The sequence below is a fragment of the Pseudomonas sp. 18-147 genome, from assembly GCF_051048045.1.
In the GTDB taxonomy this organism is placed as follows: Bacteria; Pseudomonadota; Gammaproteobacteria; order Pseudomonadales; family Pseudomonadaceae; genus Pseudomonas; species Pseudomonas aeruginosa.
Map to the genome: position 1 here is coordinate 1,555,539 of NZ_CP182296.1, position 56,135 is coordinate 1,611,673.

Below are 56,135 nucleotides of genomic sequence, written 5' to 3' on the forward strand. Positions count from 1 at the left end.
TCAGCGATCGCATGTGGGTCCAGGTGCAGGACTTCTTCGGCCAGCGCGTGCCGCAGCCCTGGGCCGACAACGGCGCGCTGGTGGTCAACGCGCTGGACAACCTGTCGGGCACCGACGCGCTGATCAGCGTGCGCTCCCGCGGCCGGTTCAGCCGGCCGTTCGTGGTGGTCGAGCGCCTGCAGCGCGAGGCCGAGACGAGCTTCCGGCAAAAGGAGGACCAGCTCAAGCAGCGCCTCGCCGATACCGAGCAGCAACTCGCCGCCCTCCAGCAGGGCGCCGCCCCGGAGAAGGCCGTCGAACTGACGCCCGAACAGCAGGCCACGGTGCGCCAGTACATGCAGGAGAAGCTGCGCATCCGCAAGGAGCTGCGCGAGGTGCAGTACCAGTTGAACGCCGATATCGACGCACTGGGCCGCACCCTGAAGCTGGTCAATATCGCCCTGGTTCCCTCGTTGCTCACGGTCGGCGTGCTGCTCGGCTGGCTCTGGCGGCGCCGGCGCATGGCCCGGGGAGGGCAATGACGCATGCGGCGCAATACGCTGATCGTCCTGCTGGCGCTGGTGGCGGCGCTGGCCGGAACCTTCGCCTGGCTGCAGCGCGAGCGCGCAGCCGAGGTACCTGCCTTGCCGGCGGCAGAGCGCTGGCTGCCGGAACTGGACAGCGCGACGCTGAGTGGCCTGCACATGCAGTTTGCCGACGGTTCGCCGGATATCCGGGTCGAGCGGCGTGCGGGCGCGTGGGTCCTGCCGGCCAAGGCCGACTATCCGGCCGACCGGCTACGCTTGTCGGCGCTGCTCGAGGCACTGGCAGAGGCGCGCAAGGTCGAGGCGAAGAGCGCCAACCCGAAGAACCACGCGCTGCTTGGCCTGGCGGAGCGTGGCGAGGGGCAGGCGCTACGCCTGAGCCTGCATTGGCAGTCCGACGAGCCTCTGGTGCTGCTGGTGGGCAAGGATGCGCAGCATGGCGGTAGCTTCGTACGACGACTGGGCGACCCGCAGGCCTGGCTGATCGACAAGCGCCTGCCGTTGCCGAACAACGAGCTGGAGTGGCTCGACCGGCGGATCGCCACGCTGCCCTTCGCCCGGGTGCGCGAACTGCAACTGCGCTATCCGAAGGGCGAACGCCTGGATCTCTATCGCGACGACGCCGGGCAGCCGAACCTGCAGGTCCGGCAATTGCCCACAGGGCGCAAGCTGGCCTATGAGGCAGCGGCCAACGGCGCGGCGGCGCTGTTCGCCGACCTGCGTTTCGCCGATGTAGCGCCGCTGGCGCAGGTGGGATTCAGACAGGCGCCATTGCTCCTGGCGTTCAGCCTGCGGACGTTTTCCGGCGCGCGCCTGGATGGCGAGATTCGGCGCCAGGGCGAGCAATACTGGTTGTTGCCGAAGAGCGTCGAGGGCTTCGCCGAGGGCGAGGTCGCCGCCCATCCTGACTGGGCCTATCGGATCGAAGAGGACCGCTACCGCGCCCTGGCCCGGCACCTGCCGGAGCTGCTGGCGCGCTGAGCGGGCTCAGCCGGCGGTCTGGCCGGCCAGTTCGCGCATGCGTTGCAGCACGGCGTTCAGGCCGTTGCTGCGCGAGGGCGACAGTTGGCGGGAAAGACCCAGGCAGGTGAACCAGTCGTTGAGGTCCAGGCGCGCCAGTTCGCGGGTCTCGATGCCGTCGACCCGTGCCAGCAGCACCGCCAGCAGGCCGCGGATCAGGCGCGCGTCGCTGTCGGCACGGAAGCGCCAGTGGCCGTCGCGCTGCTCGCCGAGCAGCCAGACCAGGCTTTCGCAACCGTGCACGCGATGCTCTTCCTGGCGTTCGTGTTCCGCGAGCGGCGCCAGGCGCTCGCCCCATTGCAGCAGCAGACGCGCACGCTGTTCCCAACTGGCGGTGTGACCGAAGGCGTCCAGTGCCTCCTGGGCCTGTTCGGGGAGAACCGGGTTCATCGCAGCAACTCCAGTGAGCGGTCGAGGGCCAGGAAGAAGCGCTCCAGGTCGTCGGCATCGTTGTACAAGCCCAGCGAGACACGCAGGGCGCCGGGTACCTCGAGGCGTTGCAGCAGCGGCATCGCGCAATGGTGGCCGGCGCGCACCGCGATGCCCTGTTCGCCGAGCAGGTGGGCGAGATCGGCGACGTGCACGCCGTCGACGCAGAAGCTGGCCAGCGCCGTCTGCGGTTCGCCGAGCAGGCTGACGCCGTCGCGCGCCAGCAGGCCGGCGAGCAGGCGGGCGTGGAGGGCGCCTTCGTGGGCGGCGACTTCGGCTTCGTCCAGGGTGGCCAGCCAGTCGATGGTCGCGCCCAGGCCGATCGCCGCGGAAACCGCCGGGGTGCCCGCCTCGAAGCCGAGCGGAGCGGCATGGAAGCTGGCTTCGTGGAAGCCGGTGTGGCGTACCATCTCGCCGCCGAACTGCCAGTGCGCCAGTTGCTCCAGGGCCTGTGGGCGACCCCAGAGCACGCCGATGCCGTCGGGGCCGTAGAGCTTGTGGCCGGAGAATGCGTAGAAGTCGCAGCCCAGGCCCGGCAGGTCGTGGCGTCCGTGGACGCTGCCCTGGGCGCCGTCGACCAGGGTCCAGGCACCGCGCTCGCGGGCCAGCTGGATCAACTCCACCACCGGTTGCCAGGTGCCGAGAACGTTGGACAACTGGCTGATCGCCAGCAGGCGGGTGCGCTCGCCGATGATATGGCGGGCCTGCTCCAGGTCGATCACCCCGCGCTCGTCCAGCGGCAACACGCGCAGGACCAGGCCGCGGCGCAGGGCCAACTGCTGCCAGGGAAGCAGGTTGGCATGGTGTTCCAGGGCACTGACCAGCAGTTCGTCGCCAGGACGGAAATGCTGCTCCAGCCCATAGGCCACCAGGTTGATCGCCTCTGTGGTGCCGCGGGTGAGCAGCACCTCGGCCGGGTTGCCGGCGTGCAGCCAGTGGGCGACGCGGCTGCGCGCGGCCTCGAAGGCCCGGGTGGCGCGCTCGCCGGGGACATGTTGGGCGCGGTGGACGTTGGCGGCGCCGCCAAGGTAGTAGCCGTTCAGGGCGTCGAGTACGGCCTGTGGCTTCTGGGCGGTGGCGGCGCTGTCGAGGTAGGTCAGGCCTTCCGCGGCGAAGGCGGAAAAGGCCGGAAAGTCGGCGCGCCAGGGAGACGGCAGGGACATGGCGGACACTGTGCGAGGACGGTTACAGGGGAAAGGGTAGCGCACCCGGCGGCGCTGGCGAGCACCGTCGGGCGAGCGGGGAGGCGAGCTGGGCTCAGTTGTGCGCGTGCAGCGCTTCGTTCAGCTCGATGGCGGTCTTGTTGGTCTTGCACTCCACCGCACCGTTCTGCGAGTTGCGGCGGAACAGCAGGTCGGGCTGACCGGCCAGGTCGCGGGCCTTGACCACTTTCACCAGGGCGTTCTGCTCGTCGAGCAGGGCGACCTTGGTGCCGGCGGTGATGTACAGGCCGGCCTCGACGATGTTGCGATCGCCCAGCGGGATGCCGATGCCGGCGTTGGCGCCGATCAGGCAGCCTTCGCCGACGCTGATGACGATGTTGCCGCCACCGGAAAGGGTGCCCATGGTCGAGCAGCCGCCGCCCAGGTCCGACCCCTTGCCGACGAACACGCCGGCGGATACGCGGCCTTCGATCATGCCCGGGCCTTCGGTGCCGGCGTTGAAGTTGACGAAACCTTCGTGCATCACCGTGGTGCCTTCACCGATGTAGGCGCCCAGGCGCACGCGGGCGGTGTCGGCGATGCGTACGCCGGCCGGGACCACGTAGTCGGTCATCTTCGGGAACTTGTCGACGGAGAAGACTTCCAGCAGCTTGCCCTTCAGTCGCGCTTCCAGTTGCAGTTCGGCCAGTTCGGCCAGGTCCACCGCGCCGATGTTGGTCCAGGCCACGTTCGGCAGGAGCGGGAAGATGCCGCTCAGGTTCACAGCGTGCGGCTTGACCAGGCGGTGGGAGAGCAGGTGCAGCTTGAGGTAGGCCTCCGGGGTGGAGGACGGCGCGGCGTCTTCCGCCAACAGGGTGGCGACCAGCGGCTTCTGGCTTTCCGCCAGGCGCGAGAGCAGGGCCGACTGAGCGGCGTCGATACCCTTCAGGGCGTCGGCCAACTGGTAGGCCTGCTGCGAAGTGAAGGTCAGCGCCTGGTTGCCGGCTGCGTAGCCAAGGATCGGTGCGACGGCGGCGACGATTTCGCTCGAAGGCTTGAGCAGCGGCAGCGCGTAGAACACTTCCAGCCAGGCTTCCTGGCGGTTCTGGGTGCCGACGCCGAAGGCCAGGCTGAACAGGGATTGCGACATGTGGGTTTCCTCGAAACGGAGTGGAACGGTCAGGCCGGACGGCGGCTGAGCAGCAGGCCCAGTCCCGCGCTGCCGAGCAGCGCGGCGCAACCGCGGTTGAACAGACGCCGGGCCCGCTGGCCGGCGAGCAGCCGGCCGAGGTGGAGCCCGGCATAGGAATAAAGAGCGATGGCCAGCCATTCGAGCAGCAGGAATGCCGCTCCGAGCTGGGCGAACTGGGCGCCCAGCGGTTGGCCGGGATCGACGAACTGCGGCAGGAAGGCGGTGAAAATCAGGATCGCCTTCGGGTTGCCCGCCGCCACCAGGAACTCCTGGCGCCCCAGGCGCCAGAGGCTGGGACGCGCCGGGCTGGCTTCGTTCGCCAGTGGCTGCGCATCGGTCCGCCACAATTGCACCGCAAGCCACAACAGGTAGGCAGCGCCGAGCACCTTGATCGCCAGGAACAGCCAGGCCGAGGTGTGCAGCACCAGCGCCAGCCCGGAGGCGGCCAGGGCGAGCATGCCGGCGAATGCCAGCAGGCGCCCGCCGCCGGCCAGCGAGGCGGTGGCGAAACCGTGCCGGGCGGCGTTGTTCAGCGACAGCAGGTTGTTCGGCCCCGGCGCCAGGTTGAGGGCGAAGCAGGCGGGTACGAACAGGGCCCAGGCGACACTCATGCGGCCTCCCGCTCAGGCCAGGGCGGCGGCGTAGGCGTCGGGCTTGAAGCCGACCAGCGTCCTGCCGCCCAGCTCCAGCACCGGGCGCTTGATCATCGACGGCTGGGCCAGCATCAGCTCGATCGCCTTGGCTTCGTCGAGATCGGCCTTCTGCGCTTCGTCGAGCTTGCGGAAGGTGGTGCCGGCGCGGTTGAGGACGGTTTGCCAGCCGTGCTCCGCGCACCAGCGCCGCAGGTGTTCGCGGTCGATGCCGACGGCCTTGTAGTCGTGGAAGTCGTAGGCGACCTTGTGCTCGTCGAGCCAGGTCCGAGCCTTCTTCATGGTGTCGCAGGCTTTGATGCCGTAGAGAACGTAGGTCATTGCTTCTCCCGAGGCCCGGGTCTTCCCGGGCCCTGCCGATAGGTCGCCGAAAGGTGATCGCCGGATTATGCCACGTCGTTCCGCCCCTGTGCGGTCTCGGGGCTACCGCGCTCGGGAGCGGCGTGACGGCAGATAGCCGTGGACGGGCGGGCGGACAGGGAGCCGGGCTGTTTCCCTGGCCGGGAACGGAGAGAGCGCAGGTTGAACAGGTCGATTCGGCTCGCTGGAGAGCATCCTTACCGGTACTTTCGGAATGCTCCGGTCCGCGCTGTACAATCCTTCCCCCGCCGAGGAGATTTCCCATGAGTTGCATCGGTCGCCAGATAGACCAATTACGCCTGCAGATACCGGGCTTCGCCTGCAAGCCCGGCTGCCACGATTGCTGCGGGCCGGTTACCGCCTCGTCGGAAGAGATGGCCCGCCTGCCGGTGAAGAGCGAGGCCGAACACGACGCCGCCCTGGCCGAGTGGAACTGCGTCCATCTCGGACCGAACGGCTGCGAGGCCTATGAGGAACGTCCGCTGATCTGCCGGCTGTTCGGCACCACGCCGAACCTGCCCTGCCCGGAGGGGCGGGGGCCCGAAGTGCCGGTGGCGGAGCAGGTGGAGCGACAGGTGCATGCGCTGATCGCCAGCACTCGCCAGGTGCTGGTGTAGCGGCCTGCCCGCCGCTAGGTTTCCGCGGTCTCGGTGGCGCGGGACTGCAGGGCCGGTTCGAAGGCTGGTTCGGGCGGCGTTTCCTCTAGGGGCATCGGCTCGTCCGCAGAGAGTTTCTGGAGAACCGCGGCGATCCGCTCGATGCTCTCTTCGAGCTCGAGCACCCGGTTGACCATGTACAGGATCATCTCCGGCGAACTCAGGTGCGCCAGCCGCATGGTCGCCTGCAAGTCGTCGTGGCGGTTGTCCCGGTCGGCCATCAGTGTCTCAGCCAGGCTCTTCAGCAACAGCATCTCGGCGCGCCTCATGGGCCGCTGCTCCGCGATTCCGCGGTAGGGGAAAAAGCTCGTTCCATCTCGCGACCTACCCGAAACGACTACATCCAAAGGTGTAATTCTACATTGCCATCACTTCGATCGTCGGACAATAGTCGCGTTCCAGACGCCTTGCACAGGTGACGAACGGGACTCGAAGCGGCCTGGTCTGCATGGCCGGGTGATGGGCGAGTTCCTTGATGCGGGGCGGCGGCTGTTTGGCGCAGGACAAAAAAAGCCCCGCCGGGTAGGCGAGGCTCAGGGGGAGAACAGCGTGCGGGGGCTCGCTGTCCGGGATGAATCGTCGTGGTGCGCTTAGCCGCAGGGCTGCTGCGGACCGCCGGTCATGCTCTCGACGCTGTCCAGTACGGCATGGCCCTTGCCGACCTTCTGCACGTCGTCGACGTCGCGCATGATGCTGCCGCCGTCGCTCATCTGGTTGCGGGTCTTGATCAGGTTGGTGGTGATGTCCAGCAGGCTGCGACCGGTAGCGATCAGGTCATTGGTGGCGCTGGGGGTGCAAGGGGTGTTGGCGGAGGCGACCTGAGCCTGGCCGGGTTGCCCGGGCTGGGTGGTGCGGTAGCCCTGGGTCAGTGCGTTCTGCTGGAGGCAGCCGGAGGTGGCGGCGAACATCGAGGCGAGCAGCAGTGCGGAAGTAAGTCCCTTGCTTGTCATGGCGGCATTCCTTTGTCTGAGTGGGCGCTGCACCCCGTACTCCTTCGGGGCGTCGTCCTGGCCGACGCTACGGCGGGCCTGGACTGAAGGGGAGTGTAGGAGCGTCTCGCACCGCTATGAAATAGCTCGGATGTACTAGTGCGGGAACCTTGGCCGGGCGCCCCGGTCGTCGCCGCGGAGGGGGCGGACGCGCGGGGTAGAGCGGCGGGGCTAGGAAAGACCGTACGGATTGTGCGAATGTCGGATAGCTGCCTACCGATCGCGATGGTGCAATCGGCGCAGTCGCATCGTCCAGGGACGAAGCCGGAGATCCCCGCCCTCATGCAAACCGTGTACACCGTTCTGACCCTGCTGCTGGTCGTCGGCGCCACCCGCCTGGCTGCCCAGTTGCTGCCCTTGCCGCTACCATTGATCCAGATCGCCGCCGGGGCCCTGCTGGCCTTGCCCTCCCTCGGGCTGCACATTGCCCTCGACCCGGAGCTGTTCCTCTTCCTGTTCATTCCGCCGCTGCTGTTCGTCGATGGCTGGCGTATTCCCAAGCGGGAAGTCTGGCGGATGCGCTGGCCGATCCTGATGATGGCGTTCGGCCTGGTGTTCTTCACCGTGGTCGGCGCCGGCTATTTCATCCATCTGCTGATCCCGGAAATTCCCCTGGCGGCTTCCTTCGCCCTCGCCGCCGTGCTGTCGCCCACGGACGCCCTGGCGGTCTCGGCGATCACCCAGGGGCGGCTGCCCAAGCGCCTGATGCACCTGCTGGAGGGCGAGGCGCTGATGAACGATGCCTCTGGCCTGGTGGCATTCAAGTTCGCCATCGCCGCGGCGATGACCGGCGTGTTCTCGCTGGTGGACGCCAGCCTCAACTTCCTCCTGGTCGCGGTCGGCGGCCTGGCCATCGGGGTGTTCCTCAGCTGGTCGCTGGGCCGCATCCGCGCCTGGATGATCTCCCGTGGCTGGGACGACCCGGCGACCCACGTGGTACTGATGCTGTTGCTGCCGTTCGCCTCCTACATGGTGGCGGAACACCTGGGCGTCTCCGGGATTCTCTCGGCGGTGGCGGCCGGCATGATGCAGAGCTGGGTCGACCTGCTGCCGCGGCAGACTTCCACGCGCCTGCTCAACCGCAGCGTCTGGTCGATGCTGGAGTTCGCCTTCAACGGCGTGGTGTTCCTGCTGCTCGGCCTGCAGTTGCCGGACATCATGAAGTCGGTGGCCAACCACCACGGCGACCTGCTCTGGCGTTCCTCGCTGCTGCTGGCCTACGTGGCGGCGATCACCGCCGTGCTGATGCTGATCCGCTACGGCTGGGTCTATGGCTACTGGAAGCTGTCGCTGCGCATCGATCGCTGGCGCGGCAAAAGCCCGCCCGGGCTGAGCGGCATCTCCCTGCGCCGTCTCTCCGCCCTCAGTGCATTGAGCGGCGTGCGTGGTGCGGTGACCCTGGCGGCGGTGCTGTCGGTACCGATGAGCCTGATGGATGGCAGCGCCTTCCCGCAGCGCGACCTGATCATCTTCATCGCCACCAGCGTGATCCTGATTTCCCTGATCGGCGCGACCATCGGCCTGCCGCTGCTGCTGCGCGGGCTGCCGGCGAGCAACAATGGCGCCCACGAGCGCGAGCGGCGCGAGGCCTGGCGCAAGACCGCGGAGGCGGCGATCCGGGCCCTGGAGAGCGAGGAACTGCCGCAGGTGGAAGGCAACGATGCGGCGAATACTTCGCGGGTCGCCGAGGCGCGTGCGCAGATCATGGCCGAATACCGCCAGTCGCTGGATACCGCACCGACCACCGATGAGGCCCGCGACCAGGCCCAAGCCCTGGAGATCGCCGACAAGGCCTTGCGCCTGAAGGCGTTGCGCGCGCAGCGCCTGGAACTGTACCGGCAGCGGCGTAACAACGAGATCGACGACGAGACCCTGGGCGACATCCTGCGCGAGCTGGACCAGCAGGAAAGCTGGCTGACCAATCGCTTCGCCCGCTGGGTGTGAACGAAAAGGGATCGCCGCGGCGATCCCTTTTCGTTTCTCCGCGCAGGCTTCAGCGCGCCCGCAGGTAGTCGCGGATGCGCTCGGCGGCTTCGACGCACTCGGCCAGTGGTGCCACCAGGGCCATGCGCACGCGGTTGGCGCCGGGGTTCTCGCCGTCCACCTCGCGCGACAGGTAGGAACCCGGCACCACCGTCACGTGCTGCTGCTCGAACAGTTCGCGGGTGAATACGGTGTCGTCCACCGGGGTACGTGCCCACAGGTAGAAACTGCCGTCCGGGCGCTGTACGTCGAGCACGCCGTCGAGGATCGCCAGCACGGCGTCGAATTTCTCGCGGTAGAGGCTGCGGTTGGCGCGCACATGGACCTCGTCGTTCCAGGCGGCGATGCTCGCCAACTGGGTCTGCACCGGCATGGCGCAGCCGTGGTAGGTGCGGTAGAGGAGGAATTTCTTCAGGATCTCCGCGTCGCCGGCGACGAAGCCCGAGCGCAGGCCGGGCAGGTTGGAGCGCTTGGACAGGCTGTGGAACACCACGCAGCGGCTGAAGTCCGTGCGGCCCAGCTCGGCGCAAGCGTTGAGCAGGCCGGGCGGCGGGGCGTTTTCGTCGAAGTAGAGTTCGCTGTAGCACTCGTCGGCGGCGATCACGAAGTCGTAGCGGTCGGCCAGGGCGATCAGCTTCTTCAGGGTCTCCAGCGGTACCAGGGCCCCGGTGGGGTTGCCTGGCGAGCAGAGGAAGAGAATCTGGCAGCGCTGCCAGGTCGCCTCGTCGACCGCGTCGAAGTCGGGGTTGAAGCCGTTTTCCTCGCGGCAGGGCAGGTAGTGCGGCACGGCTCCGGCGAGCAGCGCCGCGCCTTCGTAGATCTGGTAGAACGGGTTCGGGCTGACCACCAGGCCGGGCGCCTCGCCGGGCTCGCTGCGGCGGACCACGGTCTGGGTGAAGGCGAACAGCGCCTCGCGGGTACCGTTCACCGGCAGTACGTGGCGCGCCGCATCCAGCCAGCCGGCCGGCACCGAGAAGCGCCGCTCGCACCAGCGCGCGATGGCTTCGCGCAGGGCTGGCAGGCCGAGGGTGGTCGGGTAGACCGCGAGTTGGTCCAGGTTCTCCGCCAGGGTTTCGGCGACGAAGCTCGGCGAGCGGTGCTTGGGCTCGCCGATGGACAGTGCGATCGGCTTCAGCGTCGCGGGCGGCCGGGCGCCGCCGAGCAGGGCGCGGAGCTTCTCGAAGGGGTAGGGTTGGAGGTTGTCGAGTGCGGTATTCATGGCGTTGGCAAGGCTTCTCAGAAGTTTATCCGGGTAGGCAGGGTGTCCCGTCCGTTGTCTTGTGACAGCTGCTCGACCAGGGCGGCCTGCAGGCGTTTGCACAGGTCGGGGTCGGCGAGTGGCTGGTTGCGCGCATCGGTGATGTAGAAGACGTCCTCCACGCGCTCGCCGAGGGTGGCGATCTTGGCGTTCTGCACCGACAGGTCGAAATCCAGGAAGATGCCGCCGATCCGCGCCAGCAGGCCGGGGCGGTCGGGGGCGATGACTTCGAGCACCGAGACCTGGCGCAGCGCGTCGGTGGAGATGGTCACCTGCGGGGCGAAGGCGAAGTGCTTGAGCTGGCGCGGCACCCGGCGCTGGATGATGGTCGGGTAGTCGTCGGGGTTCTTCAATGCGTCGATAAGCCCCTCGCGGATCTCGGCGATGCGCTCCGGGTTGTTGCCGATGGAGTCGCCGTCGGCGTCGAGCACGATATAGGTATCGAGGGTGAACTGGCTGGTGGAGGTGATGATCCGCGCGTCCTGGATGCTCAGGTTGAGCTGGTCCATGGCGGCCACGGTGACCGCGAAGAAATCGTGCTGGTCGGCGGCGTAGATGAAGATCTGCGAACCGCTCTCGAACTCGCGCTGGGTGGTTTCCTTGATCAGCACCAGCGGCGTGCCGTCGTCCGGGTGCTGGAGGATCGCCTCGGTGTGCCAGGCCACGTCGCCGGCGGTGTGGCGCAGGAAGTAGTCGTCGCCGAGCTGGCTCCATAACTGCTCGGCATCGTCCTGGTCGATGCCGTTGCGTACCAGTTGGTCGAGGGCCGCGGTCTGCGTCTGGCGGATCTGCTCCTCGCGGTCCACCGGGTTCTCCAGGCCGCGGCGCAGGGCGCGCTTGGTCTCGGTGTAGAGCTGCCGGAGCAGGCTGGCGCGCCAGGAGTTCCAGAGCGTCGGGTTGGTGGCGTTGATGTCGGCCACGGTGAGCACGTACAGGTAGTCGAGGTGGGTCTGGTCGCCGACCAGTTGGGCGAAATCGAAGATCACCTGCGGGTCGGAGAGGTCCTTGCGTTGCGCGGTGGTCGACATCACCAGGTGGTTCTGCACCAGCCAGGACACCAGTTGGGTGTCCCAGAGCGGCAACTGGTGGCTCTGGCAGAAGGCCTCGGCGTCCACCGCGCCGAGTTCCGAGTGGTCGCCGCCACGGCCCTTGGCGATGTCATGGTAGAGACCGGCGATGTAGATCAGTTCCGGCTTGGGCAGACGATCGATGATCTTGCTCGCCAGCGGATATTTCTCGGCCATCTCCGGCCGATTCAGCTTGCGCAGGTGCTTGATCAGGTTGAGGGTGTGGGCGTCCACCGTATAGATATGGAACAGGTCGTGCTGCATCTGCCCGATGATATGGCCGAACTCCGGCAGGTAGCGGCCGAGGATGCCGTAGCGGTTCATCCGCCGCAGGTTGCGGTGGATACCCTGGCTGCTCTTGAACAGCTCGATGAACAGGCTGGTGTTGCGGATGTCGTGGCGGAACTCGTCGTCGATCAGGTGTCGGCTGTCGCGCAGCAGGCGAATGGTGTCGGCGCGCACGCCCTTGATTTCCGGGTGCTGGGCCATCAGCACGAAGATTTCCAGGAGGGCGAACGGGGTGCGCTTGAAGACGTTCGGGTGCGTCACCTCGATGTAGCCGTCGCGCAACTGGAAGCGACTGTTCAGCGGTTGGATCTGCACCGGCTGCTCGCAGGGCAGGATGACTTCCTCGAAGTGCTGGATGATCAGGTCGTTCAGCTCGGAGATCGCCATCACCACCCGGTAGTACTTCTGCATGAAGCGTTCGACCGCCAGCTTGACGTCGTTGTCTTCGTAGCCGAACAGACGGGCGATGCTGCGCTGGTGATCGAACAGCAGGCGATCCTCGGCGCGCCCGGCGAGCATGTGCAGGGCATAGCGGACCCGCCAGAGGAACTCCTGGCTGGAAGCCAGCATGCTGCACTCGCTTTCCACCAGGAAGCCTTCGCGCACCAGGGCGTGCAGGTTGAGGCTGCCGAACTGGCGGCGGGCCATCCAGAGGATGGTCTGGATGTCGCGCAGGCCGCCGGGGGAGCCCTTGACGTTGGGCTCGAGGTTGTACTCGGTGTCGTTGTACTTGGCGTGGCGGCGCTGCTGTTCGTGGCGTTTGGCCAGGAAGAACTCCTTGCTCGGCCACATGTGCGCGCTGCCGGTAACCCGCAGCATGCGCTGGCGCAGGCTGTCAGGGCCGCAGATGGTGCGGCATTCCATGAGGGTGGTGATCACCGTCAGGTCGGCGCGTGCTTCCTCCGCGCACTGCTGCACCGAGCGCACGCTCTGGCCGACTTCCAGGCCGATGTCCCAGAGCAGGGTGAGGAAGCCTTCGATCGGCTCGCGGAAGCTCTCCTGGTCCTCGCTGTCGAGGAGGATCAGCAGGTCGACGTCGGAGTAGGGGTGGAGTTCGCCGCGGCCGTAGCCGCCCACGGCGACCAGGGCGATGTCGGCGTCGTCTCCCCAGTCGAAGCGCTGCCAGGCCTGTTGCAGGATCTGGTCGACGCACCAGGCGCGATCTTCGATCAGGCGGCGGATGTTGCGGCCGCTGTTGAAGCGGTTGTCGAGCACTTCGCGGAATTGCCGGATGGCCTTCTTGAAGGCGGCGATCGGGCTGGACTTCAAGGCCAGTTCCGCCTGGAACTGCCCGCGATCGAACAATTCGGGATCCACCTGCGGCATGCGGCCTTCCTTTATCTGCTAGCGTTTGGGTTCGATACGCGAGCGCCCCGTCTTGGTGCGTTTTTGCGCTGTATTGGTGCGCGCGTTGCGCCGAATCGGGGCGTCGGCCCCGCCGGAATGGGGCGGGGCGTCGAGGCGCACGGCTGGCAGCAAAAGCCGGGCCGGATCAGGCTGCCGAGGTGCGCGGGAAGGTTTCGTCGTTGCGCAGGGTGAGGATCTCGTAGCCATCGGCGGTGACCAGCACGGTGTGCTCCCATTGCGCGGACAGCTTGCGGTCCTTGGTGATCGCGGTCCAGCCGTCGCCGAGCAGGCGGGTCTCCGGGCGGCCCTGGTTGATCATCGGCTCGATGGTGAAGATCATGCCTTCCTTCAGCTCGATGCCGGTACCCGCACGACCGTAGTGGAGGACCTGCGGCTCCTCGTGGAACACCTTGCCGATGCCATGGCCGCAGTATTCGCGGACCACCGAGAAGCCGTTCTTTTCCGCGTGCTTCTGGATGATTTCGCCGATATCGCCCAGGTGCGCGCCCGGACGCACCACGGAAATGCCCTTGTACATGCATTCCTGGGTGATCTGGCAGAGGCGGTCGGCCCATTCCGGGGTCTTGCCGACCAGGAACATCTTGCTGGTGTCGCCGTGGTAGCCGTCCTTGATGACGGTGATGTCGACGTTGAGGATGTCGCCTTCCTTCAGCGGCTTCTCGTTGGGGATGCCATGGCAGACCACATGGTTGATCGAGGTGCAGATCGACTTGGGAAAGCCCTTGTAGTTCAGCGGGGCGGGAATCGCCTTCTGCTCGTTGACGATATAGTCGTGGCAGATGCGATCCAGCTCCTCGGTGGTCACGCCGGGCTTGATGTGTTCGCCGATCATTTCCAGCACTTCGGCGGCCAGGCGGCCGGCGATGCGCATCTTCTCGATATCGTCGGGCGTCTTGATGGTGACGGTCATGCGAATTCTCTTCGGGCGTGCAAGCACGCATGAATAATAAGGAATACGCGATTCTAGCAGACCTGACCGACCGATCTACTCCCGCCCGGCCATCCGCGGCGGGTTTCACTGCGTCCACGGTTATGGTATAAAGCGCCCCGCTCCGAGGCTGCGGCCTTTTCCGGAGCACAAACCCACACATGCATCGACACGATGGCCTGGGTGCCCGCAAGGGTTGGTCATTGGGATGCGTGGAGGCCTAACCCGACTTATCGAGGAACTATCATGTCCCAAGTCAACATGCGCGATATGCTGAAGGCCGGTGTGCACTTCGGCCACCAGACCCGTTACTGGAACCCGAAAATGGGCAAGTTCATTTTCGGCGCGCGCAACAAGATCCATATCATCAACCTCGAAAAGACCCTGCCGATGTTCAACGAGGCCCTGACCTTCGTTGAGCGCCTGGCCGCTGGCAAGAACAAGATCCTGTTCGTCGGCACCAAGCGTTCCGCCGGCAAGATCGTTCGCGAGGAAGCCGCTCGTTGCGGCATGCCGTACGTCGACCATCGCTGGCTGGGCGGCATGCTCACCAACTACAAGACCATCCGTCAGTCGATCAAGCGCCTGCGCGACCTGGAAACCCAGTCCCAGGACGGCACCTTCGACAAGCTGACCAAGAAAGAAGCCCTGATGCGCAGCCGTGACCTCGAGAAGCTCGAGCGCAGCCTGGGCGGCATCAAGGACATGGGCGGCCTGCCGGACGCTCTGTTCGTGATCGACGTCGACCACGAGCGCATCGCCATCACCGAAGCCAACAAGCTGGGCATCCCGGTCATCGGCGTTGTCGATACCAACAGCAGCCCGGAAGGCGTCGACTATGTAATTCCCGGTAACGATGATGCCATCCGCGCCGTGCAACTCTACCTGAACTCGATGGCCGAAGCGGTAATCCGCGGCAAGCAGGGCGCTGCCACCAGCGCCGACGAGTTCGTCGAGGAAGCGCCGGCCGAATCCGCCGAAGGCTGATTCCGGGACGTTCAGACGTCCGACGGTGCGCAGGAAGGGGGCTAGGCCCCCTTTTTGCCACCTTTGAGTTTCTGTCCGGCAGGCCGGGCACAAAGGTTTTTTGAGAGCTACCACTCAAGAGGATTTCGAAATGGCAGAAATTACTGCAGCCATGGTTAAAGAACTGCGCGAGCGTACCGGCTTGGGCATGATGGAGTGCAAGAAGGCGCTGACCGCCGCTGGCGGCGACATCGAGAAGGCCATCGACGACATGCGCGCTGCCGGTGCGATCAAGGCTGCCAAGAAGGCCGGCAACATTGCCGCCGAAGGCTCGATCGCCGTCAAGATCGCTGCCGACAACAAGGCCGCCGTGATCATCGAAGTCAACTCCCAGACCGACTTCCTGGCCCTCCAGGACGACTTCAAGGGCTTCGTCGCCGAGAGTCTGGAAAAGGCCTTCAACGAGAAGCTGACCGACGCCGCTCCGCTGGTCGAAGCACGTGAGGAAGCTCGTCTGGCCCTGGTCGCCAAGACCGGCGAGAACGTCAACATCCGCCGCCTGACCCGCGTCGAGGGCGACGTGGTCGGCGCCTACCTGCACGGCCACCGCATCGGTGTCGTGGTCAACCTGAAAGGCGGTAACCCGGAACTGGCCAAGGACATCGCCATGCATGTCGCCGCCAGCAACCCGCAGTTCCTGAGTGCTTCGGAAGTTTCCGAAGAAGCGATCGCGAAAGAGAAGGAAATCTTCCTGGCGCTGAACGCCGACAAGATCGCCGGCAAGCCGGAGAACATCGTCGAGAACATGGTCAAGGGCCGCATCAGCAAGTTCCTCGCCGAAGCGAGCCTGGTCGAGCAGCCTTTCGTGAAGAACCCGGAAGTGAAGGTCGGCGACCTGGCCAAGCAGGCCGGCGCCGAAATCGTTTCCTTCGTTCGTTACGAAGTGGGTGAAGGCATCGAGAAGGCCGAAGTGGACTTCGCTGCCGAAGTTGCCGCTCAAGTAGCCGCCACCAAGCAGTAACAAAGACGGTTTCGACTGTCGCCCCGGAAGAGGCTGCCCGCTGATGCGTGCGGCCTCTTCGTCAAATGGGGAAGCGTTCGGGGCAGCTTCCGCGTTGCCGGCCCGCTCGGCGGGCTTGCACGCAACGCAGGCGCAAAGTCGTCTCCGCCCACGACGGCCCGGCCGTCACGTATTTTTATCGCCGCAGGAGAAAAGGTCATGGCTCAGCAACTGAGCGCTCGTCAACCTCGCTATAAACGCATTCTTCTAAAGTTGAGCGGCGAAGCCCTGATGGGCTCGGAGGAGTTCGGCATCGATCCCAAGGTGCTGGACCGCATGGCGCTGGAAATCGGCCAGTTGGTCGGGATCGGCGTGCAGGTCGGCCTGGTCATCGGCGGCGGCAACCTGTTCCGCGGCGCGGCCCTGTCCGCGGCCGGCATGGACCGGGTGACCGGCGACCACATGGGGATGCTGGCCACCGTGATGAACGGCCTGGCGATGCGCGATGCGCTGGAGCGCTCGAACATCCCCGCGCTGGTGATGTCGGCGATCTCCATGGTCGGTGTGACCGACCACTACGACCGCCGCAAGGCCATGCGCCACCTCGGCGGTGGCGAGGTGGTGATCTTCTCCGCCGGTACCGGCAACCCGTTCTTCACCACCGACTCGGCGGCTTGCCTGCGCGCCATCGAGATCGACGCCGACGTGGTCCTTAAGGCTACCAAGGTCGATGGCGTGTACACTGCCGACCCGTTCAAGGACCCGAATGCCGAGAAGTTCGAGCGCCTGACCTATGATGAAGTGCTCGACCGCAAGCTCGGCGTGATGGACCTGACCGCCATCTGCCTGTGCCGTGACCAGAACATGCCGCTGCGGGTGTTCAACATGAACAAGCCGGGCGCATTGCTGAATATTGTTGTTGGTGGTGCCGAAGGCACCCTGATCGAGGAGGGTTGAGAATGATCAACGAGATCAAGAAGGAAGCGCAGGAGCGCATGGGCAAGACCCTGGAAGCGCTGGGCCATGCCTTCGCGAAGATTCGTACCGGTCGCGCGCATCCGAGCATCCTGGATAGCGTGATGGTTTCCTATTACGGGGCCGATACGCCGCTGCGCCAGGTCGCCAACGTCACCGTGGAAGACTCCCGTACCCTGGCCCTGGCCGTGTTCGACAAGAGCATGATCCAGGCGGTCGAGAAGGCCATCATGACCTCCGACCTGGGGCTCAACCCGGCCACCGCCGGCACCACCATCCGCGTACCGATGCCGGCCCTGACCGAGGAGACCCGCAAGGGCTACACCAAGCAGGCGCGTGCCGAGGCCGAGCAGGCGCGGGTTTCCGTGCGCAACATCCGTCGCGATGCGCTGGCCCAGTTGAAGGACCTGCAGAAGGAAAAGGAAATCAGCGAGGACGAAGAGCGCCGCGCCGGCGACGACGTGCAGAAGCTGACCGACAAGTTCATCGGTGAGATCGAGAAGGCACTGGAAGCCAAAGAAGCGGACCTCATGGCTGTCTGAGGCCGGGCTGACGTCATGGAAAAGACCCGGAAGGATGTGTGCGTGCCACGCCACGTGGCCATTATCATGGACGGTAACAATCGCTGGGCGAAGAAGCGTCTTCTGCCCGGCGTCGCCGGCCACAAGGCCGGTGTCGATGCCGTCAGGGCGGTGATCGAGGTCTGCGCCGAGGCAGGGGTCGAGGTCCTCACCCTGTTCGCGTTCTCCAGCGAGAACTGGCAGCGTCCGGCGGACGAAGTCAGCGCGCTGATGGAGCTGTTTCTCGTGGCCCTGCGCCGCGAGGTGCGCAAGCTCGACGAGAACGGCATCCGCCTGCGCATCATCGGCGATCGCACGCGTTTCCATCCGGAGTTGCAGGCGGCCATGCGCGAAGCGGAAGCCGCCACTGCCGGCAATACCCGTTTCCTCCTCCAGGTCGCCGCCAACTACGGCGGCCAGTGGGACATCGTCCAGGCCGCACAGCGCCTGGCGCGCGAGGTCCAGGGCGGGCACCTGGCGGCGGACGATATCTCCGCCGAGTTGCTCCAGGGCTGCCTGGTGACCGGCGACCAGCCGCTGCCCGACCTGTGCATCCGCACCGGCGGCGAGCATCGCATCAGCAATTTCCTTCTCTGGCAGCTGGCCTACGCCGAGCTGTATTTCTCCGACCTGTTCTGGCCCGACTTCAAGCACGCGGCGATGCGGGCTGCCCTGGCGGATTTCTCCAAGCGCCAGCGCCGCTTCGGCAAGACCAGCGAGCAAGTCGAGGCCGAGGCCCGTCCGTCATGCTGAAACAACGGATCATCACGGCGCTGGTGCTTTTGCCCATCGCGCTGGGTGGTTTTTTCCTTCTCGAAGGGGCGTTCTTCGCCCTGTTCATCGGCGCGGTGGTGAGCCTGGGGGCCTGGGAATGGGCGCGCCTGGCCGGCTATGAACAACAGTTCGGCCGCGTTGCCTACGCGGCGACGGTCGCCGTGCTGATGGTCGCTCTCTACCATCTGCCGCAGCTTGCCGGAGCCGTGCTGCTGCTGGCGCTGGTCTGGTGGACGCTGGCCACCGTGCTGGTGCTCACCTACCCGGAAAGCGTCGGCTACTGGGGCGGCCGCTGGCGCCGCCTGGGCATGGGCCTGCTGATCCTGTTGCCGGCCTGGCAGGGGCTGGTCCTGCTCAAGCAGTGGCCGCTGGCCAATGGCCTGATCATCGCCGTGATGGTGCTGGTCTGGGGCGCGGATATCGGCGCCTACTTCTCCGGCAAGGCCTTCGGCAAGCGCAAGCTGGCGCCGCGGGTCAGCCCCGGCAAGAGCTGGGAAGGCGTTTACGGCGGCCTGGCGGCCAGCCTGGCGATCACCCTGGCGGTCGGCCTCTACCGCGGCTGGTCCCTCGGCGCGCTGCTCCTGGCCCTGCTCGGCGCGGCGCTGGTGGTGTTCGTCTCGATCGTTGGCGACCTCACCGAAAGCATGTTCAAGCGCCAGTCCGGAATCAAGGACAGCAGCAACCTGCTGCCCGGCCACGGTGGCGTGCTGGATCGCATCGACAGCCTGACGGCAGCCATCCCGGTGTTCGCGGCCCTGCTCTGGGCCGCCGGCTGGGGTGCGCCATGAGTCGACCGCAGCGGATCAGCGTGCTCGGCGCGACCGGCTCGATCGGCCTGAGCACCCTGGACGTCGTCCAGCGTCATCCCGATCGTTACGAAGCCTTCGCCCTGACTGGCTTCAGCCGCCTGGCCGAACTCGAGGCGCTGTGCCTCAGGCACCGCCCCGTCTATGCGGTGGTGCCGGAGCAGGCCGCGGCGATTGCCTTGCAGGGCTCGCTCGCCGCGGCGGGTATCCGCACCCGGGTGCTGTTCGGCGAGCAGGCGTTGTGCGAAGTGGCCAGCGCGCCCGAAGTGGACATGGTAATGGCGGCCATCGTCGGCGCCGCCGGGCTGCCGTCGACCCTGGCGGCCGTCGAGGCCGGCAAGCGCGTACTGCTGGCCAACAAGGAGGCGCTGGTGATGTCCGGCGCGCTGTTCATGCAGGCGGTCAAGCGCAGCGGCGCGGTGCTCCTGCCGATCGACAGCGAGCACAACGCGATCTTCCAGTCGCTGCCGCGCAATTATGCCGATGGCCTGGAGCGGGTCGGCGTGCGCCGGATCCTCTTGACCGCCTCCGGCGGCCCGTTCCGCGAGACGTCGCTGGAGCAACTCGCTTCGGTGACGCCGGAGCAGGCTTGTGCGCACCCGAACTGGTCGATGGGGCGGAAGATTTCCGTCGACTCCGCCAGCATGATGAACAAGGGGCTCGAACTGATCGAGGCGTGCTGGCTGTTCGACGCCCAGCCGAGCCAGGTCGAGGTGGTGATCCACCCGCAGAGCGTGATCCACTCGATGGTGGACTACGTCGACGGTTCGGTGATCGCCCAGCTCGGCAATCCGGACATGCGCACGCCGATTTCCTATGCCATGGCCTGGCCGGAGCGAATCGATTCCGGCGTTTCGCCGCTGGATATGTTCGCCGTCGGTCGCCTGGATTTCCAGCGCCCCGACGAGCAGCGCTTCCCCTGCCTGCGCCTGGCGAGCCAGGCCGCGGAAACCGGCGGCAGCGCCCCGGCCATGCTGAATGCCGCGAACGAGGTGGCCGTGGCCGCATTTCTCGAGCGGCACATCCGCTTCAGCGACATCGCGGTTATCATCGAGGACGTGCTGAACCGCGAGGCGGTGACCGCAGTCGAATCGCTCGATCAGGTCCTGGCTGCCGATCGCCGCGCGCGTTCGGTCGCCGGGCAATGGTTGACCCGGCACGCCGGCTAGTCTTCGGACGGCCTGGAGGTAGGAGATGAGTGCGCTTTACATGATCGTCGGCACCCTGGTAGCCCTGGGTGTGCTGGTGACGTTCCACGAATTCGGCCACTTCTGGGTCGCGCGACGCTGCGGGGTGAAGGTCCTGCGCTTCTCCGTCGGCTTCGGCACGCCGCTGGTGCGCTGGCACGACCGGCACGGCACCGAGTTCGTGGTGGCGGCCATTCCGCTGGGCGGCTACGTCAAGATGCTCGACGAGCGCGAGGCGGAAGTACCGGCCCATCTGCTCGAACAGTCCTTCAATCGCAAGACGGTCCGTCAGCGGATCGCCATCGTCGCGGCTGGTCCCATCGCCAATTTCCTACTGGCGATTCTGTTCTTCTGGGTCGTCGCCCTGCTCGGTAGCCAGCAGGTACGCCCGGTCATCGGTTCCGTGGCGCCGGAGAGCCTGGCCGCCCAGGCCGGCCTGGAGGCCGGGCAGGAGCTGCTGGCGGTGGATGGCGAGCCCGTCACCGGCTGGAACGGGGTCAACCTGCAGCTGGTTCGCCGTCTCGGCGAGAGCGGTACGCTGGAAGTGCGGGTGCAGGAAAAAGGCTCGAATGTCGATTCCACCCACCAGGTGCGTCTGGATGGCTGGCTGAAGGGCGAGGACAATCCCGATCCCATCGCCTCGCTGGGCATCCGGCCCTGGCGGCCGGCCTTGCCGCCGGTGCTGGCCGAACTCGACCCCAAGGGGCCGGCGCAGGCCGCCGGACTGAAGCTCGGCGACCGCTTGCAGAGCATCGATGGCATCGCCGTCGACGACTGGCAGCAGGTGGTGGACAGCGTCCGTGCCCGTCCCGGGCAGCGCGTCCAGCTCAAGGTGCTGCGCGACGGCGAAGTGCTGGATGTTGCCCTGGAACTGGCGGTGCGCGGCGAGGGCAAGGCCCGGAGCGGCTATATGGGGGCGGGGGTCGCCGGTACCGAATGGCCGGCGGAAATGCTCCGCGAAGTGAGCTACGGACCGCTGGAGGCGGTGGGTCAGGCGCTTTCCCGAACCTGGACCATGAGCCTGCTAACGCTCGACTCCATAAAGAAAATGTTGCTCGGCGAGCTCTCGGTAAAAAACTTGAGCGGGCCGATAACCATTGCTAAAGTGGCGGGCGCTTCAGCCCAGTCTGGCGTGGGGGATTTTCTCAATTTCCTGGCCTATCTGAGCATTAGCTTGGGGGTTCTCAACCTGCTGCCGATCCCTGTCCTCGATGGCGGGCATCTGCTGTTCTATCTGGTTGAGTGGGTGCGCGGGCGCCCATTATCCGAACGGGTACAGGCTTGGGGGATGCAGATCGGCATCAGTCTGGTCGTTGGCGTGATGTTGCTCGCTCTGGTCAACGATCTGAGTCGTCTGTAGTCATGTTGAATTCGAATCTGCCGCCCTTTGCGGCAGATTCTCTATTTGTCAGTTGGAAAAAAAGGACTCCATGAAACGCTTTCTGCTACCCGCGCTGCTGTCAGCGCTGATGATCGCCGAGGTTCACGCCGAGTCCTTCACTGTTTCCGATATCCGGGTCAATGGCCTGCAGCGCGTGTCCGCCGGTAGCGTGTTCGCCGCCCTGCCGCTGAACGTCGGCGAGACCATCGACGACCAGGCCCTGGTCCAGGCCACCCGCTCCCTGTTCAAGACCGGTTTCTTCCAGGACATCCAGCTCGGCCGCGATGGCAACGTGCTGGTAGTCACTGTAGTCGAGCGCCCGTCGATCTCCAGTATCGAGATCGAGGGCAACAAGGCGATTTCCAAGGAAGACCTGCTCAAGGGCCTGAAACAGTCCGGCCTGGCCGAGGGCGAGATCTTCCAGCGCGCCACCCTCGAAGGCGTGCGCAACGAGCTGCAACGCCAGTACGTGGCCCAGGGCCGCTACTCGGCCGAGATCAACGCGGAAGTGATCCCGCAGCCGCGCAACCGCGTCGCGCTGAAGATCAACATCAACGAAGGCACGGTCGCCGCGATTTCCCACATCAACGTGGTGGGCAACACCGTCTTCTCCGAAGAAGACCTGACCGACCTGTTCGAACTGAAGACCACCAACTGGCTGTCGTTCTTCAAGAACGACGACAAGTACGCCCGCGAAAAGCTCTCCGGCGACCTCGAGCGCCTGCGCTCCTATTACCTGGACCGCGGCTACATCAACATGGATATCGCCTCCACCCAGGTATCCATCACCCCGGACAAGAAGCACGTCTACATCACCGTCAACATCAACGAGGGTGAGAAGTACACCATCCGCGACGTGAAGCTGACCGGCGACCTGAAGGTGCCGGAAGAGGAAGTGAAGCGCCTGCTGCTGGTACAGAAGGGCCAGGTGTTCTCGCGCAAGGTGATGACCACCACCTCCGACCTAATCACCCGTCGCCTGGGCAACGAGGGCTACACCTTCGCCAACGTCAACGGCGTGCCGGAAGCCCATGACGACGACAAGACCGTCTCGGTGACCTTCGTCGTCGACCCGGGCAAGCGCGCCTACGTCAACCGCATCAACTTCCGCGGCAACACCAAGACCGAAGACGAAGTGCTGCGCCGCGAAATGCGCCAGATGGAAGGCGGTTGGGCCTCCACCTACCTGATCGACCAGTCCAAGGCCCGTCTGGAGCGCCTCGGCTACTTCAAGGAAGTCAACGTCGAGACCCCGGCGGTTCCCGGCACCGACGACCAGGTCGACGTCAACTACAGCGTCGAAGAGCAACCGTCCGGCTCGATCACCGCCAGCGTCGGCTTCGCCCAGAGCGCCGGCCTGATCCTCGGTGGCTCGATCAGCCAGAACAACTTCCTGGGTACCGGCAACAAGGTCAGCATCGGCCTGACCCGCAGCGAATACCAAACCCGCTACAACTTCGGCTTCGTCGACCCCTACTGGACCGTCGACGGCGTCAGCCTCGGCTACAATGCCTTCTACCGGAAGACCGACTACGACGAACTCGACGTCGACGTCGCCAGCTACTCGGTGAACAGCCTGGGCGCCGGCATGAGCATCGGCTACCCGATCAGCGAGACCTCGCGCTTGACCTATGGCCTGAGCGTGCAGCGCGACCAGATCGACACCGGCCGCTACACCGTGGACGAGATCTACGACTTCCTCGACAAGGAAGGCGACAACTTCACCAACTTCAAGGCTTCCATCGGCTGGTCCGAATCGACCCTGAACAAGGGCGTACTGGCCACCCGTGGTCACTCGCAGAGCCTGACCCTGGAAACCACCCTGCCGGGCAGCGACCTGTCGTTCTACAAGATCGACTACCGTGGCCAGGTCTTCGCCCCGCTGACCGACAACTACACCATGCGCTTCCACACCGAGCTGGGCTATGGCGACGGCTACGGATCCACCGAGCGCCTGCCGTTCTACGAGAACTACTACGCCGGCGGCTTCAACTCGGTGCGGGGCTTCAAGGACAGCACGCTGGGGCCTCGTAGTACTCCGAGCCGTGGAGAGGCGGAAGGTGGTCGACCTGGAACCGTCAGGGATCCAGACCAGGATCCCGAAGCCTTCGGTGGTAACATCCTGATCACCGGCGGCGCCGAGCTGCTGTTCCCGCTGCCGTTCGTCAAGGACCAGCGCCAGTTGCGTACCGTGCTGTTCTGGGACGTGGGTAGCACCTTCGATACCGACTGCCCGACCAAGACCACCACCAACTGCGACGGCATCAAGACCGACAACCTCGCCAGTTCCGTGGGCGTCGGCCTGACCTGGATCACCGCGCTGGGCCCGCTGAGCTTCAGCCTGGCGACGCCGATCAAGAAGCCGGACAACGCGGAAACCCAGGTCTTCCAGTTCTCCCTGGGCCAGACCTTCTGATTTGTACGTAGTACCGAGTAACGAAACCATGCTTTGTGCAGGAGTGCATCGTGCGTAAGTTCACCCAGTTCGTCCTGATCACCGCAGCCATCATGGCGGCTCCTTCGGCGTTCGCTGAAATGAAGATCGCGGTGCTCAACTACCAGATGGCGCTGCTCGAGTCCGATGCCGCCAAGCAATACGCCGTGGATGCCGAGAAGAAGTTCGGCCCCCAGCTGAACAAGCTGAAGAACCTCGAGCGCGACGCCAAGGCTCTGCAGGACAAGCTGGTTTCCAACGGCAGCAAGATGTCCCAGGGCGACCGCGAGAAGGCCGAGCTGGACTTCAAGCAGAAGGCCCGTGACTTCCAGTTCCAGTCCAAGGAATTGAACGAGTCGAAGGCCGCCGCCGACCGCGACATGCTGAAGAAACTCAAGCCGAAGCTGGACCAGGCCGTCGAGGAGACCATCAAGAAAGGTGGTTACGACATGGTCATCGAACGTGGCGCCGTGGTCGACGTCAAGCCGCAATACGACATCACCCGCCAGGTGATCGAGCGGATGAACCAGCTGCGTTGATGATGAGTACCTTGTCCTACACCCTGGGCCAGCTGGCCGCGCATGTCGGCGCGGAAGTCCGTGGCGACGCGGACCTGCCGATCCAGGGCCTGGCGACCTTGCAGGAGGCCGGACCGGCTCAGCTGAGCTTCCTGGCCAACCCGCAGTATCGCAAGTACCTGCCCGAAAGCCGTGCCGGCGCCGTCCTGCTGACGGCTGCCGACGCCGACGGGTTCGCCGGTACCGCGCTGGTGGTGGCCAACCCCTACCTGGCCTATGCCAGCCTGTCGCACCTGTTCGATCGCAAACCGAAGGCGGCCGCCGGTATCCATCCTACCGCCATCGTCGCGGCGGACGCCGAGGTCGATCCGAGCGCCAGCGTCGGCGCCTATGCGGTGATCGAGAGTGGCGCCCGCATCGGCGCTGGCGTCAGCATCGGCGCGCACTGCGTGATCGGAGCCCGTAGCGTGATCGGCGAAGGCGGCTGGCTGGCGCCGCGGGTCACGCTCTACCACGACGTCACCATCGGCGCGCGGGTGAGTATCCAGTCGGGCGCGGTGATCGGCGGCGAAGGTTTCGGTTTCGCCAACGAGAAGGGCGTCTGGCAGAAGATCGCCCAGATCGGCGGGGTGACCATCGGTGACGACGTCGAGATCGGCGCGAACACCACCATCGACCGTGGAGCACTGTCCGATACGCTGATCGGCAACGGTGTGAAGCTGGACAACCAGATCATGATCGCGCACAACGTGCAGATCGGCGATCATACCGCCATGGCCGCTTGCGTCGGCATTTCCGGCAGCGCCAAGATCGGCAGGCATTGCATGCTCGCCGGCGGCGTTGGCCTGGTCGGCCATATCGAGATCTGCGACAACGTTTTCGTGACCGGCATGACCATGGTGACCCGCTCGATCACCGAGCCGGGATCGTATTCCTCCGGTACCGCCATGCAACCGGCGGCCGAATGGAAAAAAAGCGCCGCGCGCATTCGTCAACTGGACGACATGGCGCGTCGACTTCAGCAGCTGGAAAAACGCCTGGCTGCCGTGACCTCAAGCGGTGACGCTTCATCTGATGCGTAATTGACGTTTTTTGCGTCACCCTTTTCTGAACAGGCTCCCCCTAACATGATGGACATCAACGAGATTCGCGAATACCTGCCTCATCGCTATCCTTTCCTGCTGGTGGATCGGGTGGTAGAGCTGGACATCGAGGGCAAGCGCATTCGCGCCTACAAGAATGTCAGTATCAATGAGCCGTTCTTCAACGGACATTTCCCCGAGCACCCGATCATGCCGGGCGTGCTGATCATCGAGGCGATGGCCCAGGCGGCCGGTATCCTCGGTTTCAAGATGCTCGACGTGAAGCCCGCCGACGGCACCCTTTACTACTTCGTCGGTTCGGACAAGCTGCGCTTCCGCCAGCCGGTCCTGCCGGGCGACCAACTGCAACTGCACGCCAAGTTCATCAGCGTGAAGCGCAGCATCTGGAAATTCGACTGCCACGCTACCGTCGACGACAAGCCGGTATGCTCGGCTGAAATCATCTGTGCGGAACGCAAACTATGAGTTTGATCGATCCTCGCGCCATCATCGATCCGAGCGCCAGGCTGGCGGCTGACGTCCAGGTGGGCCCGTGGTCCATCGTCGGGGCGGAAGTGGAGATCGGTGAAGGGACGGTGATCGGTCCGCACGTGGTGCTCAAGGGCCCCACGAAGATCGGCAAGCACAACCGCATCTACCAGTTTTCCAGCGTCGGCGAGGATACTCCCGACCTGAAATACAAGGGCGAGCCGACGCGCCTGGTGATCGGTGACCACAACGTGATCCGCGAAGGCGTGACCATCCATCGCGGAACCGTCCAGGATCGCGCGGAAACCACCATTGGCGACCACAATCTGATCATGGCCTATGCGCATATCGGCCATGACAGCGTGATCGGCAACCATTGCATCCTGGTGAACAACACGGCGCTGGCCGGGCATGTCCACGTGGACGACTGGGCGATCCTGTCCGGCTACACCCTGGTGCACCAGTACTGCCGGATCGGCGCGCACAGCTTTTCCGGCATGGGCAGCGCCATCGGCAAGGACGTCCCGGCCTACGTGACGGTCTTCGGCAACCCGGCCGAAGCCCGCAGCATGAACTTCGAAGGCATGCGTCGGCGCGGCTTCAGCAGCGAGGCCATCCATGCCCTGCGGCGTGCCTACAAGGTGGTCTATCGTCAGGGACATACCGTCGAGGAAGCCCTGGCCGAGCTGGCCGAAAGCGCTGCCCAGTTCCCCGAGGTCGCGGTGTTCCGTGATTCCATCCAGAGCGCAACCCGCGGCATCACCCGCTGAGCCATGGCTGACGGATTACGCGTAGCCCTGGTCGCCGGCGAGGCCTCCGGCGACATCCTCGGGGCCGGACTGATGCAGGCGCTGCGGGCGCGGCACCCGGATATCGAGTTCATCGGCGTCGGTGGGCCGCGCATGGAGGCCGAAGGGCTGTCCAGCTATTTTCCCATGGAGCGCCTGTCGGTAATGGGCCTGGTCGAAGTACTGGGCCGGCTGCCGGAGTTGTTGCGACGGCGCAAGCGCCTGATCCGCACGCTCATCGAGGCCCGGCCGGATGTGATGATCGGCATCGACGCTCCCGACTTCACCCTCGGCGTCGAACACAAGCTGCGCCAGGCTGGCCTGCGCACCGTGCATTACGTCAGCCCTTCGGTGTGGGCCTGGCGGCAGAAGCGGGTGCTGAAGATTCGCGAAGCCTGCGACCTGATGCTGGCATTGTTCCCCTTCGAAGCACGTTTCTACGAAGAGCATGGGGTGCCTGTGCGTTTCGTCGGCCACCCCCTGGCCAACACCATTCCCCTGGAGGCGGATCGCGCTGCGGCCCGCGCGCGGCTCGGATTGCCGGCGGACGGACAGGTGCTGGCGCTGATGCCGGGCAGTCGCGGCGGCGAGGTCGGCAAGCTCGGCGCCTTGTTCCTCGACACCGCCCAGCGTCTGCTCGTCGAACGGCCGGGCTTGCGTTTCGTGCTGCCCTGCGCCAGCGCTGCACGGCGCGAACAGATCGAGCAGATGCTCCAGGGCCGCGAGCCTCTGCCGCTGACGCTGCTCGACGGTGCGTCCCATGAAGCGCTTGCCGCCTGCGATGCGGTGCTGATCGCCTCCGGCACCGCGACTCTCGAGGCGCTGCTCTACAAGCGGCCGATGGTGGTGGCTTATCGGGTCGCCGGGTTGACGTACCGGATTCTCAAGCGCTTGGTGAAAAGCCCGTACATCTCCCTGCCGAACCTGTTGGCCGGACGCCTGTTGGTGCCGGAGCTGATCCAGGACGCCGCGACTCCGCAAGCGCTGGCCGCAACCCTCTTGCCGCTGCTGGACGACGGCTCACAGCAGGTGGAATTCTTCGATGCCATCCATCGGGCCTTGCGCCAGGATGCCTCGGCACAGGCGGCGGAAGCCGTCCTGCAACTGGTGGAGCGCCGCTGATGCAACTGGGTCTGGATTTCAATCTGGTGGAGGATCTGGTCGCGGGCGTCGACGAGGTCGGTCGCGGTCCGTTGTGCGGCCCGGTGGTCACCGCCGCGGTGATTCTCGACCCGAGCCGCCCGATCCTCGGCCTGAACGACTCGAAGAAGCTCAGCGAAGCCCGCCGCGAGGCGCTGTTCGAAGAGATCCGCGAGAAGGCCCTGGCCTGGTGCATCGCCCGCGCCGAGGTCGAGGAGATCGACCGGCTGAACATTCTGCATGCCACCATGCTCGCCATGCAGCGCGCGGTCGAAGGCCTCAGCGTGACTCCGCGGCTGGCCCTGATCGACGGCAATCGTTGTCCGAAACTGGCGGTGCCCTGCGCGCCGGTGGTCAAGGGCGACAGCCAGGTGCCGGCGATCGCTGCGGCGTCGATCCTGGCCAAGGTCAGTCGCGACCGGGAAATGGTCGAGCTGGACCGGGTCTATCCGGGCTATGGCATGGCCGGGCACAAGGGATATCCGACCGCGGTCCATCTCGAGGCGCTTTCCCGCCTCGGCCCGACGCCGATCCATCGACGCTCGTTTGCGCCGGTTCGCGAATTGCTGGACGTCTCTGTTCAATAATTGAACGGATGTCGCGTGACTGACCGTATCTGTCGCCTGGTGACAAGCGGCGAGCGACGTCAATAGCGGAAAGTCCTGCCCCTTCCTGCCAAGTGCCATTCACAGCGAAATTTCCTTCGGCTCGCACGTCATTCCGTGTGTGTCCGAAACACGCGGCCTTCTACCCGGGAGGTCGGCTGACAACAATCCGCCACAAGCGGAACAGGGGAGTTATCCATGCAAGAATTCGCCACTCAGGTCGTCGACCTGCTCAACGGCCTTATCTGGGGCAAGATCCTCATCTGGCTGCTGGTCGGTTGCGGCCTGTACTTCACCGTGCGCCTGGGGCTGATCCAGTTCCGCCACTTCGGTCATACCTTCAGCGTGCTCAAGGGCAGCCGCCAGTCGGACGACTCGGGAATCTCCTCGTTCCAGGCGCTCTGCACCTCTCTGGCGGCGCGGGTCGGTACCGGCAACGTCGCCGGCGTGGCGGTAGCGATCACGCTCGGCGGTCCCGGCGCAGTGTTCTGGATGTGGGCGATCGCCCTGGTGGGGATGGCGACCGGCTTCGTCGAGGCGACCCTGGCCCAGTTGTTCAAGATTCGCGACGACAAGGGCCAGTTCCGTGGCGGCCCGGCCTACTACATGGAGAAGGGCCTGGGCGCGCGCTGGATGGGCATCCTGTTCTCGATCTTCCTGATCATCGCCTTCGGTTTCGTCTTCAACTCGGTGCAGGCCAATACCATCACCGGTGCCATGCAGGGCGCCTTCGGCGTGCCGACCTGGATCAGCGGCATCGCCGTGGTGATCCTCACCGCGTTGATCATCTTCGGCGGCCTGCGCTCCATCGCGCGCTTCTCCGAACTGGCGGTACCCTTCATGGCGGTGGCCTACCTGCTGCTGGCGGTGGGCATCATCCTGTTCAACCTCAGCGAACTGCCGGGCGTCCTGGCGATGGTGGTGAAGAGTGCCTTCGGCTGGCACGAGGCCGCCGCCGGCGGCATCGGCGCGGCGATCCTCAACGGCTTCAAGCGCGGCCTGTTCTCCAACGAAGCAGGCATGGGCTCGGCGCCCAACGCCGCCGCCTCGGCCACGCCCTATCCGCCGCACCCGGCGTCCCAGGGCTATGTGCAGATGGCCGGCGTGTTCATCGATACCCTGCTGATCTGCACCGCTTCCGCCGCCATCATCCTGCTGGCCGGACCGCAGGAAGGCGAGGGCATCATGCTGGTGCAGAATGCTCTGACCAGCCAGGTCGGCGACTGGGGCCGCTACTTCCTGGCGGTGATCATCCTGTTCTTCGCCTTCACCTCGATCGTCGCCAACTACTTCTATGCCGAGAACTGCCTGGTATTCCTCGAGCACAACCACCTGGCGGGCCTGTTGATCTTCCGCCTGATCGTGCTGGCGATGGTGATGTTCGGCGCGCTGGCTTCGCTGCCGTTCGTCTGGAACCTCGCCGACGTGTCGATGGGCCTGATGGCGATCACCAATCTGATCGCCATCCTGCTGCTGTCCAACCTCGCGATCAAGCTGGCCAAGGACTATAACGCCCAGCGCAAGGCCGGCAAGCTGCCGACCTTCGACGCCAGCCAGTTCCCTGAAGTCCAGCAGAAGCTCGAACCGGGCATCTGGGACGACCGCCGCGCCTGAGCGCGGGGCGGGCGACGTTTCTCGGCGCAGCCGAGGCGCATCGTCCGCTCTTGAACCTGTAGCTTTGCCACCGGGCCCGGTACAATCCGGGCCTTGTCGTTTTTGCGTTATTTCTGCTCCGGGGCCTTCATGACCGTATCCTTCGTTCACCTGCGTCTGCATACCGAATTCTCCCTGGTCGACGGCCTGGTCCGGGTCAAGCCCCTGGCCAAGGCAGTGGCAGGGCTGGGCATGCCGGCGGTGGCGGTCACCGACCAGAGCAACATGTGCTCGCTGGTGAAGTTCTACAAGACCGCCATGGGCGCCGGCATCAAGCCGATCTGCGGGGCCGACATCTGGCTCGCCAGCCGCGAGGAAGATGGCCCGCTCAGCCGCCTGAGCCTGCTGGCGATGAACGCGAAGGGCTATCGCAACCTCACCGAGCTGATTTCCCGCGGCTGGAGCGAAGGCCAGCGCAATGGCGAGATCATCATCGAGCGCGACTGGGTCAAGGAGGCGGCGGAAGGCCTGATCGCGCTGTCCGCGGCCAAGGAGGGCGAGATCGGCCACGCGCTGCTCGATGGCGAGGAAGCCAAGGCCGAGGCGCTGTTGCGCGAGTGGATGGAGGTGTTCCCCGGGCGCTTCTACGTCGAAGTGCAACGTACCAGCCGGGTCAACGACGAGGAGCACCTCCACGCGGCGGTGGCTTTGGCGTCACGCTGCAACGCGCCGCTGGTGGCGACCAACGACGTGCGCTTCATCAAGCAGGAGGACTTCGAGGCCCACGAGACCCGCGTCTGCATCGGCGAGGGGCGGACTCTCGACGATCCGCGGCGGCCGCGTACCTATTCGGACCAGCAATACCTGAAGTCGCCGGCGGAAATGGCCGAGCTGTTCAGCGACCTGCCGGAAGCGTTGGAAAACACCGTCGAGATCGCCAAGCGCTGCAACATCGAGGTGCAGCTGGGCAAGTACTTCCTGCCGGACTTCCCCACGCCCAATGGCATGGGCATCGACGACTACCTGCGGCACGCCTCCTTCGAAGGTCTCGAGGAGCGCCTGGAGGTGCTGTTGCCGAAGGACACCCCGGACTACGAGGCCAAGCGCCAGGTCTATGTCGATCGCCTGAACTTCGAACTCGATATCATCATCCAGATGGGTTTCCCCGGTTACTTCCTCATCGTGATGGACTTCATCAAGTGGGCGAAGAACAACGGCGTACCGGTAGGCCCCGGGCGGGGCTCGGGCGCCGGCTCGTTGGTGGCCTACGTGCTGAAGATCACCGACCTCGATCCGCTGGCCTATGACCTGCTGTTCGAACGTTTCCTCAACCCGGAACGGATCTCCATGCCCGACTTCGACGTCGACTTCTGCATGGAGGGCCGCGACCGGGTGATCGACTACGTGGCCGACGCCTACGGGCGCAACGCGGTGAGCCAGATCATCACCTTCGGCACCATGGCGGCGAAGGCGGTGGTACGCGACGTGGCGCGGGTCCAGGGCAAGTCCTACGGTCTCGCCGACCGGCTGTCGAAGATGATCCCGTTCGAAGTCGGCATGACCCTGGATAAGGCCTACGAGCAGGAAGAAATGCTCCGCGACTTCCTCAAGAGCGACGAGGAAGCCGCCGAGATCTGGGAGATGGCCCTCAAGCTGGAAGGCATCACCCGCGGTACCGGCAAGCACGCCGGTGGCGTGGTGATCGCGCCGACCAAGCTGACCGACTTCTCGCCGATCGCCTGCGACGAGGAAGGCGGCGGCCTGGTGACCCAGTTCGACAAGGACGACGTGGAGGCGGCCGGCCTGGTGAAGTTCGACTTCCTCGGCCTGCGGACCCTGACCATCATCAAGTGGGCGATGGAGATCATCAACCGCGAGCAGGCCAAGAAGGGTCTGGAGCCGGTGAACATCGACTTCATCCCGCTGGACGACAAGCCGACCTATTCGCTGCTGCAGAAGGCCGAGACCACTGCGGTATTCCAGCTCGAATCGCGCGGCATGAAGGAGCTGATCAAGAAGCTCAAGCCGGACTGCCTGGAAGACCTCATCGCACTGGTGGCGCTGTTCCGCCCGGGTCCTCTGCAGTCGGGCATGGTGGACGACTTCATCAACCGCAAGCACGGTCGCGCCGAGCTGTCCTATCCGCACCCCGATTACCAGTACGCCGGCCTGGAGCCGGTGCTCAAGCCCACCTACGGCATCATCCTGTACCAGGAACAGGTGATGCAGATCGCCCAGGTCATGGCCGGCTATACCCTCGGTGGCGCGGACATGCTGCGCCGGGCGATGGGCAAGAAGAAGCCCGAGGAAATGGCCAAGCAGCGCGGCGGTTTCATCGAGGGTTGCAAGAACAACGGCATCGATGCCGACCTCGCGGGCAACATCTTCGACCTGGTGGAAAAATTCGCCGGCTACGGCTTCAACAAGTCGCACTCGGCAGCCTACGGCCTGGTCTCCTACCAGACCGCCTGGCTGAAGACCCACTTCCCGGCGCCGTTCATGGCCGCGGTACTCACCGCGGATATGCAGAACACCGACAAGGTGGTGACGCTGATCGAAGAATGCCGGCACATGAAGCTGCGCATCGTGGCGCCGGACGTGAACAACTCCGAGTTCCGCTTCACCGTCGACGACGATGGCCGGATCGTCTATGGCCTGGGCGCGATCAAGGGCGTCGGCGAGGGGCCGGTGGAGGCGATCACCGAATGCCGCGCCGAAGGCGGGCCGTTCAACACCCTGTTCGACTTCTGCGACCGCGTCGACCTGAAACGCATCAACAAGCGCACCCTGGAAGCGCTGATCCGCGCCGGTGCGCTGGATCGCCTGGGGCCGCACTACCACGACGAGCTAAAGGCCTACCAGGCTACCGTCGACCTCAACCGCGCCGTGCTGCTGGCGGCGATGGAGGAAGCGATCCAGGCCGCCGAGCAGACCGCGCGCAGCCACGACAGCGGGCACATGGACCTGTTCGGCGGAGTCTTCGCCGAGCCGGAGGCGGATGTCTACGCCAACCACCGCAAGGTCAAGGAGCTGACCCTCAAGGAACGCCTGAAGGGCGAGAAGGACACCCTCGGCCTGTACCTGACCGGCCATCCGATCGACGAGTACGAAGGCGAGGTGCGGCGCTTCGCCCGCCAGCGCATCGTCGAGCTGAAGCCGGCGCGCGATACCCAGACGGTGGCCGGGCTGATCGTCAACCTGCGGGTGATGAAGAACAAGAAGGGCGACAAGATGGGCTTCGTCACCCTCGACGACCGCTCCGGACGGATCGAGGCCTCGCTGTTCTCCGAAGCCTTCGCCGCGGCCCAGTCGCTGCTGCAGACCGACGCGCTGGTGGTGGTCGAGGGCGAGGTCAGCCAGGACGACTTCTCCGGCGGACTGCGCCTGCGCGCCAAGCGCGTGATGAGCCTGGAGGAGGCGCGTACCGGCCTGGCGGAGAGCCTGCGGATGAAGCTGCACGCCGACCTGTTGAAGGGCGATCGCCTGCGCTGGCTGGGCGAGCTGTTCAACCGCCATCGCGGTTCCTGCCCGATCACCCTGGACTACACCAGCGCCGACGCCAAGGCCCTGCTGCAGTTCGGCGAGAGCTGGCGGGTGGATCCGGCGGACGATCTGATCCAGGCATTGCGTGACCAGTTCGGGCGCGACAACGTCTTCCTCAATTATCGTTAATCGCGATGGGCGATAACGCCGTTGTTCCGCGCTCTGCGGCGGGAAAACGCGGATCGCCCTTGCTCCCGGCTCGACCCCTGGCGCCCGATCCCGTAAGGTAGGGCGCCAAACGGAAACGGCCCACTAGAATCTGCGCACGACGGAAGCCTATGAACCCGAACTTTCTTGATTTCGAACAGCCGATCGCCGACCTGCAAGCCAAGATCGAAGAGCTGCGCCTGGTGGGCAACGACAATGCGCTGAACATCAGCGACGAAATCTCGCGTCTGCAGGACAAGAGCAAGGCGCTCACCGAAAACATCTTCGGCAATCTGTCCAGTTGGCAGATCGCCCAGCTCGCGCGCCATCCCAAGCGTCCCTATACCCTCGACTACATCGGCTACCTGTTCAGCGATTTCGAGGAACTGCACGGCGACCGGCATTTCGCCGACGACCCGGCGATCGTCGGTGGCGTTGCCCGCCTCGACGGTTCCCCGGTGATGGTCATCGGCCACCAGAAAGGCCGCGAAGTCCGTGAGAAGGTCCGGCGCAACTTCGGCATGCCGCGTCCGGAAGGCTATCGCAAGGCCTGCCGCCTGATGGAAATGGCCGAACGCTTCAAGATGCCGATCCTCACCTTCATCGACACGCCCGGCGCCTACCCGGGCATCGATGCCGAGGAACGCGGCCAGAGCGAGGCGATCGCCTGGAACCTGCGGGTGATGGCGCGACTGAAGACGCCGATCATCGCCACCGTGATCGGCGAGGGCGGTTCCGGCGGCGCGCTGGCCATCGGTGTCTGCGACCAGTTGAACATGCTGCAATACTCCACCTATTCGGTGATCTCGCCGGAAGGCTGCGCCTCCATCCTCTGGAAGACCGCCGAGAAGGCGCCGGAAGCCGCCGAGGCCATGGGCATCACCGCCGAGCGCCTGAAAGGCCTGGGCATCGTCGACAAGGTCATCGACGAACCGCTGGGCGGCGCCCATCGCGATCCGGCGAGCATGGCCGAATCGATCCGTGGCGAACTGCTGGCGCAACTGAAGATGCTCCAGGGCCTGGAAATGGGTGAGTTGCTGGAGCGTCGTTACGACCGCCTGATGAGCTACGGCGCGCCGTAAGCCATCCGGCGCACTGGTACGATCGACAAGCCCGGCATTCGCCGGGCTTGTCGCATGAGGAGCGCAAGCATGCCGGCGGTGCCGCTCGAATCCCGTCTGTTACAGGCCCTGGCGCCCTGGCGCGAAGCGGGGGGCTGGTGCGTGGCGTTTTCCGGCGGGCTGGATTCCACGGTGTTGCTGCATCTGCTCGCCCAACTGGCCCGGAGCGAAGCCTTGCCGGCGCTGTCGGCGCTGCATGTCCACCATGGCTTGCAGGCTGCGGCGGACGGTTGGCCGGCGCACTGCCAGGTGGTCTGCCGGTCGCTGGGTATCCCGCTGCGGGTCGAGCGGGTGCAGGTCGCCGTTGGCGGCAGCATCGAGCAGGCGGCGCGCGACGCCCGCTATCGCGCATTCCAGGCGAACCTGGGCGAGGGACAGGTGCTGCTCACCGCGCAGCACCTCGACGACCAGGCCGAGACCCTGCTGTTCCGCCTGTTGCGTGGAGCGGGCCTGCGCGGCCTGGCGGCGATGCCGGCGAGCCGGCCGCTGGGCGGCGGCCGCCTGTGCCGACCCTTGCTCGGGGTTTCCCGCGCCGAACTGGAAGCCTATGCGCAGACGCACCGGCTGGACTGGGTGGAGGATCCTTCCAACCAGGATCCGCGCTTCTCGCGCAACTACCTGCGCCGGGAGATCATGCCGCGTCTCGCCTCCCACTGGCCGCAGGCCGTCGCCGGCATGGCGCGCTGCGCGGCGCATCTGCGCGAGGCCGAAGACCTGCTGGCTGAACTGGCCGCCATCGACCTCCGGGCCTGCCGCCAACCCTCGGAACTGGATTGGCCGGACTGGCTGGATCTGCCCCGGATCGCCCTGGAGCCTCTGCGCCGCCTCAGCGCTGCGCGCCAGCGCAACCTGCTGCGGGCCTGGCTGGGGCAGCTGACGCGGTTGCCGGACAGTGACCACTGGGCCGGCTGGGAGTCGTTGCGCGATGCCGGCGACGATGCCGACCCGATCTGGCGCCTGGAGAGCGGCGAGCTGCGTCGCGGCGCGGGGCGGATCTGGTGGTTGCCGGCGGACTGGCGGGCGGCGGCGGGACCGTTCGTCTGGGAGCGTCCCGCTCATCCATTGCTTCTTCCCGGCAATGGTCGGCTGGCGTTGCTCGGCGAGGTTCCGGCGGGGCCGTTGCGCGTCGACTACCGGCGGGGTGGGGAGGTGCTGGCCCTGGCCGGGCGCGGTCGCCGCGACCTCAAGCGATTGCTCAACGAAGCGGGCGTACCGAGCTTCCTGCGCGGTCGTTTGCCGCTGCTCTTCCGAGCCGACGAACTGCTCGCGGTGGCCAACATTCCTGGCCTGGACAGTCCCCGCGAGGGGGGCTGGCGACTGTCCTGGAGCCCGCCGACGAACGACCCGGGTTTGAGCTAGTAAGCCGTTTCCAGTAGACTACGCTCCCGTCTTGTACTGCTCCCGCCGATTCCCTCCGGAATCAGCAGGAGTTTGCTTTGCCCACGGATTTGTCCGTGGCGGGAGCTGGCCTCCCTTCTCCGAATCCCCGGCGGTTGATCCCGCCTAAACGCTGACTTCTAGGGTTTTTCATGACGCGCTACATCTTCGTCACGGGTGGTGTTGTTTCTTCATTGGGGAAAGGCATCGCTTCGGCTTCTCTGGCTGCGATCTTGGAAGCGCGTGGCCTGAAGATCACGATGCTCAAGCTGGACCCTTACATCAACGTGGACCCGGGCACCATGAGCCCGTTCCAGCACGGTGAGGTCTTCGTGACCCAGGACGGCGCCGAGACCGACCTGGACCTGGGCCATTACGAGCGCTTCGTTCGTACCACCATGACCCAGAACAACAACTTCACCACCGGCCGCGTCTACATGGACGTGTTGCGCAAGGAACGCCGCGGCGACTACCTGGGCGCCACCGTGCAGGTGATCCCGCACATCACCGACGAGATCAAGCGGCGCATCATCAAGGGCGCCGGCGATGCCGACGTCGCCCTGGTGGAGATCGGTGGCACCGTCGGCGACATCGAGTCGCAGCCGTTCCTCGAGGCGATCCGCCAACTGCGCGTCGAGATCGGCGCCAAGCGCGCGATGCTGATGCACCTGACCCTGGTCCCGTACATCGCCACCGCCGGCGAGACCAAGACCAAGCCGACCCAGCACTCGGTCAAGGAGCTGCGCTCCATTGGCCTACAACCGGACGTGCTGGTCTGCCGTTCCGACCACCCGATCGACGTCTCCTCGCGGCGCAAGATCGCGCTCTTCACCAACGTCGAGGAGCGCGCGGTAATCGCCCTGGAAGACGTCGACACCATCTACCGCATCCCGTCGGTGCTGCATGCCCAGGGCCTGGACGACATCGTCGTCGAGCGCTTCGGCCTGGAGTGCGGGCAGGCCGACCTGTCCGAATGGGACCGGGTGGTCGATGCCAAGCTCAACCCCGAGCGTGAAGTCACCATCGCCATGGTCGGCAAGTACATGGAACTGCTGGACGCGTACAAGTCGCTGATCGAGGCGATGACCCACGCCGGCATCCAGAGCCGCACCAAGGTCAACCTGCGCTACATCGACTCCGAAGACATCGAGCAGCAGGGCACCAGCCTGCTGGAAGGCGTCGACGCCATCCTGGTCCCGGGCGGCTTCGGCCTGCGCGGCGTGGAAGGCAAGATCAGCACCGTGCAGTACGCCCGCGAGAACAAGATTCCCTACCTGGGCATCTGCCTGGGCATGCAGGTCGCGGTCATCGAATACGCCCGCAACGTGCTCGGCTGGAGCGACGCCAACTCCACCGAGTTCGATAAGTCCAGCGGCCATCCGGTGGTCGGCCTGATCACCGAATGGCAGGACGCGACCGGCGCCACCGAGATCCGCACCGAAGCTTCCGACCTGGGCGGCACCATGCGCCTGGGCGCCCAGGAGTGCCAGCTGCAGACCGGCACCCTGGTGCACGACTGCTATGCCAAGGACGTGATCGTCGAGCGCCATCGCCATCGCTACGAAGTGAACAACAACCTGCTGCCGCAACTGGAACAGGCCGGCCTGAAGATTTCCGGCCGCTCCGGCGACGGCGCCCTGGTGGAAGTGGTCGAGGCCCCGGAGCATCCGTGGTTCGTCGCCTGCCAGTTCCACCCGGAGTTCACCTCCACACCGCGTGATGGCCACCCGCTGTTCAGCGGTTTCGTCAACGCCGCGCTGAAATATTCCGGGAAGGCCTGAGCATGGCACAGAAGATCGTTCGCGTCGGCGATATCCAGATCGGCAACGACCTGCCGTTCGTGCTGTTCGGCGGCATGAACGTGCTGGAGTCGCGCGACCTGGCCATGCAGGTCTGCGAAGAATACGTACGGGTTACCGAGAAACTCGGTATCCCCTATGTGTTCAAGGCCAGCTTCGACAAGGCCAACCGTTCCTCGATCCACTCGTTCCGTGGTCCGGGCCTGGAAGAGGGAATGAAGATCTTCGAAGAGATCAAGAAGACCTTCAAGGTACCGGTCATCACCGATGTCCACGAGCCGTTCCAGGCCCAGCCGGTGGCCGAGGTCTGCGACATCATCCAGCTGCCGGCCTTCCTCTCGCGACAGACCGACCTGGTGGTGGCGATGGCCAGGACCAACGCGGTGATCAATATCAAGAAGGCCCAGTTCCTCGCGCCCCAGGAGATGAAGCACATCCTGACCAAGTGCGAGGAAGCCGGTAACGACCGCCTGATCCTCTGCGAGCGCGGCTCCTCCTTCGGTTACAACAACCTGGTGGTCGACATGCTCGGCTTCGGCATCATGAAGCAGTTCGAGTACCCGGTATTCTTCGACGTCACCCACGCCCTGCAGATGCCTGGCGGTCGCGCGGACTCCGCCGGCGGCCGGCGCGCCCAGGTCACCGACCTGGCCAAGGCCGGGCTCAGCCAGAAGCTCGCCGGGCTGTTCCTCGAGGCCCATCCGGACCCCGAGCACGCCAAGTGCGACGGTCCGTGCGCGCTGCGCCTGAACAAACTCGAAGCCTTCCTGTCCCAGCTCAAGCAACTGGACGAGCTGATCAAGAGCTTTCCTGCAATCGAGACTGCCTAGTCTCCTCAGACCGCCCCGTTCATTCACTTCGGAGTGTTAACAAGAATGGCAAAGATCGTCGACATCAAGGGCCGTGAGGTCCTGGACTCCCGCGGCAACCCTACCGTTGAAGCGGACGTGATCCTGGACAACGGCATCGTCGGCAGCGCCTGCGCGCCTTCCGGTGCTTCCACCGGTTCCCGCGAGGCCCTCGAGCTGCGCGATGGCGACAAGAGCCGTTACCTGGGCAAGGGCGTGCTGAAAGCCGTGGCCAACATCAACGGCCCGATCCGCGACCTGCTGCTGGGCAAGGACGCGGCCGACCAGAAAGCCCTCGACCACGCGATGATCGAGCTGGACGGCACCGAGAACAAGGCCAAGCTGGGCGCCAACGCGATCCTCGCGGTGTCCCTGGCTGCCGCCAAGGCCGCCGCACAGGCCAAGGGCGTACCGCTGTACGCGCACATCGCCGACCTCAACGGCACTCCCGGCCAGTACTCCATGCCGGTGCCGATGATGAACATCATCAACGGCGGCGAGCATGCTGACAACAACGTCGATATCCAGGAATTCATGGTCCAGCCGGTCGGCGCGAAGAACTTCGCCGAGGCGCTGCGCATGGGCGCCGAGATCTTCCATCACCTCAAGGCCGTGCTGAAGGCCCGTGGCCTGAACACCGCCGTCGGTGATGAAGGCGGCTTCGCGCCGAACCTGTCGTCCAACGAAGACGCCCTGGCCGCCATCGCCGAGGCCGTCGAGAAGGCCGGCTACAAGCTGGGCGACGACGTGACCCTGGCCCTGGACTGCGCCTCCAGCGAGTTCTTCAAGGACGGCAAGTACGACCTGGAAGGCGAAGGCAAGGTATTCGACGCCGCCGGTTTCGCCGACTACCTGGCCGGCCTGACCCAGCGCTACCCGATCATCTCCATCGAGGACGGCATGGACGAGTCCGACTGGGCCGGCTGGAAAGGCCTGACCGACAAGATCGGCGCCAAGGTCCAACTGGTCGGCGACGACCTGTTCGTGACCAATACCAAGATCCTCAAGGAAGGCATCGAGAAGGGCATCGGCAATTCGATCCTGATCAAGTTCAACCAGATCGGTTCGCTCACCGAGACCCTGGAAGCCATCCAGATGGCCAAGGCCGCCGGCTATACCGCGGTGATCTCGCACCGCTCCGGCGAAACCGAGGACTCGACCATCGCCGACCTGGCCGTGGGTACCGCCGCCGGTCAGATCAAGACCGGTTCGCTGTGCCGCTCCGACCGCGTGTCCAAGTACAACCAGTTGCTGCGCATCGAAGAGCAACTGGGCGCCAAGGCGCCGTACCGTGGTCGCGCGGAATTCCGCGGCTGAGCCTAGTCTGGTACGGTGAAGGGGTGGCAAGAGCCACCCCTTTTCTTCTCAAGGAGTTCGAGGCTTGAGGTTACGTAGCCCCTACTGGCTGTTCGTGGTGCTGATCCTGGCGCTGGCGGGCCTGCAATATCGCCTGTGGGTCGGCGATGGCAGCCTGGCGCAGGTGCGCGACCTGCAGAAGCAGATCGCCGACCAGCATGGCGAGAACGAGCGCCTGCTGGAGCGCAACCGGATTCTCGAAGCCGAAGTCGCCGAGCTGAAGAAAGGCACCGAGACCGTCGAGGAGCGTGCGCGGCACGAGCTCGGCATGGTCAAGGACGGCGAAACCCTCTACCAGCTCGCCAAGTGAGCTGACGACCCTTCTCCCGATGACGACTTCCGACCTTCCCGCCTTCTGGACGGTGATCCCCGCCGCCGGCGTGGGTTCGCGCATGCGCGCCGACCGCCCGAAGCAATATCTCGATCTTGCCGGTCGCACCGTGATCGAGCGCACCCTCGATTGTTTCCTCGAACACCCGATGCTCAGGGGCCTGGTGGTCTGCCTGGCCGAGGACGATCCCTACTGGCCCGGGCTGGACTGCGCCGCCAGCCGGCATGTGCAGCGCGCCGCCGGGGGCGTCGAGCGCGCCGGCTCGGTGTTGAACGGCTTGCTGCGCCTGCTGGAGTTGGGGGCACAGGCCGACGACTGGGTGCTGGTGCATGACGCCGCGCGGCCGAACCTGACCCGCGGCGACCTCGACCGCCTGCTCGAAGAACTCGCCGAAGATCCGGTCGGCGGGCTGCTGGCGGTGCCGGCGAGGGACACTCTCAAGCGCTCCGACCGCGACGGCCGGGTCAGCGAAACCATCGACCGCTCGGTGGTCTGGCTGGCCTATACGCCGCAGATGTTCCGCCTCGGCGCCCTGCACCGGGCGCTGGCCGATGCGTTGGTGGCCGGCGTGGCGATCACCGACGAGGCTTCGGCGATGGAGTGGGCCGGCTATGCGCCGAAGCTGGTGGAAGGGCGCGCCGACAACCTGAAGATCACCACCCCGGAAGACCTGCTGCGCCTGCAGCGCAGTTTTCCGCACTGAACCCTGGCACAAGAAAGCCGACCCGAGGGTCGGCTTTCTTGTCGTTGCAGGCTCGCTCGTTCAGCTTTCCAGCGGCACCTCTATGAGGAAGCGGAACAGCGCGCCATGCTGCTCCACCGCCAGGCATTTGTAGCCCTGGCGCTGGGTATCTTCGGGAATCCCGTGGACCGATTGCGAGCAGTCGGTGACCACTTCCAGGCGTTCGCCCGGCTGCATGGTCGCCAGGGTTTCCAGGGTGGCGATGGCGTTGTACGGGCAATGTTCGCCGCGCAGGTCAAGCGACAGGGTCGGTTTGTCGGTCTGGCTCATGGTTCGGTTTCCGCGGTCGGGTGAATCGGGAGGCGTTCAGTTGCACCAGCAGCAGGCACAGGGCCAGGCCGGCGAAGGTCAACAGCAGGCCGTTGCCGGGCCCGAAGCTTTCCAGCAGGTTGAGCTTGGGATAGGGCAGGGCTAGGCGGGTACCCAACTGGTCCCAAAAGATCGCCACCAGGGTTCCGCCGATGACGTTGCCGATGCCGACCACCCAGAAGTGCACCTGGCCCTCCATCGAGCGGTACATCCAGCCGGTCTCGCAACCGCCGGCGAGGACGATGCCGATGCCGAAGAGAATGCCGCCGATGATCGCATTCGGGCCCATCCAGAAGATCTTCGGCGCGACGCCCAGGCGGATCGCGGCGAAGGTACCGATGCAGGCGGCCGCCATGCCGAGCAGGATGCCGAAGGCGGCGCGGGTCCGGCCGGTGGTCCAGAGGTCCCGTGCGGCGCTGGTGAAGCAGATCTGCGCGCGCTCGATCAGGCCGCCGAACAGCAGGCCGAACAGGCAGGCCATGCCCAGCACCAGCGATACCTCGAAGCGCCAGGCGGTGAACAGCGCGGCGAGCGCCAGCACCGCCAGGCCCAGGCGGGCCTGCAGGCGTGCGCGTCGGGCCAGGCTTTCGGCGTCGGGCAGGGCGCTGGCCGTGGCGCCGACTTTCAGCGGCGTGCGCAGGAACGGCAGCAGGCTGATCTTCACGCCGATCCAGGCGCCGCCGACGGTGGCGAACATGAAGGCCCAGGCGTGCAGGGAAAACATCGGGATACCGGTGAAGAACGCCGCCAGGTTGCAGCCCATCGCCAGGCGCGCGCCGAAGCCGGCGACGATACCGCCGACCAGGCCCTGCAGCAGGCGGCGTTTGCTGGTCGGCCAGCGCAGGCTGACGTTGCCGGCCCAGAGGGCGCAGCACAGGGCGCCGAGGAACATGCCGATGATCATCACTCCGTCGATCCGGTCCAGCGGCGTGCCTTGAAGGCCGATCAGCCTGAAGTAGCTCCAGTCCTGTGGCTGGTAGCCGAACCAGGACAGCACGTGGCCGCCCCAGCGGGTGAATTCGCCGGTCACCGCCCAGAAGGTGCCGGTGAGCGCGAAGTAGTAGGCGGAGGCGACGCCGAGGGCGACCAGCGCCGGCAGCGGCGACCAGAACCTCACCAGGTAGCGTTGGCGAAACGCATTGAGGGCAGACATGCGACTTCCTTGAATCGATAGCGGGTGGAGCGGGAAACCGCCAAGTCTATCGCAGCGGTGAATCGCCTTACTGCTTCAGCGCAGGTTTTTCTCCCCGGCGAGTCCCGGATGGGATTGCGCCAGGCCTTCCTTGAGATAGTCCACCAGTTGCCTGACTTTCGGCGACAGGTGCCGCTGCTGCGGGTACAGCGCCCATACCGCGGTATTCGGCGGCTGGTGGCCTTCCAGCAGGGAGACCAGGCGGCCGCTGCGCAGATGCTCGATCACATAGTAGTCGGGCAGCTGGCACAGGCCGAAGCCGCGCAGGGCGGCGTCGAGCACCGCCTGGCCGCTGTTGCAGCGCCAGTTGCCCTGGACCCGGTGCTGGGTTTCCCGGCCGTCCTCGAGGAAGCTCCACAGGTCGCTGCTGCCGATCAGGCAATTGAACTGGCCGAGTTCCGCCGGCGACTGCGGAGTGCCGTGGCGGCGCAGGTATTCCGGGGTGGCGCAGAGGTACATGAGGCGTGGCGCCAACCGTGTGGCGACCAATCGCGAATCGCTCAGGCGGCCGAGGCGGATGGCCAGGTCGAAGCCCTCGTGGAGCAGGTCCAGTTGGCGGTTGGACAACTCGATGTCGACCCGCAGTTGCGGATAGTCGGCCATGAAGGCATTCACCAGCGGCACGATGAAACGTTCGCCGTAGGCCACGGCGCAGGTCATGCGCAGCAGGCCCTTGGGCTCCGCGGAGAGGTCGCTGACCGCGCGCAGGGCTTCGTCGCGGGCGTCCTGCAGGCGCTGGCAATGTTGCAGGAAGGTCTGTCCGGCTTCGCTCAGCGACACTCGCCGGGTGCTGCGGTAGAGCAGGCGGGTCTGCAGGCGCTCCTCCAGGCGGGCGACCTGGCGGCTGATGTGCGACGAGGAAACGCCCATGCGTTCGGCTGCCGCGGTGAACTGCCCGGTTTCGGCGACAGCGACGAATTCGTCGAGTCCTTCCCAGCGATTCATCTGGATTGTCCCTGTATGGCAATAATGTTTTGATTATTGCCTGATTATTCCTTGAAACGTGGTTTTCTACACTTTCCGTTTCAGTGGGTCGCTTAGCGGCCCGCCGGCTTCCATCGTTCAGGAGTTCCCAGATGATCAAGTCCCGTGCCGCCGTCGCCTTCGCCCCCAACAAGCCGTTGGAAATCGTCGAGGTGGATGTGGCGCCGCCGCAGAAGGGCGAGGTACTGGTGCGCATCGTCGCTACCGGCGTCTGCCATACCGACGCGTACACCCTGTCCGGCCAGGATTCCGAGGGAGTGTTCCCGTGCATCCTGGGCCACGAAGGTGGCGGTATCGTCGAAGCGGTGGGCGAGGGCGTGACCTCCCTGCAGGTGGGCGACCATGTCATCCCGCTCTACACCGCCGAGTGCGGCAAGTGCAAATTCTGCCTGTCCGGCAAGACCAACCTCTGCCAGGCCGTGCGCGCCACCCAGGGCAAGGGCCTGATGCCCGACGGCACCAGCCGTTTCTCCTACAAGGGCGAGCCGGTCTTCCACTACATGGGCTGCTCGACCTTCTCCGAATACACCGTGCTGCCGGAAATCTCCCTGGCGAAGATTCCCAAGGACGCGCCGCTGGAGAAGGTCTGCCTGCTTGGTTGCGGCGTCACCACCGGGATCGGCGCCGTGCTGAATACCGCCAAGGTGGAAGAGGGCGCTACCGTTGCCATCTTCGGCCTGGGCGGTATCGGCCTGGCGGCGATCATCGGGGCGAAGATGGCCAAGGCCGTGCGCATCATCGCGGTCGACATCAACCCGGGCAAGTTCGACATCGCCAGGGAGCTGGGCGCCACCGACTTCATCAATCCGAAGGACTACGACAAGCCGATCCAGGACGTCATCGTCGAACTGACCGATGGCGGCGTCGACTACTCCTTCGAGTGCGTCGGCAACGTGCAGTTGATGCGCGCCGCGCTGGAATGCTGCCACAAGGGCTGGGGCGAGTCGGTGATCATCGGTGTCGCCGGTGCCGGCCAGGAAATCAGCACCCGGCCGTTCCAACTGGTCACCGGCCGCGTCTGGCGCGGTTCGGCGTTCGGCGGGGTGCGCGGGCGCAGCGAGCTGCCGAGCTATGTCGAGAAGGCGCAGAAGGGCGAGATCCCGCTGGATACCTTCATCACCCACACCATGGGGCTGGAGGACATCAACGAGGCCTTCGAGCTGATGCACGAAGGCAAGAGCATCCGCACCGTCATTCATTACTGACAAGTCGTCGCGGCGGGCCCTGCGGCTCGCCACGACCGTTTCACGGAGGTCACGTGAAGGATTCCCTCGAACTGATCGGCAGCCAGAAGACCTTCGGCGGCTGGCACCAGCGTTACCGTCATTTTTCCCGGACCCTGAACTGCGAGATGGTCTTCGCCATCTACCTGCCGCCCCAGGCCGAGCCGGAGGCGGCGCTGCCGGCCCTGTACTGGCTGTCCGGGCTGACCTGTACCGACGAGAACTTCATGCAGAAGGCCGGCGCCCAGCGGGTCGCCGCCGAACTGGGATTGGTACTGGTGGCGCCGGATACCAGCCCGCGCGGCAGCGGTGTCCCCGGCGATCCCGACGGCGCCTGGGACTTCGGCCTGGGCGCAGGCTTCTACCTGAACGCCACGCAGGAGCCCTGGGCCGCGCACTACCGCATGCACGACTACGTGGTGCACGAGTTGCCGGCGCTGATCGAGGCGCATTTCCCGGTGTCCCGGCGGCGCGGCATCAGCGGGCACTCGATGGGTGGGCATGGCGCGCTGGTTTGCGCGCTGCGCAACCCGGGGCGCTACCTGTCGCTGTCGGCCTTCGCGCCGATCTGCCATCCGAGCGATTGTCCCTGGGGCCAGAAGGCGTTCTCCCGCTACCTGGGCGAGGACCCGGCGGCCTGGCGCGAGTGGGATGCCTGTGCGTTGCTCGAGGGTGCGTCCGAACGCTTGCCGATCCTGGTCGACCAGGGCGAGCGCGACGACTTCCTCGCCGTCCAGCTCAAGCCGGAAGCGCTACGCAATGCGGCGGACAAGGCCGGCCACCCGCTGGAGCTGCGTCTGCAACCAGGTTACGACCACAGCTACTACTTCATCGCCAGTTTCATCGAGGATCACCTGCGCCATCATGCCGGGGTTCTCAACGGTTGATCCGCGATACCTGAAGCCTGTCCCGATCCGGGGTAGAATCACGCCCTGATTCCAACCAGGGCGTTTTTTCATGCGAATTGGCCATGGCTACGACGTGCATCGCTTCGGCGAGGGCGACTTCATCACCCTCGGCGGTGTGCGCATTCCCCATAAACATGGGCTGGTCGCCCACTCCGACGGCGACGTGCTGCTGCACGCCTTGTCCGATGCGCTGCTCGGCGCGGCGGCGCTGGGCGACATCGGCAAGCACTTCCCGGACACCGACCCGCGGTTCAAGGGCGCCGACAGTCGCGCGCTGCTGCGACACGTGGTCGCCATCGTCGCCGAGAAGGGCTGGAAGGTCGGCAACGTCGACGCCACCATCGTCGCCCAGGCGCCGAAGATGGCGCCACACATCGAGACCATGCGCGGGTTGATCGCCGAGGACCTCGGCGTCGCGGTCGACCAGGTCAACGTCAAGGCCACCACTACCGAGCGGCTAGGTTTCACCGGACGCGAAGAGGGCATTGCTGTACATGCGGTCGCTTTGCTGATGGCCCGATGAGCGTTCTCGGCGAACTCGACCTGCTCGGGCCGCGCGCCCATGGGGCAGCCTGCGGCGAGGCGGTGCTCAAGGCCGTGGCCGAGGACTTCCAGGTCGACGAGGTGCTGGACATTCCCCTCAGCGGTGAAGGCGAGCACCTCTGGTTGTGGGTGGAAAAGCGCGGATTGAACACCGAGGAGGCGGCCCGTCGCCTCGGCCGCGCCGCCGGCGTGCAGCAGAAGAACGTCAGCTACGCCGGGTTGAAGGACCGCCAGGCCCTGACCCGGCAATGGTTCAGCCTGCACCTGCCGGGCAAGGCCGATCCCGACCTGGGCGCAGCCGAGGGCGCGGACCTGCGGATTCTTCGCCGCACCCGTCATTCGCGCAAGTTGCAGCGAGGCGCGCATGCCGCCAACGGCTTCACCCTGCGTCTGACCGGGCTGCGGGCGGAGCGTGCCGTTCTCGACGCGCGCTTGGAACGTATCGCCGCGGACGGCGTGCCCAACTATTTCGGCCTGCAACGCTTCGGCCACGGCGGCGGCAACCTGGTCGACGCGCGCAGTTGCGCGGAACAGGACCTGCTGCCGGCGAACCGCAACCTGCGTTCGCGCTTCCTTTCCGCCGGGCGCAGCTACCTGTTCAATCGCCTGCTCGCCGAGCGGGTCGCGGAGGGTAGCTGGAACCGGGCAGCGGTCGGTGACCTGCTGGCCTTCACCGACAGCCGCAGCTTTTTCCTCGCTGGCGAGGAAGAATGCCGCGATGCCCGTCTGGCCGCCCTCGACCTGCACCCCACCGGACCGCTCTGGGGCGAGGGCGATCCGCCGAGCGGCGCCGGCGTCCTCGACCGCGAGCTGGCCCTGGCCGGGCGCGAGCCGGCGCTCTGCCGCTGGCTGGCGAAGGCGGGCATGGCGCACGAACGGCGCATCCTGCGGCTCCCCATCCAGGGGCTGGCGTGGCATTATCCCGAACCTGATGTTCTGCAACTGGAATTCGTCCTGCCGGCCGGTTGTTTCGCCACCGTAGTGGTGCGTGAAATCCTCGACCTGGTACCGACAGGGCAGACGGAAAACCCATGCGCATACTGATTGCCAACGACGACGGGGTGACCGCACCCGGTATCGCCGCGCTTTACGACGCGCTGGCGGATCATGCCGATTGCGTAGTGATCGCCCCCGACCAGGACAAGAGCGGCGCCAGCAGTTCCCTGACGCTGGACCGCCCGCTGCACCCGCAGCGCCTGGACAACGGATTCATCAGCCTCAACGGCACGCCGACCGACTGCGTGCACCTGGGCCTGAACGGCTTGCTGGAGGAATTGCCGGACATGGTGGTCTCGGGTATCAACCTGGGCGCCAACCTCGGCGATGACGTCCTCTATTCCGGTACCGTGGCGGCGGCCATCGAAGGGCGCTTCCTGAAGGGGCCGGCCTTCGCCTTCTCGCTGGTCTCGCGGTTGACGGACAACCTGCCCACCGCCATGCACTTCGCCCGCCTGCTGGTCTCCGCCCACGAGCGCCTGGCCGTGCCGCCGCGTACCGTGCTCAACGTCAATATCCCGAACCTGCCGCTGGATCGCGTACGTGGTATCCAACTGACCCGCCTCGGGCACCGCGCCCGTGCCGCCGCACCGGTGAAGGTGGTCAATCCGCGCGGCAAGGAAGGCTACTGGATCGCCGCGGCCGGCGATGCCGAGGATGGCGGGCCGGGGACGGATTTCCACGCGGTCATGCAAGGCTACGTGTCGATCACTCCGTTGCAGCTGGACCGTACCTTCCACGAAGCCTTCGGCGGCCTCGACGAGTGGCTGGGAGGACTGACGTGATGTCCGAAGACCTGCATCGCCGGGGTATCGGCATGACCTCCCAGCGTACCCGAGAGCGCCTGATCCAGCGCCTGTACGAAGAAGGCCTGTCCAACGCCCACGTGCTCGAGGTGATCCGCCGCACGCCGCGTCATCTGTTCGTCGACGAGGCGCTCTCGCATCGCGCCTACGAAGACACCGCCCTGCCGATCGGCCACAACCAGACCATTTCCCAGCCATTCATGGTGGCGCGGATGACCGAGTTGCTGCTGGCGGCCGGCCCGCTGGACAAGGTCATGGAGATCGGTACCGGGTCCGGCTACCAGACCGCGGTGCTGGCGCAACTGGTCGAGCGGGTCTTCTCCGTCGAGCGGATCCAGGCGTTGCAGGATAAGGCCAAGGAGCGTCTTGCGGAGCTAAACCTGCGTAATGTTGTCTTTCGTTGGGGCGATGGCTGGGAGGGCTGGTCGGCGTTGGCTCCCTACAATGGAATCATCGTCACCGCGGCGGCCACGGAAGTCCCGCAGTCGTTGCTGGAGCAGTTGGCCCCGGGGGGCCGTCTGGTGATCCCGGTCGGTGGCGGCGAGGTCCAGCAACTGATGCTGATCGTCCGCACCGAGGACGGGTTCAGCCGCCAGGTACTCGACTCGGTACGTTTCGTCCCGCTGCTCAACGGCCCGATCGCCTGAGCCGGCGGCCGGCGTCGCCGGCCCGATTGAACGAAAGCGAAGAAGATGGATAAGGGGGAAGGATTGAGGCTAGCAGCGACCCTGCGGCAATGGACTCGGCTCTATGGTGGCTGCCACCTGTTGCTTGGGGCCGTCGTCTGTTCCCTTCTCGCCGCCTGTTCGTCGTCGCCTCCCGGCGGGGTCAAGGTCGTCGATCGCAACGGTTCCGCGCCTGCCGCTGCGCGGCGTACGCCGGTCACCAGCGGGCAGTACATCGTGCGCCGCGGCGACACCCTGTATTCCATTGCCTTCCGCTTCGGCTGGGACTGGAAAGCCCTGGCCGCGCGCAATGGCATCGTGCCGCCCTATACCATCCAGGTCGGTCAAGCTATCCAATTTGGTGGGCGGGCATCGGCGCAACCGTCCGTCGCGAAAAACACGCCGGTCGTCGCTGCGCCCGTGGCGACCAAGCCTACCCCGGTTCCACCCGCAGTTAGTACGTCGGTACCTGCCAAGCCCGCACCGGCTCCGGCCTCGACCACGACCCCACCCAGCAGCGGCGCGACTCCCGTCGTCGCGGGGCCTGCGGTGGGGGGGTGGGCATGGCCTGCGAGCGGTACTCTGATCGGCCGTTTTGCCTCAAACGGAAGTTTGAATAAAGGGATTGATATAGCCGGTCAATTGGGCCAGCCTGTCCTGGCTGCGTCTGGTGGGACCGTTGTATACGCCGGTAGTGGTTTGCGGGGCTACGGCGAGTTGGTCATCATCAAACACAACGAGACCTATGTGAGTGCCTACGGTCACAACCGCAGGCTGCTGGTGCGGGAAGGGCAACAGGTCAAGGTAGGGCAATCGATTGCCGAGATGGGCTCCACAGGAACCGATCGGGTGAAGCTGCACTTCGAGATTCGCCGCCAGGGTAAGCCTGTCGATCCACTGCAATATTTGCCACGTCGCTGACCGGGAGTTCGCCCGCCCACGTAGGTGAGCGGGTCCGGGCGTGTCCAGCGGGAAAGGAATCGCCCGGGCTTGAGTCGAACTCATGCAAGGGATAACGACATGGCACTCAAAAAAGAAGGGCCGGAGTTTGACCACGATGATGAAGTGCTCCTCCTGGAGCCCGGCATCATGCTGGACGAGTCGTCTGCCGACGAGCAGCCTTCTCCCCGGGCAACTCCAAAAGCCACCACTTCCTTCTCTTCCAAACAACACAAGCACATCGACTACACGCGCGCGTTGGACGCAACGCAGCTGTATCTCAACGAAATCGGTTTCTCGCCCCTGTTGACGCCCGAAGAGGAAGTCCACTTCGCTCGTCTGGCGCAGAAGGGCGATCCCGCTGGTCGGAAGCGGATGATCGAGAGCAACCTGCGGTTGGTGGTGAAGATCGCCCGGCGCTATGTCAATCGCGGACTGTCCCTGCTCGACCTGATCGAGGAAGGCAACCTAGGCCTGATCCGCGCCGTGGAGAAGTTCGATCCGGAGCGCGGATTCCGGTTCTCGACCTACGCCACCTGGTGGATCCGCCAGACCATCGAGCGGGCCATCATGAACCAGACCCGAACCATTCGCTTGCCGATCCATGTGGTCAAGGAGCTCAACGTCTACCTGCGTGCGGCGCGGGAACTGACCCACAAGCTCGACCACGAACCTTCACCCGAAGAAATCGCCAACCTGCTGGAGAAGCCGGTCGCCGAGGTCAAGCGCATGCTCGGCCTGAACGAACGGGTGACTTCGGTAGACGTCTCTCTTGGTCCGGACTCGGACAAGACCCTGCTGGATACGCTCACCGACGATCGCCCCACCGATCCGTGCGAGCTGCTGCAGGATGACGATCTCAGCGAAAGCATCGACCAGTGGCTGACGGAACTCACCGACAAGCAGCGTGAGGTGGTGATTCGCCGCTTCGGCTTGCGCGGTCACGAAAGCAGCACGCTGGAAGAGGTCGGCCAGGAAATCGGCCTGACCCGCGAGCGGGTTCGTCAGATCCAGGTCGAGGCGCTGAAGCGCCTGCGGGAGATCCTGGAGAAGAATGGCCTGTCGAGTGACGCGCTGTTCCAGTGACGGAAAACCTTAGACCCACTGAAGACCCGGCGTTCGCCGGGTTTTTTGTGTCTGCTCTTGTAAGCATTAACTTACACGGCGTGTGAGCCTAAGTAGATAAATGCCCGGGAGGTTTGCCAAAAACGCTCGGTGAATTTAAGTAACTTATTGAAATTAAAGGAATATATTTTTCTAAAATGGCTGCCGAAGAAGCTTCGCTGGGTTTTCTGGCAGGTTGCGGGTGCACAGGGAATCGCTAATATCACTCCTGCGTACAGGGAACACGCAACCCCGAAGGATCGGGGAAGGGACGTCGCCAGGGAGGCGATTCATCAGGATGATGACGAGGGACTGAAGAGTGGGCGGGGTAATACCCCGCCCCTTTTTTTTGCCTGCCGTTTTACTCGTCGCCAAAGAAAAGGCCCGCTGATTGCGGGCCTTGGCGTATCAGCGCTCCAGATGCTGGAGCTTGCCGGCGACGCCGTCCCATTCCTCGGCGTCGGGCAGGGCATCCTTCTTCTCGGTGATATTCGGCCAGACTTCCGCCAGCTCGCTGTTCAGCTCGATGAATTCCTGCATGTTCTCCGGCACTTCGTCTTCGGAGAAAATCGCCTGGGCCGGACATTCGGGCTCGCACAGGGCGCAGTCGATGCACTCGTCCGGATGGATGACCAGGAAGTTGGGTCCTTCGTAGAAGCAGTCTACCGGGCAGACTTCCACGCAGTCGGTGTATTTGCACTTGATGCAGTTGTCGGTGACGACGAAGGTCATTTTCTAGTTCTCTCCTCAGGCGGGCGGCTAAGCGCGCGCGATTCTAGCAGCTTGTGCGGTAGTCCGTCAGACCCGCATCTTCCATGCATATAACAGATCGAGAGCTTGCCGCGGGCTGATATCGTCGGGATTGATCCTCGACAATTCATCGATCACCGGGTGCGGCAGGCTGGCGAACAGGTCGCTCTGCATCGGCGAGGCGGGCTTGCCGCTCTGCTGGCTCGGCATCTCGTGCGGCAGGCTGGTGGTTTCCAGGCGCTTGAGGTGTTCGCGGGCGCGCTGGATTACCGGGGCCGGCACGCCGGCCAACTGGGCCACCGCGAGGCCGTAGCTCTGGCTCGCCGGTCCCGGCAGTACATGGTGCAGGAACACGATGCGTTCATTGTGCTCGGTCGCGTTCAGGTGCACGTTGGCTACCGCGGGCTGGCTTTCCGGCAGTACGGTCAGTTCGAAATAGTGGGTGGCGAACAGGGTGAAGGCGCGAGTCCGGGCCAGGTCCTCGGCCGCTGCCCAGGCCAGCGACAGGCCGTCGAAGGTGCTGGTGCCGCGGCCGACCTCATCCATCAGCACCAGGCTCTTGTCGGTGGCGTTGTGCAGGATGTTGGCGGTTTCGCTCATCTCCACCATGAAGGTCGAGCGGCCGCCGGCAAGGTCGTCGGACGAGCCGATGCGGGTGAAGATGCGGTCCACCAGGGACAGCTCGCAGCGTGCAGCCGGAACGAAGCTGCCGATGTGCGCAAGCAGCACGATCAGCGCGGTTTGCCGCATGTAGGTGGATTTACCGCCCATGTTCGGACCGGTGATCACCAGCATCCGGGTGTCGGCATCCAGCGCCAGGTCGTTGGCCACGAACGGTGTCTCCAGCACCTGCTCGACCACCGGATGGCGGCCTTGCTCGATGTGCAGGCAGGTGTGTTCGACGAACCGCGGGCGATTCAGGTCGAGGTTCAGCGCGCGTTCGGCGAGATTCGCCAGCACGTCCAGTTCCGCCAGCGCCGAGGCGCTGTCCTGGAGCGGAGCGAGGTGGCCGATCAGGCGTTCCAGCAGCTCTTCGTAGAGCGCCTTCTCGCGGGCCAGGGCGCGGCTCTGGGCCGACAGCGCCTTGTCCTCGAAGGCCTTCAGTTCCGGCGTGATGAAGCGCTCGGCGCCTTTCAGGGTCTGCCGGCGGATGTAGTCGGCCGGCGCCTGTTCGGCCTGCACCCGTGGCAGCTCGATGAAGTAGCCATGGATGCGGTTGTAGCCGACCTTCAGGTTGGGCAGGCCGGTGCGGGCCTTCTCGCGCGCTTCCAGGTCCATCAGGAATTGCCCGGCGTTTTCGCTCAGCGCCTGCAGCTCGTCCAGCTCGGCGTCATAGCCGGTCTTGATCACGCCACCGTCGCGGATCACCGCTGGCGGGTTGTCGATGATCGCCTTGGCCAGCAGTTCGGCGAGTTCGGGATAGGTGCCGATGGTGGTGGCCAGCGCCTGCAGGTGCGGCGCTTCCAGTTCGGTCATGGCGTTCTGCAGGTCCGGCAGCGCCGCCAGCGCGTCGCGCAGGCGCGCCAGGTCGCGAGGGCGGGCGTTGCGCAGGCCGATGCGGGCGAGGATGCGTTCGAGGTCGCCGATTTCCTTGAGCTGCGGTTGCAGGTTCTCGAAGCGGTAGCGTTCCAGCAGGCAGGCGATGGACTCCTGGCGGGCTTCCAGTACCGCGCGGTCACGCAACGGACGGTTCAGCCAGCGGCTCATCAGGCGGCTGGCCATGGCGGTCTGGCAGCGGTCGACCACCGATTGCAGGGTGTTCTCGCGGCCACCGCTGAGGTTGATATCCAGCTCCAGGTTGCGGCGGCTGGCACCGTCGAGGATCACCGTGTCATCGAGGCGGTCGTGGCGCAGGCTGCGCAGGTGCGGCAGGGCGGTACGCTGGGTTTCCTTGGCGTAGGCGAGCAGGCAGCCGGCGGCGCCGATGGCCAGGGTCAGGTTCTGGCAGCCGAAGCCTTTCAGGTCCTGGGTGCCGAATTGCTGGCAGAGGCTCTTGTGCGCCGAGTCGCGATCGAAGTCCCATGGCGCGCGGCGACGTACGCCGCGGCGCTTCTCCGCCGGCAGGCCCTGTGGCCAGTCGTCGGGAATCAGCAGCTCGGCCGGGTTGAGGCGCTCCAGTTCGGCCAGCAGGGTTTCCCAGCCTTTTATCTCCTGGACGCTGAAGCGGCCGCTGGTGATGTCCAGCACGGCGAGGCCGAACAGGCGCTCGTCGCCGAGGATCGCCGCCAGCAGGTTGTCGCGGCGTTCGTCGAGCAGCGCTTCGTCGCTCACCGTACCGGGAGTGATGATCCGCACCACTTGGCGCTCCACCGGCCCCTTGCTGGTGGCCGGATCGCCGATCTGCTCGCAGATCGCCACCGACTCGCCGAGCTTGACCAGCTTGGCCAGGTAGCCCTCCGCGGAATGGAAGGGAATGCCTGCCATCGGGATCGCCTTGCCGCCGGACTGGCCGCGTGCGGTCAGGGTGATGTCGAGCAGTTTGGCGGCCTTCTTCGCGTCCTCGTAGAACAGCTCGTAGAAGTCGCCCATGCGATAGAACATCAATTGGTCGGGGTGCTGATGCTTCAGTTTGAAGTACTGCTGCATCATCGGCGTGTGCTGGGAGAGGTCGGTCATACGGGCCTTCGGAAGCGGGCTTTGGACGGTGCAAAAGAGGGTAATGTTAACCCGATTCGCCGGCCTGTGTCGGGTCCGTTCGGAACCGGCGCGGACCCTCAGGTCCGCGCCTGTGCGGGCTGCTTTCAGCGTGCCGCGGTATAGCTGGCGCCGAGCTTCTGCCGACCGTCGGGCAGGTTGATCTGCGCCGGGTCGAGACGCCAGACCCGCGCCGCGGCGATGTCGCCGAGGAGCAGGCTGTAGGTCGGGTCGAACGAAGTGCTGGAGAAGATCAGGTAGTCCTCGTTCACCGGCGCGGCGTCGGAATTGTCGCCCTGGCAGTGGTTGAGCGGCAGGATCGCCGGGGTGCCGGGCGGGCTGTTGGGTACGACCATGGCCAACTGGTCGTTGCCGGCCGGCTGGGTACGCGAGAGGAAGTAGGCGGTGTAGTCGCGTACCACCGGGTAATAGTCGCGGCCCCCCGCGGCCGGGGTGGCGAGGGCGCTGACCTGGCCGTTCTCCAGGTTCCTGCGCACCACCCGCAGGCTGTCGCCGGCTCCTGTCGCGTAGACCACGTACTTGCCTGAGGGTGTGAGGAACGGCATCGACTCCTCGGTGCTCCAGCCGTCGCCGGTCACGGCTTTCCAGGCGCTCACGCCGACGCTGCCATCGCCATTGAAGACCAGGGTGGCGAGGCGGATGTCGCCCTCGTGCTTGAGCACGACCTGGCGGCCGTCGAAGGAGAACTTCGGATCCTCGTTGCGACCGCCGATGGCCGCGGTCAGGTTGCTCGGCGCCTGGGTACCGCCGATGGCCCAGGCGAACACGTGCCAGGCGCCATTCTGGCGGCCCATGAAGGTCAGGTAGCGGCCGTCCGGGGAGAAATGCGCATTCATCGGGTCCTCGATGTTCCAGCCGGGCTGGTTGAGCTGGCGGGTGCTCTTGCTCTTGAAATCGTGCAGGTAGAGGTTCGAGGAGCCGTCCCCGTACTCCATATAGCTGTGGTAGACCAGGCGCCCGCCGAGCGCGGGCAGGCTGCTGGCGGGTTGCAGGGCCAGGTTGGCGGTGCAGGCCGCATGGGCGGGGAGGCTGGCAACGGGGGAGAGGAGCAGGGCGAGGGAGAGCAGAGAGACCTTGAGTGGCGCGATGTTCATGGTGTGCCTTTCCTTGGACGGTGATGGAACACGCATGTTCGCGCATTCGCTGCCTTCGCGCGGTTGCGCTTGTCCGAAAGCTGCTTCTGAATGGAAAAGCCGATGGTGTAGGGTAGTCCCTTTCCGTTTCTACCCTGGAGAACAGTGATGACCCTGATGGAGTCCGACCTGACCGTACTGGCCGCCCGCCTCGGCGAAAGCCTTCGTTACCTGGGCGAGCAGGTCAGCACGGCGGAATCCTGCACCGGTGGCGGCATCGCCGAGGCGATCACCCGCATCCCGGGGAGTTCGGGCTGGTTCGAGGCTGGCTACGTGACCTACTCGAACCGCCAGAAGACCCTCCAGCTGGAGGTGCCCGAGTCGCTGTTCCCGGCAGTCGGCGCGGTCAGCCGGGAAGTGGTCGAGGCCATGGTGCGCGGCGCCCAGCGGCACAGCGGGGCGCGTTTCGCGGTGGCGGTGAGCGGTGTCGCCGGGCCCGACGGCGGCTCGCCGGAAAAGCCGGTAGGCACGGTCTGGCTGGCCTGGGCCGACGGCGAGCGGCTGGTCAGTGA

53 protein-coding genes (2 of these 53 cut by a window edge) are annotated in these 56,135 nt (G+C 65.5%); 37 read left to right on the forward strand and 16 right to left on the reverse strand.

Translation table 11 applies throughout. From position 1 onward, the window contains the following. Both ACM0M4_RS07605 and ACM0M4_RS07610 read left to right on the forward strand, forming a co-directional pair. A protein-coding gene (locus ACM0M4_RS07605; RefSeq protein WP_054376274.1) for a GldG family protein crosses the window boundary here: on the forward strand, positions 1-521 show its 3' end. Its footprint begins 1,327 nt before the window's first position; only the last 521 of its 1,848 coding nucleotides appear in the window; its start codon lies beyond the left edge, outside the window; it ends in the stop codon at positions 519-521. A 3-nt stretch (positions 522-524) separates the two neighbouring features. Continuing rightward, complete coding sequence (locus ACM0M4_RS07610; protein WP_003143240.1) at positions 525-1,505, forward strand: DUF4340 domain-containing protein; 981 nt, start codon at positions 525-527, stop codon at positions 1,503-1,505. Between the two features lie 6 nt (positions 1,506-1,511). On the opposite strand, the gene ACM0M4_RS07615 is transcribed toward ACM0M4_RS07610, so the two are convergent. The 5 genes from ACM0M4_RS07615 to ACM0M4_RS07635 form a co-directional block, all read right to left on the reverse strand. Next, a complete protein-coding gene (locus tag ACM0M4_RS07615; RefSeq protein ID WP_003092439.1) occupies positions 1,512-1,934 on the reverse strand; it encodes a SufE family protein in 423 nt (140 codons plus the stop codon). Continuing rightward, positions 1,931-3,136, reverse strand: a complete 1,206-nt coding sequence (locus tag ACM0M4_RS07620; protein WP_221345519.1) for a cysteine desulfurase — start codon at positions 3,134-3,136, stop codon at positions 1,931-1,933. The genes ACM0M4_RS07615 and ACM0M4_RS07620 overlap by 4 nt, the downstream gene beginning before the upstream one ends. 94 nt (positions 3,137-3,230) lie before the next feature. Next, positions 3,231-4,265: a 2,3,4,5-tetrahydropyridine-2,6-dicarboxylate N-succinyltransferase gene (dapD, locus tag ACM0M4_RS07625; RefSeq protein ID WP_003092431.1), complete on the reverse strand. Its 1,035-nt coding sequence runs from the start codon at positions 4,263-4,265 to the stop codon at positions 3,231-3,233. 29 nt (positions 4,266-4,294) lie between these two features. After that, entirely contained in the window at positions 4,295-4,918 is a 624-nt protein-coding gene (locus ACM0M4_RS07630) for a LysE family translocator (protein ID WP_004345492.1), read from the reverse strand. Between the two features lie 12 nt (positions 4,919-4,930). Then, positions 4,931-5,278 (reverse strand): ArsC family reductase, encoded by a 348-nt coding sequence (locus tag ACM0M4_RS07635; RefSeq protein WP_003098619.1) that lies wholly within the window; start codon positions 5,276-5,278, stop codon positions 4,931-4,933. Positions 5,279-5,580: 302 nt separating this feature from the next. Here ACM0M4_RS07635 and ACM0M4_RS07640 point away from each other — a divergent pair, with 302 nt between their 5' ends. Next, on the forward strand, positions 5,581-5,934 hold the full coding sequence (locus tag ACM0M4_RS07640; protein WP_003098616.1) for a YkgJ family cysteine cluster protein: 354 nt from the start codon (positions 5,581-5,583) through the stop codon (positions 5,932-5,934). A gap of 14 nt (positions 5,935-5,948) precedes the next feature. Here ACM0M4_RS07640 and ACM0M4_RS07645 read toward each other — a convergent pair whose 3' ends face one another. Both ACM0M4_RS07645 and ACM0M4_RS07650 read right to left on the reverse strand, forming a co-directional pair. Then, complete coding sequence (locus ACM0M4_RS07645) at positions 5,949-6,242, reverse strand: hypothetical protein (protein WP_003098613.1); 294 nt, start codon at positions 6,240-6,242, stop codon at positions 5,949-5,951. Between the two features lie 321 nt (positions 6,243-6,563). After that, positions 6,564-6,923: a hypothetical protein gene (locus ACM0M4_RS07650; RefSeq protein WP_003092416.1), complete on the reverse strand. Its 360-nt coding sequence runs from the start codon at positions 6,921-6,923 to the stop codon at positions 6,564-6,566. Positions 6,924-7,160: 237 nt separating this feature from the next. Here ACM0M4_RS07650 and ACM0M4_RS07655 point away from each other — a divergent pair, with 237 nt between their 5' ends. Then, positions 7,161-8,906, forward strand: coding sequence for a Na+/H+ antiporter (locus tag ACM0M4_RS07655; RefSeq protein WP_003109341.1), 1,746 nt, complete (start codon positions 7,161-7,163; stop codon positions 8,904-8,906). 49 nt (positions 8,907-8,955) lie between these two features. Here the strand turns inward: ACM0M4_RS07655 and dapC are convergent, their stop codons facing one another. From dapC to map, 3 genes are all read right to left on the reverse strand, one after another. Then, complete coding sequence (gene dapC, locus ACM0M4_RS07660; RefSeq protein ID WP_003092403.1) at positions 8,956-10,164, reverse strand: succinyldiaminopimelate transaminase; 1,209 nt, start codon at positions 10,162-10,164, stop codon at positions 8,956-8,958. Positions 10,165-10,181: 17 nt separating this feature from the next. After that, on the reverse strand, positions 10,182-12,884 hold the full coding sequence (locus tag ACM0M4_RS07665) for a [protein-PII] uridylyltransferase (protein ID WP_023087099.1): 2,703 nt from the start codon (positions 12,882-12,884) through the stop codon (positions 10,182-10,184). A 166-nt stretch (positions 12,885-13,050) separates the two neighbouring features. Then, complete coding sequence (map, locus tag ACM0M4_RS07670) at positions 13,051-13,836, reverse strand: type I methionyl aminopeptidase (RefSeq protein WP_003092395.1); 786 nt, start codon at positions 13,834-13,836, stop codon at positions 13,051-13,053. Between the two features lie 264 nt (positions 13,837-14,100). On the opposite strand from map, the gene rpsB reads away from it, so the two are divergent. The 24 genes from rpsB (at position 14,101) to ispD (ending at position 41,377) form a co-directional block, all read left to right on the forward strand. Beyond that, entirely contained in the window at positions 14,101-14,841 is a 741-nt protein-coding gene (gene rpsB, locus ACM0M4_RS07675) for a 30S ribosomal protein S2 (protein ID WP_003092394.1), read from the forward strand. A gap of 130 nt (positions 14,842-14,971) precedes the next feature. Then, the gene (gene tsf, locus ACM0M4_RS07680; protein WP_003092393.1) at positions 14,972-15,841 is read left to right on the forward strand and encodes a translation elongation factor Ts; all 870 of its coding nucleotides are present in this window, start codon (positions 14,972-14,974) and stop codon (positions 15,839-15,841) included. Between the two features lie 198 nt (positions 15,842-16,039). Further along, entirely contained in the window at positions 16,040-16,777 is a 738-nt protein-coding gene (gene pyrH / locus ACM0M4_RS07685; RefSeq protein ID WP_003092391.1) for a UMP kinase, read from the forward strand. Between the two features lie 2 nt (positions 16,778-16,779). Next, complete coding sequence (frr, locus tag ACM0M4_RS07690; RefSeq protein WP_003092390.1) at positions 16,780-17,337, forward strand: ribosome recycling factor; 558 nt, start codon at positions 16,780-16,782, stop codon at positions 17,335-17,337. 15 nt (positions 17,338-17,352) lie between these two features. Beyond that, the gene (uppS, locus tag ACM0M4_RS07695; RefSeq protein ID WP_003113863.1) at positions 17,353-18,108 is read left to right on the forward strand and encodes a polyprenyl diphosphate synthase; all 756 of its coding nucleotides are present in this window, start codon (positions 17,353-17,355) and stop codon (positions 18,106-18,108) included. Then, positions 18,102-18,917: a phosphatidate cytidylyltransferase gene (gene cdsA / locus ACM0M4_RS07700; RefSeq protein WP_003092388.1), complete on the forward strand. Its 816-nt coding sequence runs from the start codon at positions 18,102-18,104 to the stop codon at positions 18,915-18,917. The genes uppS and cdsA overlap by 7 nt, the downstream gene beginning before the upstream one ends. Then, on the forward strand, positions 18,914-20,104 hold the full coding sequence (ispC, locus tag ACM0M4_RS07705) for a 1-deoxy-D-xylulose-5-phosphate reductoisomerase (RefSeq protein ID WP_221345520.1): 1,191 nt from the start codon (positions 18,914-18,916) through the stop codon (positions 20,102-20,104). The genes cdsA and ispC overlap by 4 nt, the downstream gene beginning before the upstream one ends. 25 nt (positions 20,105-20,129) lie before the next feature. Further along, positions 20,130-21,482 carry a sigma E protease regulator RseP gene (rseP, locus tag ACM0M4_RS07710; protein WP_003098594.1) on the forward strand — a complete coding sequence of 451 codons (1,353 nt, stop codon included), beginning with the start codon at positions 20,130-20,132 and terminating at the stop codon, positions 21,480-21,482. 70 nt (positions 21,483-21,552) lie between these two features. Beyond that, positions 21,553-23,919, forward strand: a complete 2,367-nt coding sequence (bamA, locus tag ACM0M4_RS07715; protein WP_031684375.1) for an outer membrane protein assembly factor BamA — start codon at positions 21,553-21,555, stop codon at positions 23,917-23,919. 50 nt (positions 23,920-23,969) lie between these two features. Next, on the forward strand, positions 23,970-24,476 hold the full coding sequence (locus ACM0M4_RS07720; protein WP_003098586.1) for an OmpH family outer membrane protein: 507 nt from the start codon (positions 23,970-23,972) through the stop codon (positions 24,474-24,476). Beyond that, the gene (gene lpxD, locus ACM0M4_RS07725; protein ID WP_003098585.1) at positions 24,476-25,537 is read left to right on the forward strand and encodes a UDP-3-O-(3-hydroxymyristoyl)glucosamine N-acyltransferase; all 1,062 of its coding nucleotides are present in this window, start codon (positions 24,476-24,478) and stop codon (positions 25,535-25,537) included. Before ACM0M4_RS07720 ends, lpxD begins: the two co-directional genes overlap by 1 nt. 45 nt (positions 25,538-25,582) lie before the next feature. Beyond that, positions 25,583-26,023, forward strand: coding sequence for a 3-hydroxyacyl-ACP dehydratase FabZ (fabZ, locus tag ACM0M4_RS07730; RefSeq protein WP_003092375.1), 441 nt, complete (start codon positions 25,583-25,585; stop codon positions 26,021-26,023). Beyond that, a complete protein-coding gene (lpxA, locus tag ACM0M4_RS07735) occupies positions 26,020-26,796 on the forward strand; it encodes an acyl-ACP--UDP-N-acetylglucosamine O-acyltransferase (RefSeq protein WP_003092373.1) in 777 nt (258 codons plus the stop codon). Before fabZ ends, lpxA begins: the two co-directional genes overlap by 4 nt. A gap of 3 nt (positions 26,797-26,799) precedes the next feature. Continuing rightward, entirely contained in the window at positions 26,800-27,936 is a 1,137-nt protein-coding gene (lpxB, locus tag ACM0M4_RS07740) for a lipid-A-disaccharide synthase (protein WP_023102901.1), read from the forward strand. Then, positions 27,936-28,541, forward strand: a complete 606-nt coding sequence (gene rnhB, locus ACM0M4_RS07745) for a ribonuclease HII (RefSeq protein WP_003098580.1) — start codon at positions 27,936-27,938, stop codon at positions 28,539-28,541. Before lpxB ends, rnhB begins: the two co-directional genes overlap by 1 nt. Before the next feature lie 216 nt (positions 28,542-28,757). Beyond that, complete coding sequence (locus tag ACM0M4_RS07750) at positions 28,758-30,173, forward strand: alanine/glycine:cation symporter family protein (protein ID WP_003092370.1); 1,416 nt, start codon at positions 28,758-28,760, stop codon at positions 30,171-30,173. Between the two features lie 129 nt (positions 30,174-30,302). After that, positions 30,303-33,824, forward strand: coding sequence for a DNA polymerase III subunit alpha (gene dnaE / locus ACM0M4_RS07755; RefSeq protein WP_010793360.1), 3,522 nt, complete (start codon positions 30,303-30,305; stop codon positions 33,822-33,824). Positions 33,825-33,973: 149 nt separating this feature from the next. Beyond that, positions 33,974-34,924 (forward strand): acetyl-CoA carboxylase carboxyl transferase subunit alpha, encoded by a 951-nt coding sequence (gene accA / locus ACM0M4_RS07760; RefSeq protein ID WP_003109333.1) that lies wholly within the window; start codon positions 33,974-33,976, stop codon positions 34,922-34,924. A gap of 69 nt (positions 34,925-34,993) precedes the next feature. After that, a complete protein-coding gene (gene tilS, locus ACM0M4_RS07765; protein WP_003122145.1) occupies positions 34,994-36,322 on the forward strand; it encodes a tRNA lysidine(34) synthetase TilS in 1,329 nt (442 codons plus the stop codon). 170 nt (positions 36,323-36,492) lie between these two features. Further along, on the forward strand, positions 36,493-38,121 hold the full coding sequence (locus tag ACM0M4_RS07770; RefSeq protein ID WP_003092366.1) for a CTP synthase: 1,629 nt from the start codon (positions 36,493-36,495) through the stop codon (positions 38,119-38,121). 2 nt (positions 38,122-38,123) lie between these two features. Further along, complete coding sequence (gene kdsA / locus ACM0M4_RS07775; RefSeq protein ID WP_003092365.1) at positions 38,124-38,969, forward strand: 3-deoxy-8-phosphooctulonate synthase; 846 nt, start codon at positions 38,124-38,126, stop codon at positions 38,967-38,969. Positions 38,970-39,014: 45 nt separating this feature from the next. Continuing rightward, a complete protein-coding gene (gene eno, locus ACM0M4_RS07780; RefSeq protein ID WP_003092364.1) occupies positions 39,015-40,304 on the forward strand; it encodes a phosphopyruvate hydratase in 1,290 nt (429 codons plus the stop codon). Between the two features lie 64 nt (positions 40,305-40,368). Continuing rightward, positions 40,369-40,653: a cell division protein FtsB gene (gene ftsB / locus ACM0M4_RS07785; protein ID WP_003098569.1), complete on the forward strand. Its 285-nt coding sequence runs from the start codon at positions 40,369-40,371 to the stop codon at positions 40,651-40,653. 19 nt (positions 40,654-40,672) lie between these two features. Next, positions 40,673-41,377 carry a 2-C-methyl-D-erythritol 4-phosphate cytidylyltransferase gene (gene ispD / locus ACM0M4_RS07790; RefSeq protein WP_003122146.1) on the forward strand — a complete coding sequence of 235 codons (705 nt, stop codon included), beginning with the start codon at positions 40,673-40,675 and terminating at the stop codon, positions 41,375-41,377. A gap of 60 nt (positions 41,378-41,437) precedes the next feature. Here the strand turns inward: ispD and yedF are convergent, their stop codons facing one another. From yedF to gfnR, 3 genes are all read right to left on the reverse strand, one after another. Beyond that, positions 41,438-41,686, reverse strand: a complete 249-nt coding sequence (gene yedF / locus ACM0M4_RS07795) for a sulfurtransferase-like selenium metabolism protein YedF (protein ID WP_003092358.1) — start codon at positions 41,684-41,686, stop codon at positions 41,438-41,440. Next, complete coding sequence (yedE, locus tag ACM0M4_RS07800; protein WP_023128657.1) at positions 41,652-42,878, reverse strand: selenium metabolism membrane protein YedE/FdhT; 1,227 nt, start codon at positions 42,876-42,878, stop codon at positions 41,652-41,654. Before yedE ends, yedF begins: the two co-directional genes overlap by 35 nt. Positions 42,879-42,953: 75 nt before the next feature. Next, positions 42,954-43,862: a glutathione-dependent formaldehyde neutralization regulator gene (gene gfnR / locus ACM0M4_RS07805; RefSeq protein ID WP_003129947.1), complete on the reverse strand. Its 909-nt coding sequence runs from the start codon at positions 43,860-43,862 to the stop codon at positions 42,954-42,956. Positions 43,863-43,993: 131 nt separating this feature from the next. Between gfnR and ACM0M4_RS07810 the strand changes: the two genes are divergently transcribed. From ACM0M4_RS07810 to rpoS, 8 genes are all read left to right on the forward strand, one after another. Next, complete coding sequence (locus tag ACM0M4_RS07810) at positions 43,994-45,106, forward strand: S-(hydroxymethyl)glutathione dehydrogenase/class III alcohol dehydrogenase (protein WP_019484566.1); 1,113 nt, start codon at positions 43,994-43,996, stop codon at positions 45,104-45,106. Positions 45,107-45,159: 53 nt separating this feature from the next. Continuing rightward, a complete protein-coding gene (gene fghA / locus ACM0M4_RS07815) occupies positions 45,160-46,011 on the forward strand; it encodes an S-formylglutathione hydrolase (protein ID WP_003113869.1) in 852 nt (283 codons plus the stop codon). Between the two features lie 70 nt (positions 46,012-46,081). After that, positions 46,082-46,555: a 2-C-methyl-D-erythritol 2,4-cyclodiphosphate synthase gene (gene ispF / locus ACM0M4_RS07820; RefSeq protein ID WP_003098560.1), complete on the forward strand. Its 474-nt coding sequence runs from the start codon at positions 46,082-46,084 to the stop codon at positions 46,553-46,555. Next, positions 46,552-47,619 (forward strand): tRNA pseudouridine(13) synthase TruD, encoded by a 1,068-nt coding sequence (truD, locus tag ACM0M4_RS07825; protein WP_029610725.1) that lies wholly within the window; start codon positions 46,552-46,554, stop codon positions 47,617-47,619. Before ispF ends, truD begins: the two co-directional genes overlap by 4 nt. Continuing rightward, positions 47,607-48,356: a 5'/3'-nucleotidase SurE gene (surE, locus tag ACM0M4_RS07830; protein WP_003092341.1), complete on the forward strand. Its 750-nt coding sequence runs from the start codon at positions 47,607-47,609 to the stop codon at positions 48,354-48,356. Before truD ends, surE begins: the two co-directional genes overlap by 13 nt. A gap of 32 nt (positions 48,357-48,388) precedes the next feature. After that, positions 48,389-49,024, forward strand: coding sequence for a protein-L-isoaspartate(D-aspartate) O-methyltransferase (locus ACM0M4_RS07835; protein WP_015649078.1), 636 nt, complete (start codon positions 48,389-48,391; stop codon positions 49,022-49,024). Positions 49,025-49,069: 45 nt separating this feature from the next. Continuing rightward, the gene (locus ACM0M4_RS07840; protein WP_029610726.1) at positions 49,070-49,963 is read left to right on the forward strand and encodes a peptidoglycan DD-metalloendopeptidase family protein; all 894 of its coding nucleotides are present in this window, start codon (positions 49,070-49,072) and stop codon (positions 49,961-49,963) included. Between the two features lie 99 nt (positions 49,964-50,062). Then, complete coding sequence (rpoS, locus tag ACM0M4_RS07845) at positions 50,063-51,067, forward strand: RNA polymerase sigma factor RpoS (RefSeq protein ID WP_003113871.1); 1,005 nt, start codon at positions 50,063-50,065, stop codon at positions 51,065-51,067. Between the two features lie 426 nt (positions 51,068-51,493). Here the strand turns inward: rpoS and fdxA are convergent, their stop codons facing one another. The 3 genes from fdxA to ACM0M4_RS07860 form a co-directional block, all read right to left on the reverse strand. After that, positions 51,494-51,817, reverse strand: a complete 324-nt coding sequence (gene fdxA, locus ACM0M4_RS07850) for a ferredoxin FdxA (RefSeq protein WP_003092272.1) — start codon at positions 51,815-51,817, stop codon at positions 51,494-51,496. Between the two features lie 66 nt (positions 51,818-51,883). Continuing rightward, positions 51,884-54,451 (reverse strand): DNA mismatch repair protein MutS, encoded by a 2,568-nt coding sequence (gene mutS / locus ACM0M4_RS07855; RefSeq protein WP_003113873.1) that lies wholly within the window; start codon positions 54,449-54,451, stop codon positions 51,884-51,886. A 125-nt stretch (positions 54,452-54,576) separates the two neighbouring features. Further along, entirely contained in the window at positions 54,577-55,584 is a 1,008-nt protein-coding gene (locus ACM0M4_RS07860; RefSeq protein WP_003098486.1) for a TolB family protein, read from the reverse strand. A gap of 147 nt (positions 55,585-55,731) precedes the next feature. Here ACM0M4_RS07860 and ACM0M4_RS07865 point away from each other — a divergent pair, with 147 nt between their 5' ends. Beyond that, positions 55,732-56,135, forward strand: partial view of a CinA family protein gene (locus ACM0M4_RS07865; protein ID WP_054376276.1) — the 5' portion only. 103 nt of this gene lie beyond the right edge of the window; the window shows 404 of its 507 coding nt (coding positions 1-404); the start codon lies at positions 55,732-55,734; its stop codon lies beyond the right edge, outside the window.

Bases quoted from the DNA above. Each gene is read 5' to 3' on its own strand.
- pyrH (WP_003092391.1), top strand. From the start codon at position 16,040: ATGGCTCAGCAACTGAGCGCTCGTCAACCTCGCTATAAACGCATTCTT.
- fdxA (WP_003092272.1), bottom strand. From the start codon at position 51,817: ATGACCTTCGTCGTCACCGACAACTGCATCAAGTGCAAATACACCGAC.
- yedE (WP_023128657.1), bottom strand. From the start codon at position 42,878: ATGTCTGCCCTCAATGCGTTTCGCCAACGCTACCTGGTGAGGTTCTGG.
- ACM0M4_RS07635 (WP_003098619.1), bottom strand. From the start codon at position 5,278: ATGACCTACGTTCTCTACGGCATCAAAGCCTGCGACACCATGAAGAAG.
- rpoS (WP_003113871.1), top strand. From the start codon at position 50,063: ATGGCACTCAAAAAAGAAGGGCCGGAGTTTGACCACGATGATGAAGTG.
- ACM0M4_RS07620 (WP_221345519.1), bottom strand. From the start codon at position 3,136: ATGTCCCTGCCGTCTCCCTGGCGCGCCGACTTTCCGGCCTTTTCCGCC.
- rnhB (WP_003098580.1), top strand. From the start codon at position 27,936: ATGCAACTGGGTCTGGATTTCAATCTGGTGGAGGATCTGGTCGCGGGC.
- frr (WP_003092390.1), top strand. From the start codon at position 16,780: ATGATCAACGAGATCAAGAAGGAAGCGCAGGAGCGCATGGGCAAGACC.
- dapD (WP_003092431.1), bottom strand. From the start codon at position 4,265: ATGTCGCAATCCCTGTTCAGCCTGGCCTTCGGCGTCGGCACCCAGAAC.
- lpxD (WP_003098585.1), top strand. From the start codon at position 24,476: ATGATGAGTACCTTGTCCTACACCCTGGGCCAGCTGGCCGCGCATGTC.
- ACM0M4_RS07810 (WP_019484566.1), top strand. From the start codon at position 43,994: ATGATCAAGTCCCGTGCCGCCGTCGCCTTCGCCCCCAACAAGCCGTTG.
- tilS (WP_003122145.1), top strand. From the start codon at position 34,994: ATGCCGGCGGTGCCGCTCGAATCCCGTCTGTTACAGGCCCTGGCGCCC.
- ispF (WP_003098560.1), top strand. From the start codon at position 46,082: ATGCGAATTGGCCATGGCTACGACGTGCATCGCTTCGGCGAGGGCGAC.
- yedF (WP_003092358.1), bottom strand. From the start codon at position 41,686: ATGAGCCAGACCGACAAACCGACCCTGTCGCTTGACCTGCGCGGCGAA.
- ACM0M4_RS07630 (WP_004345492.1), bottom strand. From the start codon at position 4,918: ATGAGTGTCGCCTGGGCCCTGTTCGTACCCGCCTGCTTCGCCCTCAAC.
- rpsB (WP_003092394.1), top strand. From the start codon at position 14,101: ATGTCCCAAGTCAACATGCGCGATATGCTGAAGGCCGGTGTGCACTTC.
- ACM0M4_RS07860 (WP_003098486.1), bottom strand. From the start codon at position 55,584: ATGAACATCGCGCCACTCAAGGTCTCTCTGCTCTCCCTCGCCCTGCTC.
- tsf (WP_003092393.1), top strand. From the start codon at position 14,972: ATGGCAGAAATTACTGCAGCCATGGTTAAAGAACTGCGCGAGCGTACC.
- surE (WP_003092341.1), top strand. From the start codon at position 47,607: ATGCGCATACTGATTGCCAACGACGACGGGGTGACCGCACCCGGTATC.
- gfnR (WP_003129947.1), bottom strand. From the start codon at position 43,862: ATGAATCGCTGGGAAGGACTCGACGAATTCGTCGCTGTCGCCGAAACC.
- truD (WP_029610725.1), top strand. From the start codon at position 46,552: ATGAGCGTTCTCGGCGAACTCGACCTGCTCGGGCCGCGCGCCCATGGG.
- dapC (WP_003092403.1), bottom strand. From the start codon at position 10,164: ATGAATACCGCACTCGACAACCTCCAACCCTACCCCTTCGAGAAGCTC.
- lpxA (WP_003092373.1), top strand. From the start codon at position 26,020: ATGAGTTTGATCGATCCTCGCGCCATCATCGATCCGAGCGCCAGGCTG.
- ACM0M4_RS07750 (WP_003092370.1), top strand. From the start codon at position 28,758: ATGCAAGAATTCGCCACTCAGGTCGTCGACCTGCTCAACGGCCTTATC.
- ACM0M4_RS07645 (WP_003098613.1), bottom strand. From the start codon at position 6,242: ATGAGGCGCGCCGAGATGCTGTTGCTGAAGAGCCTGGCTGAGACACTG.
- cdsA (WP_003092388.1), top strand. From the start codon at position 18,102: ATGCTGAAACAACGGATCATCACGGCGCTGGTGCTTTTGCCCATCGCG.
- kdsA (WP_003092365.1), top strand. From the start codon at position 38,124: ATGGCACAGAAGATCGTTCGCGTCGGCGATATCCAGATCGGCAACGAC.
- eno (WP_003092364.1), top strand. From the start codon at position 39,015: ATGGCAAAGATCGTCGACATCAAGGGCCGTGAGGTCCTGGACTCCCGC.
- dnaE (WP_010793360.1), top strand. From the start codon at position 30,303: ATGACCGTATCCTTCGTTCACCTGCGTCTGCATACCGAATTCTCCCTG.
- ACM0M4_RS07615 (WP_003092439.1), bottom strand. From the start codon at position 1,934: ATGAACCCGGTTCTCCCCGAACAGGCCCAGGAGGCACTGGACGCCTTC.
- ACM0M4_RS07655 (WP_003109341.1), top strand. From the start codon at position 7,161: ATGTCGGATAGCTGCCTACCGATCGCGATGGTGCAATCGGCGCAGTCG.
- map (WP_003092395.1), bottom strand. From the start codon at position 13,836: ATGACCGTCACCATCAAGACGCCCGACGATATCGAGAAGATGCGCATC.
- ACM0M4_RS07770 (WP_003092366.1), top strand. From the start codon at position 36,493: ATGACGCGCTACATCTTCGTCACGGGTGGTGTTGTTTCTTCATTGGGG.
- mutS (WP_003113873.1), bottom strand. From the start codon at position 54,451: ATGACCGACCTCTCCCAGCACACGCCGATGATGCAGCAGTACTTCAAA.
- ispD (WP_003122146.1), top strand. From the start codon at position 40,673: ATGACGACTTCCGACCTTCCCGCCTTCTGGACGGTGATCCCCGCCGCC.
- rseP (WP_003098594.1), top strand. From the start codon at position 20,130: ATGAGTGCGCTTTACATGATCGTCGGCACCCTGGTAGCCCTGGGTGTG.
- uppS (WP_003113863.1), top strand. From the start codon at position 17,353: ATGGAAAAGACCCGGAAGGATGTGTGCGTGCCACGCCACGTGGCCATT.
- lpxB (WP_023102901.1), top strand. From the start codon at position 26,800: ATGGCTGACGGATTACGCGTAGCCCTGGTCGCCGGCGAGGCCTCCGGC.
- bamA (WP_031684375.1), top strand. From the start codon at position 21,553: ATGAAACGCTTTCTGCTACCCGCGCTGCTGTCAGCGCTGATGATCGCC.
- ACM0M4_RS07840 (WP_029610726.1), top strand. From the start codon at position 49,070: ATGGATAAGGGGGAAGGATTGAGGCTAGCAGCGACCCTGCGGCAATGG.
- ACM0M4_RS07610 (WP_003143240.1), top strand. From the start codon at position 525: ATGCGGCGCAATACGCTGATCGTCCTGCTGGCGCTGGTGGCGGCGCTG.
- ACM0M4_RS07650 (WP_003092416.1), bottom strand. From the start codon at position 6,923: ATGACAAGCAAGGGACTTACTTCCGCACTGCTGCTCGCCTCGATGTTC.
- fabZ (WP_003092375.1), top strand. From the start codon at position 25,583: ATGATGGACATCAACGAGATTCGCGAATACCTGCCTCATCGCTATCCT.
- ACM0M4_RS07835 (WP_015649078.1), top strand. From the start codon at position 48,389: ATGACCTCCCAGCGTACCCGAGAGCGCCTGATCCAGCGCCTGTACGAA.
- accA (WP_003109333.1), top strand. From the start codon at position 33,974: ATGAACCCGAACTTTCTTGATTTCGAACAGCCGATCGCCGACCTGCAA.
- ACM0M4_RS07640 (WP_003098616.1), top strand. From the start codon at position 5,581: ATGAGTTGCATCGGTCGCCAGATAGACCAATTACGCCTGCAGATACCG.
- ACM0M4_RS07665 (WP_023087099.1), bottom strand. From the start codon at position 12,884: ATGCCGCAGGTGGATCCCGAATTGTTCGATCGCGGGCAGTTCCAGGCG.
- ispC (WP_221345520.1), top strand. From the start codon at position 18,914: ATGAGTCGACCGCAGCGGATCAGCGTGCTCGGCGCGACCGGCTCGATC.